The organism is Paenibacillus sp. J22P218, from assembly GCF_056269195.1.
In genome coordinates, this window is the sequence record NZ_JBWDNL010000002.1 from 346,029 (window position 1) to 403,699 (window position 57,671).

The window sequence follows — 57,671 nt, forward strand, 5'->3', positions numbered from 1 at the left end:
TACGGCCGATGCCAAGTGGGATAATGGCAATGCGACTCGCAATTTTTGGCGTTCGGTGGAAAATTTATCGTTTAAGCCGCTTGACCTGACCAAAAATCCGCCAACGCTGACCGATGCGATGTGGGCGGTGTCGCAGGCCGCACCGATGCGGCGCGTGCATGTGCTCGGGAAGATTAATTTATTCGACTTTACATCAAGCTGGGATGCGGGCTGGGCGAGCGGCGGCTATATCGCCGATTCTATTATCGACGGCACCATACTTCCGGCATCGCAGCAACAATTTTTCTCCCGCAATAATGAGTATACGAGCTGGTTGAACGGCGTATGGAATATGATGTTCGTCGGCGATACGAATCCGCCTGAAGGAACATTCCCGGCACAGCCCTATACAGTCATCGATGAAACGCCGGCGATTAAGGAAAAGCCTTATCTCTATATCGACGATAGCGGCGAATATAACGTTTTTGTACCTTCACTGCAAACCGATAAAGTAGGCGTTAGCTGGAAGGACGGCTCGACTCCCGGCGACTCGCTGCCGATCAGCGATTTTTACATTGCTGATCCCGAGAGCTCGACGGCGGACGATATTAATGCGGCCCTTGATAATGGTCTTCATCTATTGTTTACGCCAGGCTTCTATTACTTGGACGATACGATAAGAGTAGAGAATCCGGACACCGTCGTAATGGGTCTTGGATATGCTTCGCTTGTGCCGACAACAGGATTGCCGGCTATGACGGTTGCCGACGTGGATGGAGTAAGCGTGTCTTCGCTCTTCTTTATCGCCGGGGAGGAAATGTCTCCATCGCTTCTAACCGTTGGAGAGGAAAATTCAGACGTCGACCATTCCGCTAATCCGATCCTTATTGCGGACCTATTCTTCGGTATAGGCGGATTTCTTCCAGGCAGCGCAGACGTCGGTCTTATCGTGAACAGCGACGACGTCATTGGCGATCACTTCTGGATTTGGCGAGCTGACCATGGCGCCGGAGCAAGCTGGGATACGAATATAAGCAATAACGGTATAATCGTGAACGGCGAAGATGTGACGATCTATGGGTTGTTCAACGAGCATCATGAGCAATACCAGACGATCTGGAACGGCAATGGCGGCAGGCTGTACTTCTATCAATCCGAGATTCCATATGACCCGCCTTCCCAGGAAGCTTGGATGAGTCATGACGGAACCGTTAACGGCTACGCTTCCTATAAGGTTGGCGACGACGTAACGACTCACGAGGCGTGGGGGCTTGGCATCTATTCCTTTTTCAGGGACGCTGACGTTGACTTGGAAAATGCGATGGAGGTTCCGCAAGTCGAAGGGGTTAAGATCCATCATGTGACAACGATATGGCTGAACGGCGTGGCAGGCAGCGAAATTACGCATATTATTAACGGCACGGGCGGCAAAGTATATGCCAACTCGCCGGCAAGCGCGATGCGCCAGACGGTTACGCATTATACGACAGGCGACAGCGTAGCGCCTACCGAACCGACAGACTTAACGGCGCTCGCGGTGTCCAGTAAGCAGATCGATCTGACCTGGACAGCTGCAACCGACAATATCGGCATTGAAAGCTATGATATCTATCGCGATGGCGTGAAGGTGGGCACTGGGAACGGCACGTCGTACAGCGATTCCGGACTTAAAGCGAAGAAGGAGTACAGCTATACGGTCGTAGCGCGAGACTCCGCAGGAAATCAATCGGAGGCCAGCAATGAAGCAAGCGCTGTGACGCAAAGAGAATTAACGACTTACAATCAAAGCGGATGGACAGCAACGGCCTCGTCCGGTACTGGCAGCGTCGGAAATCTAATAGACGGCAATACAGGCTCGCGCTGGAGCTCAGGAACGCCGATGGTGCCGGGACAATACTTTGCTATCGATATGAAGTCGGCCAAGCAAATTTCACGCTTGTCGATTACGTTGCCGGCAGGCAATAACGACTATGCGCGCGGTTACGAGATCTACATCTCGCAAGACGGCATCGATTGGGGCACGGCGGTCGCCAGCGGAACGGGCAGCGCATCCATAATCGTTGACTTCGAAGAAGCATTAACGGCGCAATTCGTTAAAGTCGTGCAGACGGGCTCAGCCGGTAGCTGGTGGGCCGTCGATGAGTTCGGCGTTTACACCGATACGGCGAAATCGCTTGATCGGAAGACATGGACGGCAACGGCTACGCCGGCAGGCGACTCGACAGCCAATCTGCTGGACGACAAGCCTTCAACCCGTTGGAGCTCAGGCACGACAATGGTTCCCGGCCAATCGATCGTCATCGACATGAAAGCAGAGCAATGGTTTAACAAAATCGTAGTGGACTCTAATGGAAGCAGCAACGATTATTCGCGTTCGTATGAAATCTATATTTCTGACGATGGCGCAGAATGGGGGACAGCGATCGTTGCGGGAACGGCGAACGGTCCGCTCATTGTATCCGATTTTGCCGATCAGACGGCTCGCTATTTGAAGCTTGTTCAGACGGCAACAAATAGCAGCTGGTGGTCCATCCATGAGATTATGGTTTACCGTGACGGTACGGTGCCGGTGCCGGTGAGCGGGCTTGAAGTAGCGGGCGCTGGCGGAGCGGAAGCGATTACGGCGAAAGGCGGAACCCTCCAAATGATTGCGCAGGCGCTGCCGGTCTATGCAGATGATACGGACGTCGTTTGGTCGGTCACAGGAACAGACGAAGTGGAGACTGAGCTCGCGACGATTAGTGCAAGCGGTCTGGTAACCGCACTCGATAACGGTGCAGTGAAGGTAGTTGCAACGGCGGTTGACGGTTCGGGGGTAACAGGGAGTGCGATCATCGAAATTAGCGGTCAACATCCCGTCACTGCAATAATCGTAACGGCTGATGACGATGCAACATCGATTACAACCGCAGGCGGAGAGCTGCAGCTGTTCGCGGCCGTTTCGCCGGACAATGCTGACGATCCAGGCGTAATCTGGTCCGTGACGGATTCGAGCGGAGAACTGACGACAGCGGCGGCAATTAACGATAACGGCGTATTGACCGCCCTCGATAACGGTACAGTCAAAGCCGTAGCTACGGCCATCGACGGATCGGGGGTAACAGGCAGTCTTACGATTGCGATTAGCGGACAACATCCGATTACAGATATTGAAGTAACAGGAGCAGGCGGTGCGTCAACGATTACGACAAAAGGCGGTACTTTGCAGTTGAATGCCGAGGTTCGGCCGTCAGATGCGGACAATAAAGTGTACGTTTGGTTGGTAACCGGAACGGACAGCTTGCCAACGGCACTGGCAACGATAAGCAGTTCAGGTCTGTTGACCGCGGTCGATAACGGTTCTGTGAACGTTGTGGCGTCTGCAACAGACGGCTCTGGCGTAACGGGTATTCTAACCGTCGATATTAGCGGACAACATCCCGTAACAAGTATTGCAGTAACAATAGCAGGCGGTGCAACCACGATTACGGCTAAGGGCGGAACGCTGCAATTGAATGCCGAAGTACTGCCAGCCGATGCGGATAATGATGCTGTAGTATGGTCAGTTTCGTCGCCTGACGACAGCCCGACAGATAAAGCAACGATAAGCGTTGGCGGATTATTAACGGCCGTGAAGAACGGAGAAATCAAAGCAGTGGCGACAGCAGCGGACGGCTCGGGCGTCAAAGGCACTCTATTGATTGTCATTAGCGGTCAGAAGTCGCAGAATACAAGCAATCCTCCAGTGGATCAGCCAACCCTCCCCGAGCAGTCGGGAGAAGATACCAAGCTTGTGCTGCAAGGCGAGGAAGCGGTAGCGGAGCTGTCTCCGGGGGAGACGGAGGCGCAACTATCGGTAGACAGTATCAAAGCAGCTGGCAACCATCCCGTTGTCATTCAATCGGATGAAGTGTCCATCACGATTCCGAATGCTGTTCTAGCGCAATTGATCGGTTTGCTTCCTGGGGAGATAGATGCTAAGGTCACCGTTCGCGTTCATGGCGCTGCACAGGCAGATACACCTGCCGGTCCGAACCTGACGTTCGGCGGCCAAGTGTTCGAACTCGATCTTTTCCTCACAGATAAGGACGGTAAGAAAGTGAAGTTATCGTCTTTCCCTGAACCAGTCGTCATTACGCTTCCTATCACTTCTAATAATGTCGATAAAGAGCTGCTCGGCGTTTATTACTACAACGAAGCGACGAAGGAGTGGGAATATGTAGGCGGGACGGTTGATCCGTCAGGGACAGCAGTCGTCGTCAGCCTGCAGCACTTTAGCAAATATGCGGTTATGGCCTATAACAAGTCATTTACCGATGTGCCAATATCCCATTGGGCATATAAGACGATCAAAGTGCTCGCTTCGAAACATATTGTGAATGGCGTGACAGATGTATCTTTTAATCCTGCCGGACAGACGTCACGAGCGCAATTCGTTACGATGCTTGCTAATGCGCTCGGGCTGGCAAGCGATAACGGGGTTACGCCGTTCACGGATGTGGATGCTCAGGATTGGTACGCAGGAAGTATTGCGGCTGCATACAAGGCCGGGTTAGTAACAGGAGTATCGGAGACGAGTTTCGCTCCGAATACGACAATCACAAGAGAGCAGATGGCGATATTGATTGTGCGGGCTTATGAGCTGGCGAGCGGCAAGAAGGCATCGGAACTAGCAAGCTTGGCAAGCTTGAAAGACGGAGAGAAAGTTTCCGTCTGGGCTGCGGATGGTGTTGCGAAAGCTATCGAGCTGGGCTTAATGAAGGGCCAATCAGCAGCGTTGTTCGCTCCTCAGAATCAAGCGAGCCGCGCAGAAACGGCGCAAGCGATCTATAATTTATTGAGCAAGTTGCAGCGGATATAGAATAACGGACGAGAGCAGAGAGGCTGAACCTGAGCAACGGCGGGTTCAGCCTCTCTGTCATTCTAATTGTGAACATTGTATGCCAGTCCGGATAAACCTTCATTTTGCGCCGATAGGTTGGTATACTTGGGACAAGTAGCAGGACAAGACGCGATGAATGGAGCTATTCCTATGTATAGTAGTTTGGAGCAATGCATAATTGATCTTGAGAAAAACGGCCATCTCGTTCGAATTAAGGAAGAGGTTGACCCGTATTTAGAGATGGCGGCTATTCATATGAAAGTTTTTGAGGCGGGAGGACCTGCCTTATTGTTCGAAAATGTGAAAGGAACGAAGTTCCGATCCGTATCGAATCTGTTCGGTACGACGGAGCGGAGCATGTTCATCTTCCGCCAAACATGGGATGCAGTTCAGAAGGTAATGGCAGTTCGCAGCGATCCGATGAGCGCGCTGAAGCGGCCCTTCAGCAATATCGGAACAGGCTTAGCGGCTTGGAATGCGCTCCCCGTGAAGAAGACGCGCAGTCCGCTTGCGCTTCATGAAGTGAATATCTCCGATTTGCCGCTCATCCAGAGTTGGCCGATGGATGGCGGAGCTTTCGTAACGCTGCCGCAAGTGTACTCGGAGGATCCAGATAAGCCTGGCATTATGAATTCCAATCTCGGGATGTACCGCATTCAGCTAAGCGGCAACGAATACGAGATGAACAAGGAAGTCGGCCTGCATTATCAGATACATCGGGGCATTGGCATCCATCAGGAGAAGGCGACGAGGAAGGGGCAGCCGCTCAAGGTAAGCATCTTCATCGGCGGCCCTCCCGCGCATACGCTGTCGGCGGTTATGCCGCTGCCCGAGGGCTTAAGCGAAATGACGTTCGCAGGTCTGCTTGCAGGTCGACGCTTCAATTATAGCTATGTCGACGGATATTGCATTAGCAATGATGCCGACTTTGTCATTACGGGAGAGATTCATCCCGGCGAGACGAAGCCGGAAGGCCCGTTCGGTGATCACCTGGGCTATTACAGCTTGACCCATGAGTTCCCGCTCATGAAGGTGCATAAGGTATACGCCAAGCCCGGCGCCATCTGGCCATTCACGGTCGTAGGTCGTCCGCCGCAAGAAGATACGGCATTCGGCAATCTCATTCATGATTTAACGGGAGATGCGATTAAGCAGGAGATTCCTGGCGTGAAGCAGGTTCACGCGGTCGATGCAGCGGGCGTTCATCCGTTGTTGTTCGCTATCGGCAGTGAGCGCTACACGCCATACCAGCAGGTGAAGCAACCTGCCGAGCTGCTCACGATTGCCAATCGGATTCTCGGTACGGGGCAGCTAAGTCTTGCCAAATATTTGTTCATTACGGCGGAAGAGAAGCAGCCGCTTGATACGCACCGCGAAGCGGATTTCCTGGCTTATATATTGGAACGTCTCGACTTGAGACGCGATATTCATTTCTACACGAATACGACGATCGATACGCTCGACTATTCGGGGACGGGGATCAATAGCGGCAGTAAAGTCGTGTTCGCTGCCTATGGAGATAAGAAGCGCGAGCTCTGCAGCGAGACGCCGGAGCCGCTTAAGCTGCTGAGCGGCTATGACAATCCGCGTATGATTATGCCGGGGATCGCCGTCTTGCAAGGCGCGGCGTTTACCGACTATGACAGCGCGAAGCTGGAGATGGCCAGCCTAAGCGAAGCTATTGCGGAGAGAGGGCCGCTTGATTCATGCCCAATCATCATTGTCGCCGACGACAGCTCGTTCATGAGCGAGACCTTAGGCAATTTCCTGTGGGCTACGTTCACGCGCAGCAATCCGTCGCACGACATGTACGGAGTGAACAGCTTCTATGAGCATAAGCATTGGAGCTGCGATAACGTCATTATCGATGCCAGAGTAAAGCCACATCAAGCGCCTCCGCTTATTCCCGATCCGAATGTCGAGAAGAGCATCGAGCGGATATTCGTCAAGGGAGCAAGCCTAGGACATTTGAACATTTAATATGCGCAACGGCCCTGAGGAAATTTTCTTCGGGGCTTTCGATTGGATAAGTACTGTCATTTGTTAAATGCTAAGGAAAGTCAGACATCAGGGAGAATGACACATGCCGGCATTATCGAAGCTGCAGACGAGCTTATTGCTCGCTTTTTTAATTATCGTATGGGGGATCAATTGGCCTGTGTCCAAATACGCTTTGGATTACATGCCGCCTGTATTGTTCTCAGGCATTAGAACGTTAATCGGCGGTTTACTGCTGCTCGCAGTCGCCATTCCGAGATGGAATCGGCTTCGGCTCAAGGAAACATGGGTGATCTATGTCGTATCGTCGATCGTCAATGTTATTTTGTACTATGGCCTGCAGACAATCGGATTAAATTACTTGCCTTCGGGGTTGTTCTCGGCAATCGTATTCCTCCAGCCTGTGCTCGTCGGCATCTTTTCGTGGCTGTGGCTCGGCGAATCAATGAATGTAATGAAGATCGGCGGACTATTGCTCGGCTTCGCGGGCGTAGGCGTCATATGCAGCGGAGCGGGCGGACTTTCAGGCCATATATCCGTAGAAGGAATTTTGCTAGCGCTTGGTTCCGCGTTTAGCTGGGCATTAGGAACGATATATGTGAAGAAGACGAGCGCTCGCGTGGATCCCATCTGGCTCGTGACGAACCAACTGCTGATCGGCGGCTTATTCATGACGACTGTCGGTTCGGGGGTAGAGAGCTGGTCTGAAGTCGAATGGAGCTTAGGCTTTATTATCGCTTTATTGTTCATATCGATCTTCGTCATTGCGATTGGCTGGATCATCTTCTATAAACTGATGGATTCGGGCGAAGCGAGCAAGGTGGCCTCGTTTACGTTTCTAATCCCACTCATCGCTATCCTAATCGGGACGCTGTTCCTGGACGAGCCTTTCACGATGTCTTTGCTTGCCGGCCTTGTGCTCATTCTTCTAAGCATTTACTTCGTCAACCGCAGAACCAATGGAACTTAGAAAAAACAAATCCCCTGCTTCACCGCATATGCGGGTAGAGGCAGGGGATTCGTTCTGTATGCAACATCAGACTAATGGTTAATATCGCATTTGTTCATCTGCTTGTCCGCGAAGCGCTTCCAGACCCTGCTTGAGCTGATGCAGTTCGTCTCCCGCATTGGCGCAATCCTAATTGCTCTCGAGGTTATTGAGCATGTTTTGTTTTAATTGATTATTTGAATTTGGGCCGGACGGATTGCCCATTTATGAGCGTGACATAGATGCGTTCGTTGTCGACGGAGTCGCCGGCTAACATCTTGAGCAACTGCTCGGAGGCTAGGGCTCCCCATTTGCGCATGGAATAATCGACGGTAGCCAATCTAGGCTGGATGAATTGGGCTAGCTCGATGTTGTCGAAGCCGATCAGATGAATATGCTCGCCGATGATAAGCTCGCTATGGTCGCGAACGTATCCATACACGCCGATGGCCATCTCATCGTTCAGGCACAAGACGGCTGCCGGACCGTTATATTGCTCGACGATTTGCTGAGCTGCCGCTGCTCCGCTTGTCTTACTGAAATCACCCTCAAGCTCGATCAACTGCGCGCCGGGCGAGCGCTCGGCAACCTGATGGATGGCTCGCAGCCTCTGGTTGGCATCGTAAGAGCCTTTCGGCCCCGTTACCGCATAGATTCGGTCATGACCTTGTTCAAGCAAAAACTCCATAGCGAGCGTGGCCCCTGCTTTATTGTCGAGCAGCACCTGGTTAATAAGAGGATGATGCAATTCGCGGTCAAGCACGACCGCCCTATGCCCTTGCCCCGCGTATTGAAGAAGCTCTTCATTGGAAAAAGTTTCATCGAGAATAATGGCGCCATCGATCATTCCTTCCGGAATGAGGCGACGGGATTGCGATCCGCTGCATACGAGCAAGTCATAACCCTTGGCGCTCAAATAGTCTTTGACGCCTTGAAGCAAATCGCCGTAGAAGCTGCCGCTGAAATCCGTTAAGAAGATGCCGATCAGATTCGATTTTTTCTTCTTCAGCAGTCGAGCGGCGGCGTGAGGAACGTAATTCAGCTCCTCGGCGATTTGCAATATCCGTGCAGCGGTCTCCTTCGTAACCTTGTCGCTTCCGTTAAGAGCGTAGGAAACGGTGGAGATGGATACGCCGGCTTGCTTTGCAATGTCTTTGATGCTTGCCAATGGTTTCGTGCCTCCGATATCGTTGGTGAAACGTTTTTATTTATTCTATATTTGACTATATCGCATTAACAATTGTTTATCAATAGGAGGATTTATACGTATAAAAGCTCCGAATAAACGTTTGACAGCCCGAATAATGCGGAATTATAATCAATTACAGGATCAATCGAAACGTTTCGATTGAAACGCAATTTTATTTTGGAGAGGTTGCGACTGCCATGTCAAATCACAATTCCATTCAAACGCAGCAAGCTCAATCCCGTAAAGACGTTGATCTGAACGGACTCATCAAACAAATGACGCTGGACGAAAAAATCGCCCAGTTAATACAACTGGCCGTACCTTTCTATGAAGGCGCCGTCGGCGCTGGACAAATTACGGGACCGATGGAGTCGCTTGGCATTACGGAAGAGACTGTCCACAACTCGGGCTCCGTACTTGGAATGGCAGGCGCCCAGGACGTTATCAACGTGCAGCGCACGCATTTAAACAACAATCGGCACGGAATTCCGCTGCTTATGATGGCGGACATCGTGCATGGTTTTAAGACGATCTTCCCGGTGCCGCTTGCGATCGGCTGCTCATGGGACATGGAGCTAGCCGAGTCGAGCGCGGCCATCGCTGCCAAGGAGGCTGCCGTATCCGGCGTTCATGTGACGTATGCTCCGATGGTCGATCTGGTTCGCGATCCGAGATGGGGGCGCGTCGTGGAATCGACTGGCGAGGATCCATACTTGAATTCGCTGTATGCCCGCGCATTCGTACGAGGTTTCCAAGGCTCGGATCTGGCTGGAGACATGGATAAGGTCGCGGCATGCGTGAAGCATTTCGCTGCTTACGGCGCGGCTGAGGGCGGTCGTGATTACAATACGGTCGATCTGTCCGACCGCCAAATGCGCGAGTTTTATTTGCCGGCTTACAAAGCTGCTTTGGACGAAGGCTGCGAGATGGTCATGACTTCCTTCAACACCGTGGACGGCGTGCCGGCAACCGGCAATTCCAAGCTGATGCGGAAGCTGCTTCGCGAGGAATGGGGCTTCGACGGCATCCTTATTTCCGACTGGGGAGCGGTGAAGGAGCTGATCGCCCACGGCATTGCTGCAGATGAATCCGAAGCAGCGCTAAAAGCGATCAAAGCAGGCGTCGATATTGAGATGATGACCTCCTGCTATGTGAGTCATCTATCCGAGCTTGTAGAGAGCAAGGAAGTCAATGAAGAGCTTATTGACGAGGCTGTACTGCGAATATTGAAGCTGAAGCAGAAGCTCGGCTTGTTCGACAATCCGTATCGTGCAGCAGATCCGAAGCGGGAGGCAGAAGTCGTATTTTGCGATGAGCATCGCGATTCGGCAAGAGAGCTGGCGGTTAAATCATGCGTATTGTTGAAAAACGATGGGGCACTTCCGCTGTCAGCCGATCGTAAGATCGCGCTTATCGGCCCTTTTGCCAGAAACAGCGACGTGCTCGGCCCGTGGTCGTGGACAGGCTCGAAGGATGCCGCGGTAACGATGGAAGCGGGCATGAGAAGCAGGCTAGGCGATACAGCTGAACTGCTTGTCGCGGAAGGCTGCGGCATCGAGACAGCGACGGAGGAGCAGTGGCAGGAGGCGCTTACAGCGGCAACGGCCGCCGATATCGTCGTATTGGCGCTCGGCGAGCACTCGGATATGAGCGGCGAAGCCGGCTGCAGAGCGGATATTCGCTTGCCAGGCGTCCAGCTAGAATTGATTCGCAAGATCAAGTCGCTAGGCAAGCAAGTCGTAGCTGTCCTGTTCAACGGACGCCCGCTCGATCTGCATGGCGTATACGAGGGAGCGGACGCGATTCTAGAAGCGTGGTATCCGGGCTCCGAAGCGGGCAGCGCGGTAGCGGCATTGTTGTTCGGCGATGCGAATCCTTCCGGACGGTTGACGATGTCCTTCCCGTATAGCGTCGGCCAAGTTCCGGTTTACTACAACGCGTATAATACGGGCCGTCCGCAAGGAGCGCCGGATGCGCAGGTTCGCTACGTGTCTCAGTATCTTGACATTCCGAATGAGCCTCTGCTGCCGTTCGGGTTTGGGCTTAGCTACAGCGAATTCGCATATAGTGAAGCAAGCTTGTCGTCGGAGACGATGACGGAGTCCGATCAACTTAAAGTAACGGTAAAGGTAACGAATGCAGGAAACGTTGCTGGCGTGGAAACGGTACAGCTCTACGTGCGCGATCTGTCGGGCGAGGTTGTCCGTCCAGTGAAGGAGCTGAAGGATTTCCGCAAGGTGGTGCTTCAACCAGGGGAGTCCAGTGTAGTGGAATTCGTACTCACGGAGCAGCAGTTGCGGTACTACCATTCCGATCTTACGCATGAAAGCGATGCAGGCGCATTCGTTGCATTCGTAGGACCGAACAGCAAAACCAATGCGGCGCTGCCATTCAAGCTAATCAAATAATTAACGCCCCGCACAATCAAACGCAAGGGGGCTGCCGACGGAATCCAACGCCTGCAGCCTCTTTGTTTTTGGAACAGAAGAGCATATATGCTCTTACAGGTGGATATTGAGCGAGTGGCCGCATCTACGAGAGCGTCTAGGCTCTTATTTGCACATATAAAAAGCCGTCCGCACCATGAAGGGCGGACAGCCGAGGTTGATCATCCTATTCTTTTACCGCACCGATAACGATGCCTTTAACGAAGAAACGCTGCAGGAACGGATAGACGAGCAGGATCGGCAAGGCGCCGATAAAGATTTGCGAGGCGCGGAGCGTCCGCTGCGACAGATTGGCGATAACGGCTGGATCGAAGCTCGTCGTATTCCCTTGCACGATGATCGTCTGCATGAAGCTCGCAAGCGGGAGATTTTCCGACCCTTTCATATAAATAAGCCCGTCGAAGTATGCGTTCCAGTGGCCAACCATCGTGAACAAGGCGATCGTGGCGATTGCCGGCAGCGAAATGGGCAGATAGATCGAAATAAAACTTCGAAAATGTCCCGCGCCGTCCATGAACGTCGCTTCCTCCAGCTCCTTAGGCACGGTGCGGAAAAAGTTAAGCAGCAATATGATGTTGTATACGGCGACGAGGCCCGGAAGAATGAGCGCAAGCAGGTTGTTAATCAACCCGAGACGCAAGATAAGAATATAACCCGGAATGAGGCCGCCGCTGAACAGCATCGTGACGACGAAATACCAGAGATAGGCGTTGCGGCCGCGGAACACGCGGTTGTCCTTGGACAGCGCATAGGCGGCAAGCGAGTTTACGAGCAGTGCTAGCGCCGTACCGAAGACGGTACGCTTGACCGAGATCCATAACGACGCCAAGAAGTTGGCGTTGTCGAATGTCTTGACGTAGGCTTCGACCGTGAAGCCGATCGGCCAGAAGGTGACAAGTCCGGCATTGGCGGGCGCGGTATCGCTAAGCGATACCATCAGCAAGTGGAATAACGGCAGCAAGCAGCATACAGAGATGACGGCGAGTAAAATATAGTTGAATACGCTGAAAATGCGGTAAGGCAGCGTCTTGTGGTACATAAGCGTTCATCCTTTCAAATCTAGCAGAGTCGGTTTAGAAGATGCGGTAACCGGCGTATTTGTACGCAAGACGGTATGAGATAACGATCAAGACAAGGCTGATCATCGACTTGAACAGGCTGACCGCGGTCGCGAAGCTGAATTGTCCGCTTAACAAGCCTTCCCGGTAGACGAACGTATCGATAATGTCGCCCTGCTGGTAGATCATCGGACTGTACAGGTTAAATACTTGGTCGAAGTTCGCGTTCAGCACGTTGCCGAGCGCAAGCGTAGCAACGACGATCAGGATCGGTACGAGCGAAGGGATCGTAATATGCAGCGTCTGCTTCAAGCGGGTAGCGCCGTCAACTTCGGCCGCTTCATAGAGCGCAGGGTTAATGCCGGCAAGCGCAGCCAGGAAGATGATGGTGTTGAACCCGAATTCCTTCCATACGTCGCTGAAAATAATCGTTAAGCGGAACCAAGTTCCGTCGCCAAGGAAGAAGATCGGCTTTTCCAATCCGAATACATTCGTCAGCAATTGGTTAACGATGCCGGTCTGCGCGAGCAGGTCGATCAGAATGCCGCCGAGCGTAACCCATGACAGGAAGTGGGGCAAATAAACGAGCGTCTGAATCGAACGCTTGAAGCCCATGTTGCGGACTTCGTTCAGCAGCAAAGCGAACCCGAATGGAATGATTAGGTTCATGATGATTTTGGAGCAGGCGAAGATTAAGGTGTTGCCGGTAATTTTCATAAAGTAGTCATTTTCGAACATGTACTGAAAATGCTTCAAGCCGACGAACGGAGAATCGGCAAAGCCAAGCGATGCCTTGTAATCCTGGAAGGCCATAATAATGCCCGACATCGGCAGGTAGGAAAAGACGAAAACGAGCAATACGGCCGGCAGCACCATCAGATGCAGCACCCACGGTACCCGGTAGCCCTTTCTTTTTCCCGTTTTACGGGCGGCCCCGAGGTTAGCGTCTTTCAAAGTCAATTGTTCCATAGCCCTCTCCCGTTCTATAAAAAATTTATTTGTATATGAGGTGTAGCCCTGCTATATATAATATCAACGCGTACGATCAGCGAACTATAAGACATTATTAGGATCGATAGTGTTTTGTTAGGGTTATTTCCTAGGGGGAGAGAAATATGAAGCGGGGTTCAGTCATCGGTTATCTAAGAAAAAGGATGGGAGCCAAGTTCAGCTTGTTCGCCAAAATGAACGGATTGATAGTCATCTTGTTCATTCCGATCACCATTCTTTTTACTTACTCCAACGGAGTTGCGTCAAGCGTCATCGACAAGGAGCTGCAGGCTTCGAACATTAAGCAGCTGTCGTTCCTCGCGAGTCAGATCGATTCGCGGATCAGCCAAACGATGGACTTCGTCCTGACGTTCTCCAGAGATCCGAACGTCCGCAAGTTCAACGGGCTTAACATCTGGGACGATCAATACGACCGGATGCAGACGAAGTATGTCATACAGGAGAAGATGATGCTGCAATCGGGCGTCATGAACATATGGCCGGTCAAGTTCACCGTCTACTCGCAACTGCACAAGGAAGCGATCTCGAACGCGAGCAGCATGGCTGAGTATGACGAGGACTACTTGAAGAGAAACGTAACCGGCAAGTGGAACTACGGCGACGGAAATGACGTCGCTCCTGGAGGAACGAAGGCGTTCCATTGGTTTTATACCGATTCATTCGGTCAGCAGGGCGCGCTCAAAGGGAGCAATTTGGTCGTACAAGCTACCTTCGAGCATGAAAATATTCAAAATATGCTCGATACGTACAAAGCGGGCGGGCAAGGCGATCCTTTGTTTTACCGCAAGGGAGACGCGCCGATCCTCAACCGCAGCGCCGACGAGAAGCTGACGAACGAGCTTGTCCGGTATCTCGACGGCGGCACCCTGAAGGACACCTGGCAGGAAGTCGTCAAGCTGGATGATCAGCGTTATCTGGTCAGCGCCGTGAAATCGTTGAATTTGGATTGGTATTTGGTCGATCTCGTGCCGCTTGAACAAATCACGGGTCCGATCTCGACAAGCCGAAATCTGTTTTATTTGGCGATGGCGATGCTGTTTGTCGTTGGTCTATCGTCTTCCGTTTTGCTTTACCGCAACGTGCAGCGTCCGATCCGCAAGCTCGTCCGCGGTTTGCAGAGCGTACAGCGGGGCGATTTCTCGATACAGCTCGATTCGAACGTTAATAACGAGTTTTCGTTTTTATTTTACCGGTTCAACGATATGTCCCGGCAAATCCAAAGCTTGATCGAGAACGTGCTGAACGAGAAGCTGCGATCGCGCGAGGCAACGCTGAAGCAGCTTCAAGCACAGATTAATCCCCATTTCCTGTATAACTGTATCGGTTATATGATCAATATGGCGCAAATGAAGGATGACGAAGCTGTCGTATCGATGGGGCATAATTTGAGCGCCTATTACAGGTACATGACGCGGCTTGAGAAACCTACGGCATCGTTAGGCGACGAAATCGGCCTGATCAATAATTATTTGGATATACAGAAGCTGCGCAACGGCAGAATTCATTACGATATCGCCATTCCCGAGGAGATGTTGAAACAGCAGGTTCCGCGGCTGCTGCTGCAGCCGATCGTCGAGAACGCCGTCATTCACGGCGTAGGCAAGTCCTATTCCTCTGGCGAAATCCGTATCACCGGAGAAATGGAGAACGGCTGCTGCAAGCTGTATGTCGACGACGACGGTCCAGGCATGGACATGGAGCAGCTCGAGACGCTAAATCGCAAGATGAAAGGGCCGCTCGAAGAGGATATGGGCTACGGTTTCTGGAATACGAATCAGCGCATTATCCATCTATTCGGAGACAAATCTTCGCTCAGCTTCGCGCATTCGGAGCTGGGGGGACTGCGTGCCGTTATCGTCTGGGAGCCCGCCCAAGGAGCATTGCCAAGCAAACAAACGAACAACCTAAAAGGAGAACCGCCGCATGCAAATGATCATCGTTGACGACGAAGCCCACTGGGTAGACAGCCTGTACGCAACAAAGCCGTGGCATACGCTCGGCATCGAACAGGTTCATAAAGCTTATTCCGCGCACGAGGCGCTGCAATTATTGGAAACTCACCCGATCGATCTCGTCCTATCGGATGTTCTGATGCCGGAGATGACGGGAATCGAGCTTATAGCCAAAATCCGCGAAAGGGACCCGAAGATCAAATGCATCATCCTCTCCGGGCACTCTGATTTCGAATACGCGCAGGAAGCGCTTCGTCATCAAGCGGTTAATTATTTGCTGAAGCCGCCGACCGATCAAGAGCTGCTGGGCGCGGTGTCTGCGGCCATCGGCCAATTGAAGGCGGAATGGGAGAGTATCAGCTCGAGCGAGCGGACCGAATTCACGCTGCGCGAAAACTTGCCGATGCTGCGAGGCCAATTGCTGCTTGGCGCATTACGTGGAGAGCGGCTGTCCGAAACCGACTGGAACCGGAAGCTGGACAGCTACGATTTGCCGTTCTCCTTCGGGGAATGCGCGCTCCTTCTCGTTCGGATGGAGGAGGAGTTCGGGCAGTACCGCAACAATGGCCAGCAACTGATGGAGTACGCCATTATTAACATGGCGGAAGAAATACTTGGCGAATTCGCGAAGGTGTGGGGCGTCAAGGACGACCACGGCTATCTCGTCTTCCTGCTTCAGTTCAAAGAGCCGTACGACAGCGCTCTGAAGGAAACGATGCTCGAGAAGTCCGCCATGCAGCTCCAATCGAAGGTAAAGCAATTTTTGAGAGGTTCGTTGTCTATCGTGACGACGGAGCCGTTCCTATTTCCCGATAAGCTGTCGGATCGTTACCGGCACGCTGTTGCGTATTTCCGCCAAATCGTCGGCGACGAGCGGGAGTTCGTCATGCGTGCCGACGATCTGGAGAACCAAGTGTCGCATGGCGCGCTAGATGCGATCCATGCTCCTCCTGCTTTGCGTAACTTACTTGCGGCCGGCCGCTGGGAGGCAGCGGAGCAGAAGCTGGGTGAAGTATTCGCGGAGCTGGACGACAAATGGTCCGATTCGTGGGAGCACTGCCTGGAGGCGGGGTATATCATCGCATCGTCCTATACGCACTATGCCCATCGCAACGGACATACGTTAGCCGGTCTATTGGGCGATCATATCGAACAGCTGCAGAGCGGGGAGGCGTTCTCCTCGATCGGCAAGCTGAGGAGCTGGGCGCTGGGCGCGCTGGACCTGCTGGACAAAGGTACGTCCGAAGAAGTGAAGGACATCCGCTCCGTCTATGTGAAGAAGATTCAATCGTTCGTTGAGGCCAACCTGCATCTCGACGTATCGCTTCGCGCGCTTGCGGACCATGTCAATCTGCATCCCACGCATCTCTCGAAGCTGTATAAGATCGAGACGGGTGAAGGCATCAGCGATTACGTATCCCGGCTGCGCATGGAGACGGCTTGCCATCTGTTGCGAACGACCGACAAGAAGGTATACGAAATAAGCTCGGAGATCGGTTATTTGGATCCCGCCTACTTCATCAAAGTGTTCAAAAGACAATTCGGATCTACGCCGCAGGAATTCCGAGAAGGAAATTAACAACATGACAGAGTCCTATGGAAACTAACAAAATCCTATAGATGACCTCCTAGTTGCGCCTGTAAAGTAACACTTGTAACCAACTTACACCATAGGGGGAAAATCAAATGGGTAATTTCAAAAAGCTATGGCTGCCTCTCATTGCGATCGTGATGGTCGTATCGGCTTGCAGCGGCAATGCCGGGAACAACAATGAGAACAAAGGCGGAACGAGTTCGGAAAGTCCGGCTGCGACGGATTCGGCGACGAAGTCCGAAGCGGATCTCGCATTCGAAAAAGGTAAATATGATCCGCCAATTGAAATCAGCACGATCATTATGCCGAAGGAATATACCAAAGGCGAGACAAAAGAAAACAACGTGCATGACCGCTGGATGCTGGAGACGCTTGGTATCAAGCACAAGGACACGTGGTATCCGGCAGGCAGCGACCAATACAAGCAACAGCTCCAACTGGCGTTAACGTCGGGAGAGAAGCTGCCAGACTTCGTCATGGTGCCTACGGACGCCGTACTGACGAATCAACTGATCGATTCCGGTCAATTCATCGCGATCGACGAGCTGTTCGAGAAATACGCGAATGAAACGTGGAAAAGCCATGCTGCCGAGCATCCTGAACTGTGGTACCCGTTCACGAAAGACGGCAAGAAATGGAACCTTCCGATCATGGAATACACAGACAACGATGATACGCTTCTATGGCTCCGTGAAGACTGGATGGAGAAGCTGAATCTCGAAGCGCCGAAGACGATCGCCGATCTCGAGAATATCATGGATAAATTCAAAAACGAGAATCCGGACGGATTGGCTGCAAAAGACGTATATCCGCTCGCAATCTCGCTCAAAAACAATACAAACACATGGATGGGCGGACTTGACTGGCTGTTCGGCGCTTATGGCAGCGTGCAAGAGCAATGGAACAAGGACGCAAGCGGCAACCTGGAATACGGTTCGGTTAATCCGGGAGCGAAGCAAGCGCTCGCCAAGCTGCAGGAATGGATGGATAAAGGTTATATTCACCCCGATTCCGCGCTTTGGGATGAAGGCAAATCGGCCGAAATTTGGACCAAAGGAAACGCGGGCGTATTGCCGGGCGCGAACTGGGTACCGGATTGGCCGGCTCCAGACCTTCTGAAGAACGTAGCTGGTTCGAAATACAAAGCGTATCCGATCCCTGCCGGACCTGATGGCTTGATCGGTACAAAATGGCAAAATTCCGGCGTCAACAGCAGCTTCATGATCAACAAAGACGCAAAGCATCCGGAAGCGATCATTCTTTATTACAACACACTGCTCGACAATCTAGCTAACCCGGCAGTAGGCAGCAAATACGAATATGGCTTCGCACAAGGCTACGACTGGGATGTAATTGACGGTCAGCCTACGAATGACAAAGAAAAGATCAAAGACTTCTTCGATGCATTCCCTTATATTACAGGTCCTGCACGTATTCCTGATCTGTACATGAAATCGCTCGTTAAGCTGGCAGACGGCGGTACGCCTGAGACGCCTTACGAGAAACAGCTTGCTACGTTCCGCAAACCGGAGAACTGGTATGCCGCGAAGGTCGTTATGTCGCAAATCGATATTCGCAAGCAAAACTACTTCACGGGCGCAGCAACGCCAACGATGATCGAGAAATGGAACTTGCTTCGTCAATCCGAGCTGGAGACGTTCAACAAAATCATCTACGGCAAACTGCCTGTCGATGCATTCGACGAGTTCGTTGCCAACTGGAAAGCGAATGGCGGCGAGCAAGTAACGAAGGAAGTAAATGAGTGGTTCAAGTCGGTATCGCAATAGGAAGTTCGAGTTCGAGAACCCCGTCTCCCAAGTGGAGAAGGGGTTCTTCACATTCTTGAGCTTATTTGAGCGAAATATGCTAAACTCTAATCGATATTCAATAGACGTAGACGAGCTTAGTCGAAGAGGAGCGATACAGATGGCCAAAGAGTTATGGCTTAGCCTTCCAGTGAAGGATCTGGCGAAGTCGAGACAGTTTTTCGCCGAGCTCGGATTTTCTTTTCATCCCAGACACGAGGGCAGCGACGCAATGGCGGGGTTGATCATCGGGGACAAGCAAGTGATGGTCATGCTCGTTCCCGAGACGACGTTCAAGCAATTTACGAGCCACGATATCGCTGATACGGAGCGCGGCAGCGAAGTGCTGATCTCGTTCGATGCGGAGAGCAAGGTAGAGGTCGACGAGCTGCTTGCAAAAGTCGAACGCGCAGGCGGCGCGATCTACGGCAAGCCGAGCGATCAAGGCTGGATGTACGGTGCGGGCTTCTCCGACCTCGATGGACATCGGTGGAACGTCCTGTATATGGACGAAAGTCAAATGCCGAAGGTCTGAGTTTGACATCGTTATCGCAATAGTAATAGACGAACACGTCTTTTCTTTCGAGGCGTGTTCTTTTAACTTTGTATAACCGCTTCAGACAAACGTTGCATCCAATTGTCGCTGTAGATATACGGGAATTTAAAACAACCCCATAAAGTTTTCTTTTGCCCCCGTGCAATCCAAAATACAGTCAGTTAGTATGGAGATAAGCTATTCTATAAATAATCCGACTATGTAAATGCATAATAAGGGAAGGTGAGATAATGCTGCGTGCGCTAATTGTGGATGACGAGTTCGAAATCCGCGAAGGTTTGCGTAACCGCTTTCCGTGGGAAGCCTACGGCATCGAAGAAGTATTAACGGCTGATGACGGGGATACGGCGCTCATGCTAGCGCTGGATAAGCGGCCTGATCTTATCGTGTCTGACATCAAGATGAATCGAATGTCGGGAATCGAGTTTATACGTTCTTTGCTGCCTGTAGAGGACTATCATCCGGAGGCCATCGTAATAAGCGGCTATGATGATTTTGAGCTTGTAAGGCAGGCGCTTCAGATTGGCGTGCTGGACTATATTTTGAAGCCGATTAATATGCAGGAGCTGGAACAGGTCGTTCGCAGGACGATGGAGAAAATTCATCAGAAGAGGATGGATCTGCATAACGAGCAGCTGCTAATTAATCAAGTGAAGTTTGCAATTCCCAAGATGCGCGAGGAGCTTCTGAGGGAAATGGTGGAGAAGGAATACGATCCCTATCGCGAATCGAGAAGAATCCATCGATTGAAGTCATTGAATCTCGATTGGATAGCAAGCCAGCAGCTTACGTTAATCGTTATTGAGGCGGACGATTTGAAGGCGATCGAGAATCGCCGCACCAAAGAGAAAGAACTAATATTGTTCGGAATCGGCAATGTCGTTAATCAGACGCTGGAAGAGGAATATCCTTACTCGTCCGCGCTTTGTATGGATGGAAGCAACAGGTGGGTTATCATCTTAGGCAACTCTCGTCCCGAGCATGCGGAGCTTAGTCCGGGAATCGCGCAGTTGTGCATCAAGCGAATCAACGACTATGTGAAGGTAAAGGCGAGCGCCGGTATTCCAACAGCGATTTGCACGTTCGAGCATTTGCATGAGATATATGTTGAATCATTGTCCGTTCTTGAGCAGAAGGCCGTTTATGGCGGCAACCGAGTATTCACGGTGCAGGAGAATTATCCCGAGGTCGAAGGTGCGGATCTGTCGCTTGCCGAGCCGGAGGAGGTGCTTGATCTCGTGAAGTTCGGTTCAGATGAGGAAATTACGATGGCGATGGATCGATTTGTAGCCATGGTACAAGCTTGGCAATTCACGCAATTGCGCGATATTCAGCAAAAAATATTCGAGTGGTTGTTCGAAGTATTCCGCAGAGCCGCAGCGGCGGGAATGCCGAACAAGCATTGGGGAAACAACCCTATCGCGGTATGGGAGCAGCTGGAACAATACGATACGCTGCAATCGCTTCGCGTGCAGGTGGAAATATTCCTGAAGTCGATAGCGGACGACTTCCGCAAGCTGTCCTCGACGCCTAGCCAGATCGTATATGAAGCGGAGAAAATTTTGCAGCGCGATTATGCGGAAGGGCTGACGCTGCAAAGCGTGGCGACTGCCGTTCATGTTACGCCGGTATGGCTAAGCAAGCTGTTTAAGAAAGAGAAACGCCAGACATTCCTTGAATATTTGACCGATATACGAATCGAGAAAGCGAAGGAAATGCTCGGCGACATAAAGTATAAAGTGTATCAAATCTCGTTTCAGGTCGGATATAAGGATCCGGTTCACTTCTCCAAGCTGTTCAAGAAACAGGTCGGCTGTACGCCTAAGGAATATCGGCGGCAGAGAGGGATTAACGACGAATAAACAAACCTTAGATCACCCGCACAAAGAAGCAGCCCCCAAGGTTCAATTTGCATGTCCTTGGAGGCTGTTTTTTAATCTAATTTATTTTGACGGAATGCCGATCGTCACGATTTTGAACCCTTCGACTTGAACGGTGTTCGCAATCTGCTCGGATGGCTTTTCCTCGAGAATATTGCTCACATAGCTGTTGTCGGCGGAGTCAGGATGAATCGCAAGACTCGTCGTGTTGCCGGACAGATTGTACCAGCGCACCATTTGATCGCCGCGTTCCTCGTTGATCTTGATGCTCGAGAAGGCAAGGCCATCGCCGCTCCACTTCAGGAAGTGCTGTTCAAGCGGGAGCTCGCCTTCATGCAGCTTGCTGCTAAAGGCAGTCATCGGGATAGGGAAGCGGTAGGCTTCGCGATAAGCAGAGAAACGTTGTTCTGCGCCGCCGTAAGGAATGATTATCCATTCGGCTTCTTGCAGGCCGATGCACTGGGCGTCAGGCGTATGGAATACGCCCCAGTCGCCAAGCTCGCCAACCGAGCGCAGCAGCGTGACTGCAAGCGTATTGCGACCATCCTGCAGAACCTCGTATTCGTTCAGTCCTTTGCCTGCTACAGTCAATCCGCGATTGTTGTCATGCGTATCGATAAACGTCTGCATGTGCTGAGCGTTGCTTGGATTTTCCCATTCCTTCGACGGTACGTTATCACGTTCTGCTACCTCGAAGATCGAGTCTGCGAAGTGAGTTGTCGCCTTTGTATCGGAAGGCAGAAGGACGCGAATGCGGTGGTCCTTCGATTGATTGTCCATGGTCGCATGGACACGGACGCCTTTGCCGGCTTGTTCCAGGCTAATGCGAGTCACGATCCGCAGCGGTGCAAGATCGCTCGATCTGCCTGCCTTGCGCTGGCGGAATTCGACCATCGCATTGACTTCTTTAGCGAGTTGCTCATCTGCGCTAGCTGGAATCGAGAGTTCATGGACAACCTCGATCGTCGCGCGATAAGGCGTATCTTCAACAATAGCAATTGAAGAGGCTTTAACGCCTTTGGTCGTAATCGCAATATCGCCGTTCGGCTGCTTGAAAATATATTCGTTGCCGATGTCGCCGACGTTCTCGTAATGGCCAAGGTTCGTATATTGCTGCTTGTTCCGCTTGTCATAAAGCGAGTAGCTGCCGTCTTCTTCGACCGTTACCTTAAGGAGGCTGTTCTCGAGCGTTCTATCGTCCTTGACTAAGGATGTAAGTTCAAGCTCACTGGAATGTTCTGATGAAATCCAAGCAAACGTCGAATATCCCATTGCCGGCATCGTGCCTGTCTCGAAGGTGAGGCGCATAGCGCGTGCCATGTAAGGCTGACGGAACTTATCGTTTGGCAGCTCATAGCCGAACCTGACGCCAAGATCCTCTGCCGTGCAGGCGAGGCGTTCGCCGTCTGCGTTCACGAGGTACCCGCGTCCATGCGTTCTTGCTCTGACGATGCCGGCGATCTCGATTGGATCTTCGCTTTGATTGAAGAAGCGGTGCGACCATTCGACCTCGGTCGTAATGACGCTAGACCCTTCATAACCGCTCGTGTTGAATACGACAAGCGGAGCCGCCGCTTCACCGTAAGACGCGAAGCTAGCCGTATCGATCTTGCCGCTAATGAACCTGGCGCTCTCCGTCGTTAAGGCTTTGCCGACCTCCATGCTTTTCGCGAAGCGGGTCTTCATCTCGTGATACACTTCGTCGACGCTGCAGCCGCAGATGCTGTCATGCGGATGGTTCTGCATGAGCGTCTTCCAAGCGTATTGGAGCATGCCATGCGGATACGGCTTGCCTAATTGGTGGGCGATCGCGGCGATCGGCTCTGTTACTTTCTCTAGCAGCGTTTGGTTTTGCGCATTGAGCTGCTTAATATAGACGCGAGCCGATGCCGTGTTAACGAGCGAATACCAGCCGTCTGTCTTCTGACCGCGGAGCTCGCCGCGCGTCAAGCTTAGGTTCTCAGGCAGCTCTGCTTGCACGGCTGCCACGTAATCGTCGTAGTTCGAGTGGACGAACTCATAATCAGGGAACAGCTCTCTTGCGACGCGGAGCGCCTCAGACAGGTTCGTCTGTACCGGCTGATGGTCGCAGCCGTTCATGAGGAGCAGATGCGGCGTCGATGCGAATTGCTCCGCTCTTGCCAGCCGGTGTTCCCAGTACCCTTTCGCTTCAGCCGGATCGACGGGAATTTCCATCCCGTTGTTGTACCAGTTCGCGAACAACAATCCGAGTACCGTCGAGCCGTCGGGGGACTGCCAGAGCAGCTCGGAATAAGGCGATTCAAGCGAAGGACCTTCTTCGACCCGGTTGTTGAAGCCGGTAGCCTTCACGCCTCTGCCGAATACGGCAGTGCCGATGCCGGCTTGCTGCAGCAACTGCGCGGCCTGGCCCATGTTGCCGAACGAATCAGGGAAGTAACCGAGCTTCGAGATCGGACCGAACTTCGCCGCGTCGCGGTGTCCGATTTGCAAGTTGCGAACGTTGGCTTCGCTGCTCGTAAGAAATTCGTCTTGGAGAATGTACCAAGGCCCAAGAGAAAGCTTGCCTTCGTCACACAATTTCTGAATGATGTCGTGCTTCTCAGGATACACCTGCAAATAATCGTCCAGCACAATCGTTTGTCCATCTAAATAAAAGCTGCGGAATTCGGGATCGTTCTCGAACGTCTCCAGCAGCGTGTCCATCGTTTCGATCAGCTTCACGTGATGGGCTTCATAAGGCATATACCATTCGCGATCCCAATGGGTATGCGATATGACGTGTACAACCCGCTTCGATGCAGTCATTGTTGTTCCTCTTTTCCATGAAGGTTAAGTGTTACGGAACTAGTGTAAATAATCGGCCATCGCCGAACAATGAGAGAATAGCAAACTTTAAGGGGGATTGTTGTCGCTTTCCTGTAAGAGAGGAGTGAGCGAATGCATGAATGTAAAAATACAGCTTGCATGAAAGCGTTTGTATGATTAAAATCGAGGACGAGCATGTTCAATCGATTATTGAATGCTAAAGCTAGAATGAGGAAAGGAGGCAGGCACTCGTGAAAAAAGTATCGTTCCGATTGGCATCATCGTTTCGTAATCGAATGATCCTTATCTTTCTTGTTATTATCATCGTGCCTTTCCTGCTTTTCGCTTATTACGCTCACATTAAGTCCATAGAGGGCATTTCCAATACGAATACGAAGATGACGATGAGTTATCTCCAGCAAGCGAAGAAAAACTTCGAGATTTACTTAAACAGGCTGAACGAGCAAGTTAATGAGGTTATCGGGGACAAATCCGTACAGGAATTGCTGGAGCGGGAGCCGATTACCGATAAGGATGAAGAGGCGTTTGCCGTCAATATGGTCAATGCGGTGCACAACGCAACACAAGTCATTGACGGCTTCCGCGTAAAGGTGTATCCGATGAATCCGGCCAAATTCCCGAATTACATGAGAACGATCGACGAGTCGAGGCGCATCGGCGACGAGTATTGGTTCCAGCGCTCTCGGGCTACGGTAAGCCCGACCTGGTATTTAACGATGCCAAGGCAAGGGAAATACAGCAGGCCGCTGCTGACTTATGTCAAACGATTTTCCGGATTATACGATCAGAAGTTAAGGGGTATTATTGCAACGGATTTATCCGAAGATTATTTAAAGCGGTTTTTCTCGCCGTCAGACCAGCTTCAGGATCAAAAGATGCTGCTGATCAACGAAAAAGGGGTCGTCCACTATGATTCCTCGGTCAATCAATGGACGGGAAAGGTGTTTCCTTCGGCCTCGTTTATTGCAAAAATTCAAGGAAGCGAATCCGGTTCGGAGTCACTCACGATTGACGGGCAGACGTTTCTCGCAACGTATCTGAACATGGCGAACCATCCTTGGACGATTGTAAGCTTAACGCCGCTGCAAGAGCTCACGAGCACGATCGACGAAATTAATCGAATGCTGGTCTACTTCCTCATTATTTATTTAATTTGCGGATTCAGTGTTGTTGTATACATTACTGCAACTTATACACAGCCGATAGCTCATCTTGTACGGCTGATGCGAAGACTCGAAGCGGATAATCTTCATTATTTGCTGCCATGGTCGTCGCGCAAGGATGAGGTTGGGTGGCTGTACAGAGGCGTTGCCAATCTTGTATCGCGTATCGAAGGGTTAATAAAGGAAGGAGCGCGCGCTGAAAGGAACAAGAAGGCGCTCGAATTCCAAGTGCTCAGTCATCAGATCAATCCTCACTTCCTCTATAATACGCTCGAGTCCATTAGATGGAAGGCCGAGAATCATGGTCGCAGCGACATCAGCGAGATGGTGTCGTCGCTTGGCAATCTGCTGCGTCTTAGCTTGAATCAAGGCAAAGAAATTACGACGCTGCGGCGCGAGATCGAGCAAGTAAAGGCTTATGTGTCGATTGAGCAAGCCAGGATGGGCAAGACCGTTCGTATCTTATACGCATGCGACGATACGATAATGGATTCGCCGTTCCTCAGACTGTTGCTTCAGCCTTTGGTCGAGAACGCGATTCAACATAGCGTCCGTGACGATTTCGATAAGGGCAAAATTATGATTACGGCTACCAAGGATGATGAGGATCTCGTACTTGTAATCGCCGATAACGGGAAAGGGATCCCGCAGCATGTGCTTGATCAGCTCGAGCAAGAAGAACAGCCTAGCGACCAATACTCGCATGCGCGCAGAGGCGTCGGGCTTCGCAACGTCAATGACCGGTTAAAGCTTTATTTTGGCGACAACTACAAACTTCGTATCGAGACTGGACCTGAGATCGGCACCAGGATCACGCTTCGCCACCCGATACTGCAAGAAGGCCAAGAACTGGATACAATCGGAAACGGATAGAGCCAATCTCTAAGGAGGCATAGCCTTGAAAAGCAGACAATCAATTGCATATGCGAAGAGCATGCTGCTGCTTGCCATTCTCTCCATCACCCTTACCGCATGTACCTTAGAAGGATGGCCTGGCGCCGATGGCAAGAATGGACGCAAGCCCTCGGACGATCAGCAGACAGTAGAGAGGACACCGGTTGAATTGAAGCTATTAACCTGGTCGGACGAAACGTACCAGGAGCTTTATGACATGTTCAATCGCAAGTATCCATGGATCACAATAAAGCCGATTTATATTACGAATGGAGGAGACCCGGCAATCGTTGCGAAGATTCAGGAGCTGCAGGCCGCGGGAACGCCTGCCGACCTGACGTGGGTCGCTGGCGATTTGCTCCAATACGAGCAACAAGGATTGCTCGAGAATTTGAAGCCTTACATGGATGCGGACGCTTCCTTCCGGGAGAAGGAGCTTCCCGACGGATATTTCAATATGATGGCGTTCTCCGGCCGCAGACTGGCTGTACCGTTCGTCGATGTGCCGATGTGGATCGTCGTGAACAAAGATTTGCTTAAGAAGAACGGCGTTGAGATGCCGCCGAACAACTGGACGTTCGATGACTTCCGGGAAATCGCGAAGAAGGTGACAGACCCGGCAACCGGTGAATACGGTCTAACGACGAGCGGAGAATTTGTTATGCGGCTTCTGCCGATGAAGTCTGCTGCGGACGGGCATGCCCCGAATTTGTCTTACATGAATGAGCGTCTCAATCAGAGTCTGCTGAACACGCCGGAAGTAATGGCTGACGTTCGTTGGCTGACGGAATTCGTTACCGTGGACGGCTCGATGCAATCGTGGGAGGAAGCGACTAAGCAAGGCGATGTGACGAGAGATTTCTTGAACGGCAAAACAGCATTCGAAGTCGGAGGGGACTGGCTGCTGCCGCGATTGCAGAAAAATGCGAAGTTTGAATGGGACATTCTCCCGTTTCCGCGCGGCAAGCTCAATCAGTATTCGTTTCATATCTATGGACCGCTGGCGCTGCTTAGCGGCTCGAAGCACAAGGACGAGGCGTACAAATGGATTAGCTTCCAGTTTGAGATGGAGGCGCAGAAGTGGAAGATGGAGAAGGGAGCCAACGCTTCCGTCTTGGATCCCGAGCTAACCGCTTATCTTGACCAAGTGCCGCTCTGGCAGGGCAAAAATCTCGAGGCGGTCAAGATGACGAAGGATAACGGCCTCGTTCTGCCTGGCGCTACGATACCATGGTTCTCGGAATACGATTGGATCAACGTCATTAACGATATCGTTTTTGCAGGCTCGGATCTGAATCGTGTCATCGCCTCGACGGATGCGTGGAATAAGAAAACGCTGGAGCTGCGGCAGCAGTGGAAGCGAAACTAAATGAAATACTGCTCGAATACAAGGCCGTTCTCATATGAGGACGGCCTTGTTAACGTCTTCGGAGGAGGAAGGGACAGAGGATAAATCAATACTACAAAGTATAAGAATGGCTCATGGTATGCGAATTGCCTCTCAACTACAATGAAACTATCACATAAACGAAAGGAAACACGATATGAAAACAAATGGAGTCATTCGGGAACTGCTTAGAAATCGTACGTTGCTGCTTATGTTCTTGCCCGTAGCGGTACTCCTATTTCTGTTCAACTACCTGCCGCTTGCCGGACTCGTAATCGCGTTCAAAGATTTCGATTTCCAGAAAGGCATCTTCGGCAGTGATTGGATGGATCCGCTGTTCAACAACTTTGATTATTTGTTCTCGTCCTCGACAGCTTTCCGGGCGATGAGGAACACCATATTGCTTAATGCGTTGTTCATCGCGGTAGGGCTTATATTCGAAGTAGGCTTCGCTTTGCTGCTCAACGAGGTTCGCAACAAATATTTCAAACGCGTTTCCCAATCGCTGACCTTCCTGCCTTTCTTCATTTCTTGGATCGTCGTAGGCGTATTCGCCTACAATCTGCTCGACTTCGAGAGCGGGGCGGTCAATCGGGTATTGGAGAGCATAGGTTTCTCGCCGATCGATTTCTACAGTGAAGCGGGCTTATGGCCGCTGATCTTAACAATCGCCATCCGGTGGAAGATTACGGGGTATGGAACGATTATCTATCTGGCTGCATTGACATCCGTTGATAATTCGTATTACGAAGCGGCATCCATAGACGGAGCTACAAGATGGCAGCAAATTCGGTATATTAGCATTCCGATGCTGCGGCCGACGATTATTATTTTGACGCTGCTCGCGGTGGGCAGAATTATGAATGCGGACTTCGGCATGTTCTATGCCATGGTCGGCGACGCTTCCCTCCTATTCCCGACAACGGACGTTATCGATACCTTCGTTTATCGGAGCTTACGCAAATCCGGCGACATCGGCATGGCATCCGCGGCAGGTTTCCTGCAGTCGTTGATTGCTTTCGTGCTTATCATCGGCAGCAACTATGCGGCTCGCAAAATAGACAAGGATTCCGCGATATTCTAACTAGGGGAGGAACAACATAATGGTAGCAAAAAAATTCTCGTTCTCACAATTGATGATCATTATTGTCATCTCCCTGTTCAGCTTGGCTTGTTTGTTCCCATTCATCATGGTTATATCAGGCTCGCTCAGCACGGAGAAAGACATCATGGATTACGGTTACACGCTTTGGCCGAAGACATTTACTTTCGATTCGTACCGAATCCTGCTGCTTGGCTCCACTCGCATCATTGACGCTTACGGAGTCAGCATTCTCGTAACGGTAGCCGGAACGGTGCTTTCACTGCTCGTAACGAGCATGGGTGCTTACGTTATGGCAAGACGATCGTTCAAGTATAGAAATATTTTGTCCATTTACGTCATTATTACTATGCTTTTCAATGGCGGACTTGTTCCTTGGTACATCATCTGCGTCCGTTATTTGGATCTGAAGGATACGCTGTGGGCACTCATTCTACCGATGTTGGCGAATGCGTTCAACATGTTCCTGATCCGCAACTTCATGATGTCGATCCCCGAGGATATGAACGAATCTGCGAAAATGGACGGAGCGGGCGAGTTCAAAATTTTTTACGCCCTCATCATGCCGCTTTCGCTGCCGGTACTTGCGACTGTCGGACTTTTCGTAGCGCTGAGCTATTGGAATGATTGGTTCCTCGGGCTCATGTTCGTCGACAAGCAAGAGCTGCAGCCGCTGCAGCTGCTCCTAAGAACGCTCGTATCGAACGTCGAGTTCCTGAAGAGCTCAAGCAACGCATCCGCCATGCAGCGTATCTCGGCGCAGATTCCTTCGGAATCGATCAAGATGGCGCTCACGGTCATTACGATAGGGCCGATTATATTCCTGTATCCTTTCGTACAGCGTTTCTTCGTGAAAGGCTTAATGGTAGGCGCAGTCAAAGGTTAATGATTTGAGGCTATACCGGCTTCGGCCGTGTAGTATATAATGACAAGCAAAAGGGAGAGGTCACGATGAAGAAAAGCATCAAGGGATTACCGTTACTGCTTGCCGTCATCATGCTGTTCAGCGTTATTCTTGCAGCATGCAGCGGAGGCAATGGCAACAACGAGCCCGCTAATGGCGGCAAAGCTTCCAACAAGCCGTCCAACGGCTCGGAGCAGGAGGAAGAAGTTACGCTTAAATTCTACTTCGGCGGCGATAAAAAAGCGGCTACGGACGAAGTTTGGGCTAAAGTCAGCGAATATGTGAAAGCCAAAGGCCTCAATGTCAAATTCGATATTAACTTCATTCCGTTCGGCGACTTCAAAGAAAAAATGCTCGTTATGGCCGCATCCGGCGATAGCTGGGACATGAACTTCGACGGCGACTGGCTGTCGTACAAGCAAATGGCGGCGAAAGGCTCATACATGGCGCTGAACGATCTGCTGCCTGAGTTTGCGCCTAACTTGTACAAGAAATATGAAGAACAAGGCACGCTTCAAGCGGCTACGGTAAACGGCGAAATCGTCGGCTTGCCTTGGACGATGAAGATGAACGAACGTAAGTTCACGGGCTGGCGTTCTGACTTGACGGAGAAAGCGGGTCTTGATTATCCGAACGGCTCAGTCAAGACGATCGAAGACGTAGATAAATTGCTGCGCGATCTGAAGAAAGCTTATCCAAACGAAAGAATTTCCCGCACACCTCCGGTATCGCTTATTATGATCCGCGATGAGTGGGTTGATCTTAACTTCCACGGTCTTGGCTTCTATCTGAGCGACCCTAAAGTAACGGTTCAAGCTGTAGAGCAACAACCGTTCTACCTAGAAGCTGCTAAGCTGGCTAAAGTATGGTACGACGACAACCTGATTAACCGCGATGCGATGATCGACAAATCGGATGAAGCGGCAGAGTGGAGAAACGGCAAGAAACTGTTCACGGTTACTTCCCATGAATGGGTAAGCGCGGACCCTGGCTTCTCCGATCCAGCTTACAAAATGGAATCGTCTGAGCTCTACCCGGACAAACGCTTTATTAACCGTACAGCGCTTGCTAACGTAGTTGCGATCAACCGCAACTCCAAAAATCCAGAGCGCGTTCTACGCTTGTTGGATATGATCGAAACGGACAAAACGTTGTATGACCTTGTCCAATACGGTATCGAAGGCAAAACATACGTATTGAACGGCGAGACTGCTGAATATCCAGAAGGCATGGAAACGACGACGAGCAACTACATGGAGTGGGGCGGCCAATGGGCATTCTGGAAACCGCAATTCATGCGTCCGACGATGACTTACGGACCAGACTTCTGGGTGAAAGAAGCTGAATTCGCAAGCGAAGAGCGTAACGTTAACTCTCCAATCGACGGCTTGTTCATTGCCGAAGATGCGATGAAGAACGAAATCGCGAAGCGTGATACAGCAAGCGACGAGTTGAACAGACCGATTGAGTTCGGTGTTGTGAAAGACGTTGAAAAAGCTGTAGCTGAATATATCGAGACGCAAAAGAAAAATGGTCTTGATACAATCATCGCTGAAACGCAAAAACAAATCGACGCATTCCTAGCATCCAAAAAATAAGAAGCACTTACCAAGAGAAGCCGACCTAGTAAATATGTAGGGCGGCTTCTCTTTTGTTTGCCCGAAGCAGCTGCCCGGCTCTGCATTCTATAACCTGATGTCACAATATCACTGAACGAATAAACCAGCCCCTCTAAGCCCTAACGGGCTTGGAGAGGCTGGTTTATAGTTGCATGCATAGATATCCGCAACACTTTTGCTCCCACTCTCATCAAGCTCAGGAACTTGCAGTTTAACGCATTCGCTCACTCTCCCATCAACTCAGTACTTGAGTCTTTCAACCCTATCACACGCGCTCCTGTCTGCTCAGAAGAATAGTCTTTAAGGATAGCTGATCTATGTTATTTGAAGTTCATAATCGTTCTAGCTCTCTTGCAGATTGGTTCTTTCTACCTGAGTAAATGGGAGAGTGAGCAAAAGGAGAAAAAGGCGCATTATTCATATAAAGAAGTCCAAGGAGAGAGAAACCGTAGGAACGGAAGTAGCTTAATTGATCCAGACGAAAAAAAGAGGCCAATATTGGGATAGAAAGTTTAAGGATGTCTTATTTGGGTACCGGCTCATTCGGCTTACACTATAGGGGACATACAAAAAAGGATGGTGCCGGCATGGCGAAAATAACGGGAATCCAATGCATTCGCACACGCAAAAACGGGACTTGGACAATCGTAAAGGTAATGACGGATCAGGATGGGCTTTACGGGCTGGGGTCAGCCTCGGATGTATATAATCCGGAAGCTGTTGTGCAAGTTATTGAGCAGTTGATGGCGCCGCTGTTGATCGGCAAGGATGCCGCGAATATAGAAGACTTGTGGCAGACGATGTACATGAGCGGATATTGGCGCAACGGCGCGCTTCTGCATACCGCCATAGGCGGGATCGACATGGCGCTATGGGACATTAAGGGCAAGGAGGCAGGTCTGCCTGTCTACCAACTGCTCGGCGGAGCGAGCCGTGCGGCCGTTCCTTGCTATGGACATGCCGGGGGGCGGGATATTACCGAACTGAAAGAGGACGTGCATCGTTTCAAGGAGGAAGGGTATACGGTCATCCGTGTGCAAATGGGCGGTTACGGCGGTGGCGGCTTTATCGATCGCGACAAGGCGATCTTGCCGGATCATGCTTGGGGCAAGGGACCGGTATTCGACGAGCAAGCTTATTTGCATGCCATACCGTCCATGTTCGAGCAGTTGCGGCTTGAGTTCGGTATGGGCGTACAGTTCACACATGACGTGCATGAGCATTTGTCGCCGATTAACGCGATTCAACTTGCGAAGCGGGTAGAGCCCTATAGCTTATTTTTCCTTGAGGATGCTCTAGCGCCTGAACAAATTGGATGGTATCGCCAGCTGCGTCAACAAAGCGCCACTCCGCAAGCAGTCGGCGAGCTATTCGTCAATCCTCAGGAATGGACGCAGCTTGTGCAGGAGAGGCTCATCGACTTCATCCGTGTACGCGTCTCCAAGGCTGGAGGGATTAGCGCATGCCGCAAGATCGCGGCTTTATGCGAAGCGTTCGGCGTTCGAACCGCATGGCAGGAAGGCGGGGAGAACGATCCTGTCAACCAAGCGGCAGCCGTCCATTTGGACATGGCGATCTGGAATTTCGGCATTCAGGAAGTGAACCATTTCAAGCAAGAAGAGCTGGATGCATTCGAAGGACATATCGTTCGAAAAGGCGGCTATTTATATCCATCTCAGAAGCCGGGACTCGGTATCGAGCTTGATGAGCTTAAGGCACAGCTGCTCGTTGGGGACAATTGGAACAAAACAGCTTATTTCAATCCATATCAGCTTGACCGCAAGGCAGACGGCACGCTTGTCCGTCCATAATGCCATGCGATACAACGGAGGTGCATAACAGATGAAGACGATTGCGGTAACGGGAGGCAGCGGCAAGCTCGGTACGGCTCTTATCAAGGAGCTGCAGCAGCAGGATTACAAAGTTGTTTCGCTTGATCATCAGCTATCCAAGGAGCTTAGATGCAAGCAGATTAAGGTTGATTTGAACGACTTTGGGCAAGTCGTAGCTGCTGTTCATGGTGCGGACGCAATCATCCACTTGGCGGCGATTCCCGCGCCAATTCTGCATCCGAACCCTTATATTTTCGCGAATAACACGGTAGCCGGCTATCATATCCTAGAGGCCGCTTCTATTCTAGGCATACGGAAGGTGGTTATGGGCTCTAGCGAATCATCATACGGCTTCGCGTGGGCGCCGACGCCATTCTCTCCGGATTATTTTCCGATCGATGAAGAGCATCCGCAACAGCCGCAGGAGTGTTATGGACTTTCTAAAGTCGTGAATGAAGTGACTGCCGCCATGTTCGACAGACGAAATGGCATGCAGGTTGTCTCGCTGCGCTTCTCTATGATTACGAAGCCGGAAGATTATAATCACTTATCGATTCGAAAACCTGAAGCATTCAAGCAAATCATGTGGAGCTATATTGATATTCGCGATGCGGTAAGCGCGTGTATCGCTTCCCTTCAAGTCGAAGATCGAGGGGCGATCAGCCTCAATATTACGAGCAATGATACGCTTAGCGACCGGCAGACGTCAGAGCTTCTGAAGTCGTTCTATCCCGAGGTGTCCGTGTTGAAAAATGACCTTCCCGGACGAACTGCCGTCGTCAGCAACAAGATGGCGCAAGAAGTATTGAATTGGCGTCCGCTTCATTCATGGGCCGATCATATCGTTGAGCAGGCTTAGCGTAATTAGAAAAATATGTGAAAGACCATCCGTCAGGGTGGTCTTTTTGTTAACCATATAACAAAGTATGACTTTAAATATAGCTTGTATGTAGCTTGTGAAACGCTTACAAGATAATTTTTGACAAAAAAAGCATATATCCTCTCATATTTACTCGTGTAATGATCGGATAACATTAGAGATAGTTTAGGGAAACATATTTGTTCTGAGAGGTGAGCATGGGTGGGAAGCATTACGTTTAGCCATGTCTATAAGCACTACAAAGGGGAACAGCGTCCGGCGGTCAACGATTTCCACCTTTCCATTGAGGAGGGGGAGTTCCTCGTACTGGTCGGTCCATCCGGCTGCGGCAAATCGACTACGCTTCGAATGCTGGCTGGCTTAGAGGAGATCACGGAGGGCGAGCTGTATATCGACGATAAATTCGTTAATTACTTATCGCCGAAGGATCGAGACATTGCGATGGTATTTCAGAATTATGCGCTCTACCCGAACTTATCGGTGTACGAGAATATCGCGCTTGGCCTTAAGCTTCGCAAGACAGCCAAGCATGACATTGAGCTTAAAGTGAACCGCGTAGCCAAAATTTTGGAAATATCGCATTTGCTCGATCGCAAGCCTAGTCAGTTGTCTGGCGGTCAGAAACAGCGTGTTGCGCTGGGGCGTGCGATCGCGAGGGAGCCGCAGGTATTCCTGATGGATGAACCGCTGTCCAATCTTGACGCCAAGCTTAGAGCGCAGACTCGTGCGGAGCTAATTAAGCTGCAGAGCGATTTGAAACGAACGACGGTTTATGTGACGCATGACCAGGTCGAAGCGATGACGATGGGTACGCGGATCGTAGTCATGAAGGACGGCGTTATCCAGCAAGTAGCACCGCCAAGGCAACTCTATGATGAACCTGCCAATCTGTTCGTTGCCGGATTCATTGGCTCGCCGCAGATGAATTTCCTGGAAGGAAGCATCGTTCGTCAGAATGGCGTTTATTACTTCTTGAACAAGCGGATTAAGTTCCGAATTCCAGAGAGATATTATGGGCAATTCAATGCGAAACCCGGCACGCTTCGAAATTGCGTTCTCGGTGTTCGCCCGGAGCATGTGCAGCTTGGGCCTGATAAAGACGAGTTTCCTGAGGACGAATATGTGCGCGGCGTTGTTGAGATGACTGAGGTCACAGGCGCCGATTCTTATGTGTACGTCAAGATCGGGGAGAAAACGGTAATCGGCCGGACGGAGCCTGAGATTGACTATGAGAAGGAAGAGAAGCTGCTCGTAAGCTTCAACATGAATAAGATCCACTTCTTCGACGAGCAGTCCGGCGTGTCACTCGCAGCCGGGGGAGATGAAGGATGATTCGGCTTAAATCGAAGAAATGGCTGGGCAGAGGATTTCGAATTTTGTTAGCGGTTGCATTGATTGTCGTCGCTGTCCGCTGGGTATCCGGCAGCGAACCGACATTGTACGCGACTACCGTTACCGCCGAGCAAATGCTTTCGTTCGAGAGCAAGCCGGGTGAGATGCCCTACGCGAAACTGATGTTGGAATACCCGGAAGCTTTCGAGTCCGCAGAACAGTTGCAAGCGATTCCAATAACGCCCGCTGAATATGAATCTGCCTCTGAGGAGTCCGTTCTGGGGTCGGATGGAGGCAATGGACTCATTTGGGAGAACGAGCTTGGCTGGGTCGAATGGAGCTTCGAGGCGCCGCAGGATGGCTGGTACGAGCTGCACTTCGATTACAAAGCGCTTGAAGGAGGAAATGCCTCCGTCGTGAGAGGGGTTCAAATCGACGGAAGTTATCCTTTCGCGGAGTCCAGCAGGATTGAGCTTGAACGGTTATGGAAGGATGCGAAGTACCCTTATGATCGCAACGAAATCGGTCAACAAATCCGGCCGGGACAGGTAGAGCTGACAGATTGGAACAAGGCAGCCGCATCCGTATATTCCGCTTCTTCCGAGCCTTTGCTCTATAAGCTGGAGCAAGGCGAGCATAAGTTAAAGCTCATTGGAATTAGGGAGGGAGTCACGCTGCGCGGGATTTCGTTCGAGTCGAGGTCGACAATCCCATCCTATGAGGAATACAAAAGCTCTTTAACCGAATCGAAGCCGCAGTCCGAATGGTTCGAGCTCATTGAGGCTGAACAATTCCAGCGTAAATCCAGCTTGGCTATTCAGACAGACTTTTGGTCTGAGCCTCATATATCGCCAGATCCGAAAGGGCGCATCACCTACAACGTGCTCGGCGGACAGCGATGGAGGCAGCCTGGCGAATGGGTCGAATGGCAGATCGAAGTGCCGGAGAGCGGCTTGTATGAGCTTGATGTAAAAGCGTTCCAAAACTACCGGAACGGCTTCGAGGCCTATCGCACGATAACGATCGACGGCGAAGTGCCGTTCAAAGAAATGCTGCACTACGGCATTCCGACACGCAAGGAATTCGAGATCGTAACGCTTTCCGATCAAGCGGGGGAGCCTTATAAGTTCCACCTGGAGAAGGGTACACACACGCTGCGTATGACGGCGGACTCTTCGCTGGTCCAGCCAGTATACCTGGCATTGACGGATACGCTGAACCAATTGGCCGTATACGATCGCCAAATTAGGCTGTTGACGGGCAATTACAGCAAGTCAGCGTTCGATGCGAATATCGACTCGACGCGAACTTGGGATATGAAGAAGCTAGATCCGGAGGTCGAGCAGAAGCTTAACGGCTTCGTTAACCGTTTCGCCGATATCCGCAACTATATTAACGGATTGAACAAAAAGGATTCCGATCTGTCCGAAGCGATCAAGAGCTCGGTGCATTTGCTCGAGGTGATGCTGGAGGATGTGAACGAGGTTCCGAACAAAATCAATGATTTCTCCACGATTCAGAACAATATCGGAGCTTGGCTAGCTACGCTGACACATCAGCAATTGTTGGTGGATTATATCGTAGTGCGGACACCAGAGGCGGAAACAGGGCTGAAAACGGCGAGCGCGATGTCGCGTATCCCCTATTCCATAGCCGACTTCGGCCGAACGTTCTACCTGGATTACGATACGCGCAAGCATAACCGCGACGGGGCGCTTACGGTATGGGTGCAACGCGGACGCGATTACGTGGAGCTTCTACGCGAGATGGTCGACCAAGACTTTACGCCAAGAACGGGCATTCAGGTCAACATTAACCTGATGCCGAATCCGAACCAGCTTATACTAGGCAACGCCGCTGGCGATGTGCCGGACGTTGCGCTCGGTCTAGGCGAATCGATGCCCGCCGATTATGCAATGCGAGGAGCGGTCGAGGACTTGTCCTCTTATCCGGGCTTCGAGGAAGTACAAGATCGATTCATTCCTGGCGTAAACCGATCGATGTACTACGACGGCGGCGTCTATGGACTGCCGGAGGTGCAGAACTTCCAGGTGCTGTTCTACCGCACCGATGTTTTGGAAGGACTTGGTCTTCAAGTGCCGGATACATGGGATGACGTATTCGATATGCTGCCAACGCTGCAGGAGAACGGGATGACCATGAACTTCCCGAAAGGCGATTTCTCAACGCTCTTCTTCCAGAACAATGCGGAAGTCTATTCGCCGAATGGCTTAAAAGGAAATCTCGATAGCGAAGCGGGTCAAGCGGCCTTCAAGCGCTGGACGGAGCTGTACAAAAAATACAATCTTCCGATCGATGTTCCTGCATTCTTCCAGCATTTCCGCGACGGCGACATTCCGATCGGCGTTGCAGACTTTAACACTTACGTGCAGCTTCTCGTAGCCGCGCCGGAAATTACCGGCCACTGGAAGATCGCTCCGTTGCCTGGCATGAAGCAAGCGAACGGCGAAGTGGCAAGATGGTCGCCGCAAGGTATTTCGGCGGCAATGATGATGGAGAAGAGCGATAAGAAAGACGAGGCGTGGCAGTTCATGCAATGGTGGACGTCCGCGGAGGTTCAGTCGCAATACGCGAAGGACATCGAATCGTTCTATGGTATCGAATTCAGATGGAATACGGCCAACGTCGATGCGATGAAGTCGCTCTCCTGGCCATCCGATGATCTGAAGGCGCTTCGCGAACAGGCGCGCTGGGCGAAAAACATGCCGTACGTGCCCGGATACTACTTCCTCAGCAGGGAAATGGAATTCGCCTGGAACCGCACGGTAATGGAGGGCATACCTGCTCAGGAATCGCTTGAACAGGCGCAGCTCTCGCTGCAAAGGGAGATGAACCGGAGACAAGGTAACTTCGGCATTAAAGCCGGAGATGATCTGGGCATCCCGCAAATCAATCAACCTTACGAATGGGAGGAATAGCACAGATGAATACAGAGCTTACTCCCGGGATAGCAAGGCCTAAGGCTCGACCGGCGATTGGGGCGAAGCTGACTCGCTTCCTGCGCGATATCAAGCGCGACGCGTTCTGCTATTTGTTCCTCGCGCCGTTCCTGATCTGCTTCATGCTCTTCATCGTTGTGCCGGTCGTCATGGCCGCGACGCTTGGGTTCACGTCGTACGACGGATTTCAGAAGCTGCATTTTATCGGGATCGACAACTATATTAGCTTGTTCACGCAAGATATTATCTTTCTGACCAAAGCGATACCGAATACGTTCCTGTTCGCGCTTATTGTGGGCCCAGGCGGATATGTGCTTTCCTTCCTATTCGCCTGGCTGATCCATCAGCTGCCGATCAAGATCAGGGATTATTACACGCTGGCGTTCTATGCGCCTTCGATGGCGGGCGGCGTTGCGCTGTCCGTCGTATGGATCGCGGCGTTCAGCGGCGACCGCGTCGGCTACGTGAACAACTTCCTGCTCGGCATGGGCTGGATCGACAGTCCGGTCATCTGGCTTCAAGATCCGAAGTATTTGCTTAACATTATGATCATCGTATCGCTTTGGGTCAGCTTTAGTGTAGGCTTCCTCGCCATGTTGGCAGGTCTTCAGACCGTCAATCGCGAGCTATACGAGGCAGGCCGCATCGACGGCATATCGAATCGCCTTCAAGAAGTGTTTTATATTACGGTGCCTTCGATGAAACCGCAGATGCTGTTCAGCGCCGTGATGTCGATTGTCGGCACGCTAAAGGCAGGCAGCATATCGACGCAATTGACGGGCTTGCCGATCACGCCTTCTTATTCGGGACATTTGATCATTAACCATATCGACGATTACGCTTTTATCCGTTTCGAGCTCGGCTATGCTTCGGCAGTCTCGGTCATGCTGCTCCTTATCAGCTACTTCGCCATGAGATTTGCCTATCGGCTGTTCGGATCCAAGGAGGAGCTGTAAAACCATGATTCGAAAACTTCGCAGCGTGACGCCGTTTCAAGTAGCGCTCGTCACCTTCTTCACCGCGCTGGCCGCGTTCATGTCGCTGCCGATTATTTTCATACTGAACCATGCATTCAAGCCGCAGAATGAGCTGTTCTTGTTTCCGCCGAGGTTTCTCGTGCAGAATCCAACCATTCGTAACTTCGAATCACTCATTCTGCATGCATCGAACGCGACTGTGCCTTTCACGAGATATTTGTTCAACAGCATTATCGTAGCCGGATTAACGCTTGCATGCGTTATTATCGTCAGCACGATGGCCGGTTACGTCCTTGCGAAATATCAGTTCCATTTCAAAGGACTCATCTTATCGCTCATTACGCTGTCTCTGATGTTCGCGCCGGAGACGGTAGGCATTCCGAGGTATCTCATCATTAGCGGTATCGGCATCAACAACACGTATTTCGGGCATATATTGCCCGCGCTTGCCTCACCGATTGCCGTCTTCATGCTCGTTGGCTTCATCTCTCAAATACCTAGCGAGCTGATTGAAGCGGCAAAGATCGACGGAGCAAGCCATTTCGGGATCTTCACAAGAATGGTGCTCCCGCTGTCTGTGCCGGCGATCGCCACGATCTCGATCTTCACGTTCCAAGGCGTATGGGGAGACGTCGAGACTTCGACGCTGTTCATGCAGGACGAGACGATGCGAACGCTGCCCTTCTATGTGAACAGCCTGCTCAGCGGGCTACAGAACAGTGTCGCCGGGCAGAATATGGCCGCCGCAGCCGGCTTGCTCATGTTCGTGCCCAACCTCATCATCTTCCTGCTCTTCCAGCGGAGGGTGCTCGAGACGATGGTTCATTCCGGCATTAAGTAATTCAAATCAGCAAAGGAAGTCGAAACGATGAAGAAATTGTTATTGTTGTTGCTTCTAGCGGCGACCTCCATGCTCGCCGTTCCGGAAGCGATCCACGCGGAGTTGCCGTACCGAACGTTCTACTACGACAGTAATCAAGCGACATTCCTCCGTATTCAGCCGATCTATACGCCGGCAGATATGGACAGCGCGAGGTTTGCCGAGCCAGTCGACTTGCATGTCGGTGCGGACGACAACGTATACGTCATGGACAAAGGGGCGAATCGGGTTGTCGTCCTTGATCCTGACGGAGCGGTACTGCGAACGATCGGCGCAGATGAGGGAGAGAGCATGCTTAGCGCGCCTGAAGGCCTGTTCGTTACGCCTGAAGGGATAATCTATGTCGCAGACTCTGGCAATCAACGGATTGTCGTGTTCGACAACGAAGGCAACTTTCTCCGTGATTATAAGAAACCCGAGTCCACCTATATGGAGACCGGTCATTTCGTGCCGACGAAGATCGTCGTCGACCGTCGGGGCGTCATGTACATCAACCTGAATTCATCCTACGACGGATTGCTTCGCATGAATCAGGACGGGGAGTTCATGGGTTTCTTCGGTGCTAATAAAGCGCAGCAGACGGTGCTGAACTGGCTGAAGAAGCTCATTCTGAACAAGGAGCAGCTGCTCAAAGAAACGGCTAATCTCCCGCGGCCGATTACGAACGTCGCCCTCGACCAGGACGGCTTCATATTCACGGCTACATCGGGCGGATTCGGCCAAGGCGCTATACGCAAGCTGAACGCCGGCGGCGTCGACGCGCTCAAGAACAAGACGCTGGTGAACGGTCACGGAATCGTGGACGTGGCAAGCGATACGGACGGCTTCCTGTATAACGTCGACATGGAATCCGGACGGGTCAATCTATACGATCAGAACGGCGAGGCGTTGTTCGCGTTCGGCTATATTGACAACGAGACGCAGCAATACGGCGTGTTAGGCTTTCCAACCTCGATTGGCGTTGATTCCAAGAAAGATATATGGATAGCAGACAGCCGGACCGGAACGATCCATAAGTTCGAGCTTACCGAGTTTGGCGGCGACGTTATGAATGCGCTTACGCTGTATCTTGCCGGAAAGTACGAGCAAAGCAAGCCGTACTGGGATAAAGTATACGCTCGCAATGACATGTACAACGGCACGTTCCAAGGACTCGGTAAAGTGTATCTGCACGAGAACAACAACGAAGAGGCGCTCTCTTTCCTGAAGACGGCTTTCGATACGAAGGGTTATTCCAAAGCGTTCTGGCAAGTAAGGCTGAACTGGCTGCAAAATAACTTCTTAATGCTCGCTGCTTGCATCATCATCGCATTTTTGCTCATTCGGTACGTGCCGCGCTTGGTACGCAGACAGTTGAAGCGTCACCCGCTGCCGGCATCATGGGATCGTCCGATCAGTGATTTGCGATTGTTATGGTATGTGATGCTTCATCCGTACCATGGGTTCTACAAACTGAAGGAGGCTCGAGTATCCTCCTGGATTCTCATTCTTATTTTGGCCGCGACGATTGGAATGAAGCTGCTATCGCTTTATTTCACCGGATTTTTATTCAATCCGATCGAGTTGTCCCAAATTAATCTAGTCAGCAGTCTCGGGCTGTTCGTCGTACCATGGATCACTTGGATTATCGCGAATTATCTCGTATGCAGCGTGAAGGACGGGGAAGGAAAGTTCAGGGAAGTTATTCAGGGCAGCACATACGCGCTCGCTCCATACTTGTTCTTCTCGGTTCCGCTTCTGCTGCTGTCGAATCTCGTGACGCTCGACGAGAGAGTTATCGTCGATTCAATTAATTCGCTGATGTTCATCTGGATAGGCGTCATGCTGATCGTCATGACGCAGGTTATTCATAACTTCGACTTCCTGGAGTCGCTGAAGAACATTGCGATTACGGTGTTCACGATCGGAACAATATGGCTTTTCGCCTTCCTTGTCTTCGGTCTATCTTACAACTTATACGATTTCTTCTATCAGCTTTACAAGGAGGTCACTTTCTATGGTTGAGTTCATCAAGCGAACGTCCCTCCGCGTAAAGCTGACAGCCATCGCCTTGCTTGCGCTAGTTATCATCGTGCTCTCGGTCGTTCTTCAAGGAGATGAGCTGTCACCTGCCAAAGCAATGGAACTTGCGGGTATCGAGACTCTTCAAGCGGAGACGGCAGAGCTCTATACGGGTACACCGTGGAAGCCGGAGACGGGAGCCGATGGTTACGCCGAGGCGTTAAGCAACGAGAAGTTCACTCTTTATGTCGATCCGGCTAACACACAGATTGCGTTGGTCGACAATCGCACCGGCTACCGCTGGCGCAGCAATCCGAGCGAGGAGGAGCTTGCCGCCGAGACGGTGAAGGGCGTGCTGCTCGCGAATCTGAAATCGCCATTCGTTCTAACTTACGTGAGAACGCAAGGCAAGGATCAGACGATCAGAGAAATGTTGAACGCCAATGATCCAAAGATGGTGAAGGAGCTCGTACGGACGGATAAAGGATTGCAAGTCTCCTATTCCTTCCCTGACAAGAAGCTCGGAGTGTCGCTTCAATACGAGCTTACCGACAAGGGACTGCAGGTTCGCATCCCGACGAAAGGGATCAAGGAGGAAGGCGATTTCAAAATGTTCTCCCTCGATCTGCTGCCTTACTTCGGTGCGGCAGCGGCTGGAGAGGACGGTTACATCTTCGTACCGGACGGCCCGGGCGGCTTGATCCGCTTCGAAAGCGAGCGGCCAGGCGTATCGAGAGGTTATATCCATCAGGTGTACGGTCTCGAGCTGACGAATACGGGCAATTGGAGCCGTTCCGGCGAATGGCGCGAAAATATCGCCTATCCGGTATTCGGCATGAAGCGAGGCGATAACGCGTTCGTCGCGGTGCTGAGAGAAGGCGGTGACTCTGCCGATATCGCCGCGCTACCGCCGGGGCTGAAGTCCACGTCGTACAACGTGTTCGCAAGCCAAATCTATCGCGAGGAATACTTGTACCGCATGAGCAGACTGGCTGCGCCGATCAAAGCGATCCAGAAGCAGCGGCTAGATACCGACCGTGTGCTGGAATATCGCTTCCTGAACGGAGACGACGCCGATTATGTCGGCATGGCGACCTCCTATCGCGATTACCTGACGGAAACGGAGCAGTTAAAGGAACAACTGAAGCCCGTCGATCATACGCCGCTTTATTTGAAGCTCATGGGCGGCAATTATACGGAAGCTTATAACCAAATCAAATATGTGACTGCAACGACATTCCCTCAAGCGACCGAAATTGTTAATGCTTTGCGGAAGCGTGGAGTCGAAAGCATGAACGTCATTTATTACGGCTGGCAAAATCAAGGCGATTACGATTTGTACGATCGTTTCCCGATCGAGAAGTCGCTCGGCGGCGAGACGGAGGCGAAGAAGTTCGTTTCCAGCATGAAGCAGCAGGGCATCGACGTTCTATTCGAGGATGACATGGTATGGATCGATTCGGACAATTCCAATTTGTCTGGCAAGAAGAACGGCATTCGCAGCATCGACGAAACGGTATTTCTCGATGAGGGCTGGTTCATAAGCAAACCGGCGCGCACGGTTGCGATGGCTTACGAGACGATCGATAAGCTGAAGGATATCGGCATTTCCGGCATTCTGTACAACTGGGTCGGCGAAATGGTGTTCCACGATTACGATCCCGACGGCATAATGACCCGCAAAGACACGATGGACGTGTATAGCGGCATGCTGGATTACACACGGCAGACGCTTGGAAAGTCCAGCGTCTATCGCGGCAATGATTACGTCATCGGCCACACGGACTTTATTGCGAATTTGCCGCATGAATCAAGCTATGACTTCTTGGTCGATCAGACGGTGCCGTTCTATCAGATCGCTCTGCATGGCTACGTCGCTTATTCCTTCGGAGACGGCAACCTGCGCGGTGAAGTGGAGGATGAGTTCCTCAAAGCGATTGAGTACGGAGCAGTGCCTTCCTTCTACCTGACTTACGATGAGTCGAGGAAGCTGAAATACACAAACTCAGGTTTCTTGTTCAGCAGTCAATATACGAAGTGGACCGATCGCATTGAGAAAGAATATAAGGCATTCGACTCGCTCTCCAGTCTGCACTCGCAACGAATCGTCGATCATGAGCAGTTGTCCAAAGACCGGTTCGCCACCGTGTACGAGGATGGTACTCGCGTAATCGTCGATTATAGCAGCAAGACGTTCGAAGTTGAGAAAGGAGCTGGCGCATAGTGCAACCGAAAGCAAAAATACGCGCAGAGCGCCTCTATCACTGGAAACGTTACGGCACTGGCTTCCTGTTCATGCTTCCGTGGATTATCGGCTTTGCCATATTCGTACTGATCCCGATCAGTTGGTCGCTGTTCATGAGCTTTAATAAGGTGCAAGTTGCGGTAGGCGGCTTCCGATACGAATGGCTCGGCATGCAAAACTATCGCGATGCGTTTCTGAAGGATAATATTTTCCCGATTGAGCTGATCACATACTTCCAGGAAATGCTGCTGATGGTGCCGATTATCGTCATCTTCGCTCTTCTGATCTCGCTTATGCTGAATCAGCGGTTTCCCGGACGCTTCCTGTACCGCGCGTTGTTCTTCCTTCCGGTTATCTTCGCAACCGGGCAGGTGCTGAACGAGCTGTTCGTGCAGGGCGCCGGCGACATCCCGTTCCTGGAGCAGTACAACCTGCAGCCACTTGTTGAGGAGTACGTCGGCAAGCAGTTCGGCGAAACCGTCATGGAAGTGCTTGGACGTGCGATTCTCATTCTATGGTATTCAGGCGTGCAAATTCTGATCTTCATCGCCGGATTCCAAACCATCTCTCCTACGATCTATGAAGCGGTCCGCATCGACGGCGCATCACCGTGGGACAGTTTCTGGAAAATAACGCTGCCGGCATGCGTGCCTTTCATCAGCCTTAATGTGCTTTACACGATCATTGACCTGTTCACGTTCCCGCTTAATCCGGTCCTTGAGCATATCCGGGAGAACATGTTCAAGGTCGATACGGGCTACGGCTATGCCAGCGCGCTCGCCTGGATCTATTTCGCCTTCATCTTCCTGCTGATCGCCATCGTGCTGTGGATGTTCAACCGGAGCATGAAGACAAGGAGGATGCATTCATGATTACTGCGATGAAAACCGAGCTGGAGAAGCTGAACGGGCGAGTACGCGGCATCTTCTGGAGCCGCAGGGCGCAGAAAACGAAGATGCTGGTTCTCGGCAGAAGCGTATCGGACGGCTTGCTAGCCAAGCTCATCATCTACATGCTGCTCTCGATCGTCGCTTACCTGTACTTGCAGCCGATTCTGTATATGGTAAGCACGATGTTCAAGACGGTCAGCGACCTGCTTGACCCGACCGTGAAATGGATTCCGCGCGATATGACGTGGGAGAACATTACGAAGGCGTACAAGGGCTTGCAGTATCCGGAGGCGCTGCGGAATACTTCAATAATTGCGCTTAGCTGCTCGCTTGTACAGGTCATTATTTGCGCGATGACCGGTTATGCGCTCGCGCGGCTGGCGTTACCTTTCAAGTGGCTCTTCATGGCGCTGATCATATTGACGTTTTTGATTCCGCCGCAGGTCATCATTATTCCGTTATACGTTATTTTCAGCAAGCTGGGGCTTCTGAACACGCTCTTCGTGTTCCTAATCCCCGCCATATTCGGGCAAGGGCTGAAGGGAGCGCTCTTCATTCTCATCTTCCTGCAGTTCTTTAAGTCGCAGCCCGCAAGTCTAGAGGAGGCGGCTAAGCTCGACGGCGCATCGACGACGAGATTGTTCTTCGGCATTATGCTGCCGCTGGCGAGATCAGCCTGCTTGGTCGTGTTCCTGTTCTCCTTTATCTGGTATTGGAACATGTACTACGAGCCATCCATGTTTTTGGCGAAGGGTTTCACGCCGCTGTCCATCAGACTCAATATGCTTGAGGAAGTGCTGAATCCGGCGCTGCTCGGCAACACGTTCACGATCACCAACCCGATTACGGAAGGAACGAAAATGGCCGCCGCGTTTATGATCATTTTGCCGCCGATCGTTATCTTCATGTTCCTGCAGCGTTGGTTCGTAAGCGGTATTGAAAGAACGGGGATCGTGGAATAATCCATTAACTTGCTGCCAATCTGACTCACCGAGAGGGGTGATGCTCCAGGATCGTTTTCAGCGGTGTTAAGCAACAACGGTAAGCAATCTGAGGGGTAGGCATTTGGGGGCGAACATGGCTCGTAACTGATGACTCATGGCTCCCACACAAAAACGAGGAGGTTTGCGAAGTGAAAAGAAAACGCGCGTTGACCCTTGCATTAAGTCTGGTACTTATGTTCTCAATGGTATTAACGGCTTGCTCCGGCAACAATTCGAAAGGCAGCAATGCGGGCGAAGGTACGAATGCGCCTGCCGAGACACAAGCACCTGCGGATGAAGCGACTGCTGCGCCAGAGGTGAAGAAAGACCCGGTTACGCTCAAGCTGATCTCATGGTCTGACTCCTACACCGAATTGTATGAAATGTTCACTAAAGAGTATCCATGGATTACGATCGAACAAATTCCGGTTAACAGCCAACCGATTATGGAGATCATTGCATCGCTCGAAGCGGCTGGTACGCCTGCCGACTTGACTTGGATCGATTCCGATCTAATCACATTCGACCAAGCAGGACTGCTTGAAGATTTGACGCCTTATATCGAAAAAGATCCTACGTTCCAATCGGTTCAACTGCCTGATGGCTTCTACGACACGATGACGTACAAAGGCATGCGTCTTGCTGTTCCTTTCGTCGACGTACCAATGTGGATCTTGGTTAACAAAGATTTGCTCGCTAAGCATGGCGTTGAGATGCCTGCTAACGATTGGACGTATGACGACTTCCGCGAAATCGCCAAAAAAATCACGGATCCAGTGGCTGGCGAATACGGTCTCACGACGCAGCCTGAATTCCAAATGCGCGTGCTTAGCACGAAAGCGATCGCTGACGGCCATGCAGCCAACATTCATTACCTGAATGAAGATTTGACGCAAAGTTTGCTCGCTACGCCTGAAGTTATGAACGACGTAAGATGGTTGTCGGACTTCGTATGGAAAGACGGCTCGATGCAATCCAATGCAAAAGCCGCAGAAACAGGCGACGTGACGAGAGAATTCATCAACGGCAAAACAGGCTTTGCTATCGGCGGCGACTGGGTACTGCCTAACCTGAAAAACAACGCAAACTTCGAGTGGGACGTACTGCCGTTCCCTAAAGGTAAAGTCAGCCAGCCTGGATACAGCATCTATGGCCCAATGTCCTTGCTTAAAGGCTCGAAGCATAAGGAAGAAGCGTTCCTATGGATCGCGTTCCAATTCTCGAAACAAGCGCAAAAGTGGAAGATCGACCAAGGCGCGAACGCTTCGGTTATCGATCCAGAATTGACAGCTTATTATGACGAAACGCCAATGTGGCAAGGTAAAAACAAAGAAGCCGTGAAGATCGCGAAAGAAAACGCGAAAATTCAACCGGGCGTAACGATTCCGGCTTGGGGCGAATACAACTGGAACAATATTTTGAACGAAATCATCTTCGACGGCGCCGACATCAACCGACTGATTCCGGAAACGGAAAAATGGAACAAGCGCACGCTTGAAGTTGCCGAGACGTTGAAGTAAGAGTGCATGACAAAGACGGTTATTCATCAAGCATCCGTAAGGACGCTTGAGAATAGCCGTCTTTTTTGACCTTTAAAAACGAATTAACGGTAATTCCAGCCGTTGCCGATGACGGGATGATACTGCGGATATGGCGGCTGCTCGTCGCGGTGCAAATAAACCTTTTTGCCTTGACTCGGTACGAACTGGCTTTGCATCGATTGATTCGTATGAGCGACGTTGCCGGCAGCGGCGCCTTGTACTTGATTATTGGCGCAATTGGCAGGAGGGCCGATGACGACGGTGTTCGTAATTGGCGCAAGAGCCTCTTCGACAAGGTCTTCATTTAAGCAATACGTGTGGGCGAGTACGCTGGCTGGAGTAAGGCGCAGCATATCGGAAGCACCGATAAATTCAGGAATCGGAGCATCGAAGATGGCGAGCAGATGGGTATTGTCAACGGTCGCGATCTCATAATGCCACCAGCCCTGAGGGATGTTGGCCACTTGACCCGGTTGAATCGGATAATTAAGCAGTTTGCTCGTGAACGGATTAATGAGCGATACGACGGCTGAACCGGTGATGCAATAGACGAGCTCGGATGCATTTTGGTGAGTATGCGGCTCGACCACATTGCCTGTGCTTAAAAAGATGTCCAGAAGCGATACATTTCCTAGCGTATTGAGTTGATTAATCGACAACGTATTGATGTAGTTGCGATTGTCTTTCGTAAACGTATTATTATTACGTAGATCATAAGTAAATTGTACGTTTGGAGAAGTGAAGTCCATATAAGATACAGCCACTTGATTCCCTGCCTTTCGTATGCGCGCAAGCATGTTCGTATTGTAGGCGTATGACCTACCGTATACCATATGTACGCATGACAAAAACCGTTCCAGCATTATCCCGGGCGTGCCCATATAGACTTTTTACAAATTAGAGCAACTTTGCAAGCAAGCTGTACGTACTAATCCTCGTATGACTAATAAGTACTGTTATGGAAGAAGCATAAGGGAGGAACAACGGTGCGGCTTATTTTGGATCAAATCGTCAAGACATTCGATGCGAAGCAAGTATTGCAAAGCGTGGAATATTCATTCGAGCAAGGTAAGATATACGGTTTGCTAGGACGCAACGGTGCGGGCAAGACGACGCTTTTCAATTGTTTGAGCCGGGAACTTGCGACGGATGGCGGCAAAACTTGGCTGGAGAAGGATGGCGTGAAGCGGGAGCTGACGGAGACGGATGTCGGTTATGTGTATTCGATGCCGATCCTGCCAGAGTTTCTTACGGGCTATGAATTCGTCCAGTTCTTCCTAGCTGCGAATCCAAGCATGAAGCGTCAGGACGCTAAGATCGACGAATGGTTCGATCGGATGCGCATGAGCCGAGAGGATCGCCATCGTCTGATCAAGGGGTACTCGCACGGCATGAAGAACAAGCTGCAAATGCTGCTGTTCCTCATTGCGAAGCCGCCAGTCATTCTTCTAGATGAGCCGCTGACTTCGTTCGACGTCATTGTAGCGCTAGAAATGAAAAATATGCTGCGTGAAATGAAAAGTGAACATATTCTTATTTTCTCGACCCATATTTTGCAGCTGGCAACCGATCTTTGCGACGAATTGGTTGTGCTGAACAAGGGTCAGCTGACTTCGGTGCCTTCCGAGCTGATGCACAGTCCGGAATTCGAACGTGAAGTCATTGAGCTGCTGAAGGACGATCCGACCCATGCTTAAGGCGTATCGACTGCTGCTAGACGTATCGGTCTCTTCCTTCCTCAATCGTACGGTTTATTACTTGTGCCGGTTGCCGCTTGTCGGCCGCGCCATACCGGAGTCGCTATACGGCAGCTTGGAGTGGAAGCGGGCTATCGCTTGGCTCGTTCTTATTGTACAGCTGCTATGGGCGGTCCTTAACAAAGGGATATATCTTGGACTTATGGCGTTCATGCCGGCGATGGCGATAAACGAGCGTAATCCGGAGCTTCCTGCGCTAGAGTTGTTTCTAGCCATATTGTTGCCGCTTAGCTTCCTGACGGCAAGCATATGGAATGCCCGAGTGCTCGAGCCGAAGCGCGACAAGTATGTTGCCGTGAAGCTGCTTCGTATTTCGTCAACGGCATACATGAAGGTCACTTTAACGATGCGGTATACGCAGTTCTTCTTATCCTTTGCAATCATGCTGTCGTTCTTCATGGCGGTGCTAGGAGGAAAGGTGATTGAAGGCGTGCTCGTTGCAGCTGTTATAACGGGCTGGAGGCTGCTTGCCGAGTTGACGCATTTAGTCGTATTTGAACATACGGGCAAAATCATCATTCGAAGCAATCTACTTGTCTGGTCAAGTATTTTTGCTGGCGGTGCGCTAGCCTATGGACTGCCTCTACTCGGCGTTTCGCCTGATTATGGGAGGATTTTGCTGTTCCTACCGCTTGTTTTGCTCGTTATCGCATCGGGTATAGCGGCTGCTTTGCTGCTCGCGCGCTATAAGCGCTACCCGGAGGCGGTAGAGTCGGCGACGAAGCGGGATGATCCACTGCTTAATCTCGGTCAGTACATGGCTGATTCGCGTAAGGCAGAGGTAGCGATGAAGACCGATGATCTGACGGAAGAAGAGACCCTCCGCACCGATGGGGCGGTGCTTCCTCGTGCAGACTCGGATGGCTACGATTACTTGAACCGGCTATTTTTCCGCCGTCATCGTCGTCTCGTTAGGAAGCCGCTATGGAATCGGCTCGCGATCAGCGTTAGCGTGAGCGCGATTGCCGTTTTGGCGCTAGCGTTAATCGGTGACGGAGCAACGTTGACCGAGCTGGCGAGGTTCGTTCCGTACTTCGCATTTAGCGTATTCGTAGGTGAGAAGCTATGCCGCGCTTTATTCTACAACTGCGACATGCCGCTTATGCGCTACGGGTTCTACCGGCAAGCGGTACGGAAGCATTATGTGCTGCGTCTCGCCAGGCTGTCCGGCATGAATTTGCTGCTGTCGGTTGCGGTTGGCGCAGTGCTGACGATTGCGGCAACGTTCACCGGCAGCTTGCCGGATACAAGCGAGCTGATCGCGTTATGGATATTGCTGCTTGCTATGGCTCTGCTAATTTCGGTCCATCATATGACGCTTTACTATTTGCTGCAGCCGTATACGACGGAGATGAATGCAAGGAATCCACTGTTCCTTATTGTGAACATGATGCTTTCTGCCGTATGTGCGGTCGCATTCGTCATTAGTCCTCCGATCGCTACGCTAGCCCTTATCGCACTGACGCTGCTGCTGTTATACTTGGTTATTGCCCTGCTGCTCGTGAGTCGCTTCGGGGCGGTAACCTTTAGAATCAAATAAGCTTTCGCGATTTTCATCATTGACACTCTTGGGCGGCTGTGTTGCAATCATAGTGCAGTCTAATTTGTGGATAGCGGGTGAGCGGGACGATGACGAGAGCGCGGTTGTATAAAGAATTTTTTCTTCATACGGATATTACGGTTATGTTTGTGCTGCTGCTGGCGCTTGTTGGGGCGCATCTGGCGTTGTTCGGATTGGGCATTCGAAGTCTGATCTGCTTCGGGGCGGGTCTCGTTGGGTTTATGTTCAGCGAATATATGACGCATCGGTTCTTCTTTCATCTGAAGGCGCCCCGCAATTCTACGTTTCTGAGATTGCTCAAGCGCTTACATTACGATCATCATACACATCCGAGCGACTTGAAGCTGCTGTTCCTGCCGCTCTGGTACAGCTTGCCGAACTTCGTCGTGTTCGTTGGCGTATTCTATCTTATAACAGGCTTGCCTGACGCTTCCGCCGCGTTCGCTGCGGGACTAATTACGATGCTGCTTATGTACGAATGGAAGCATTACGTCGCCCACCGTCCGATGCAGCCTAGAACGAGGCTGGGCAAGTGGGTGAAGAAGACGCATCTGCTGCATCACTTCAAGAACGAGAACTATTGGTATGGCGTATCGACGCCGTTCGTGGACGCAATCTTCGGAACGCTAAAGGACGAGAAGCAAGTGCCGACCAGCGCGTTCGTGAAAGATTTGGAAGGGCGCCCAGAGGGGCAATAGTACGTTGGTGTGAGAAGAGGGGGGCGAATCGCCCCCCTCTTCCTTTATTCATTCTCGTTTATTTGGCCTGCGGCAAAATTCTGCTTCGTAGATGGAGTTGACGAGCTGCAGTACCTTGCTGCCTTGATCAGTGAACTTGAGCTTGGCCTCTTTGCCCCTCACTAGAAAATCGCCTGGCTGCATGCCGCGCGCATGAATGGCTGCCGAATAGAGCAGCGATGCTCCGGGGCGCAAGCTCCTTCGTCCAAAGGGAGAGCGCAAGCTTCGTTGCTGCATAAGGGCCGAGCAGCTTCTTGAAGGAAGCCGGATGCTCAAGCTGGCCGGAATCGAAGTTGGTAGGGCAATTGAACGAGTTGGGGAATTGACAGATGAGAAGATGTCTGTTACTTTAAACCTAATAAAACACAGTTAAATAGTTGGAATTAACGTCGTGTGAAACGGTAATGGCAAGGAGAGGTTCGGCATGAATATTGAGAATATTGAAGCGTTCGTATATGTCATTCACTGCGGGAGCTTCAACAAAGCGGCCGAGGCGCTTTATTTGTCCCAGCCGTCGGTAACGGCCCGGATCAAATCGCTGGAGCAGGAGCTTGATTGCCGATTATTCGATCGTCAGGGCAAGCAGGCTCAGGTGACTGAGGACGGGAAACGATTTCTGCCTTACGCCCAGCAACTCCTTATGATTTATCAAAAGGGGAAGCTTCATCTGAATCAGAAGAAGTCGGAGCTTAGCGAGCTGCGGATCGGATGCACCGTATCGGTATCCAACTATATCATTCCAGAGCTGCTTCCGCGGCTAAAGGAACGGTTTCCCGAGACGCATTACAAATTTACGACAGGCACGACCGACGAAATCGTAAGCAAGGTGTTAAGCAGGGAGGTCGATATCGGATTCGTTCGCAACATCTCGCATCCGAATCTGCAGTCGACGAAGTTCTATGAGGATCCCATTCGTCTCTATGCATACGAAGGTCATCCGTTCCTTCATAATCATAATCCGACCATTGAAGAAGTCGCCGAGCAGCCGCTTGTTTTCTTCGAGTGCGGCTCGATGGATTGGCTCCGCATTCATCGGATCTTCGAGCATTTGGAGAAGTCGCCGAATATCCGGATTCATACCGATAACTCGGAGATGGCCAAGAAGCTGGTCATCCGCAAGACGGGAATCGGCTTTCTGCCCGGTCTATGCGCGCAGCAGGAAGTGCGCGAAGGGAAGCTGCATTCAATTAGCGTTCCCGAGGCCGACGGCATATCTCTGCAGACGAATTTGATTGCACAGCACGGCGAGTTTGCCGAAATCATAACTGAAATATTAGAAATAGGCAGAAGTTTGTTCGAGGTCAAGCCTAGCCTCTCCGCTATATCTTAATAAGAGTGCGCCCGTTGATCCTACTAGGATTGCGGGCGTTCTGCATATCGGAAACTAAAGATTGAATTGTTGAATCGACATATAGAATATCTCTATTAGCAATAGCATTGACGAGTCGGCGAGCCAGGTGATAAAGTGAATGCAACACTAATCCTTACTTATCCACTAGGAATTATGAGGATAACAAATTAACCATTATTAGGGGGAAAAGAAAATGAAAAAATCATTATTGCTTTTAGCATCTTCCGTGCTCGTATTAACTTTGGCAGGATGCGGCGGAAGCAAGGATAACAACGCTGAACCAGCCAGCGCAGACGGCGCCGGCAAAGTGACAAAGATCGTTGTAGGAACGGGAACACAATTCCCTCAAGTATGCTTTATCGATGAAAACGGCAAGCTGACCGGCTTCGACGTGGAGCTGATCCGCGAAATCGACAAACGTCTGGACGAATACGAATTCGATATTCAAACGCTGGAATTTACGAATTTGCTGTTAAGCCTTGAGACGAATAAGATCGATCTCGTAGCGCATGAAATGGAGAAAAATCCGGAGCGCGAAGAGAAGTACCTATTCAACAAAGAACCGTACGCGCACTGGAGAAACAAAATCGTTGTCGCTAAGGGCAATGATTCCGTTCAATCGCTCGACGATCTGAAAGGTAAAAAAGTGTTGACGACAGCAACTAGCGCGCAAGCAACGATTCTTGAAAACTACAATAAAGAAAACAACAACGCGCTTGAAATCGTCTACCAGAACGGCGGAGCAAATGATACCGTGCAACAAGTGACATCCGGAAGGGTGGAAGCTTTCCTGGCAGCTGACTTCACCCTGTCACTCGTCGATTCGAAGCAAGAATTGAAGACGGTTGGCCCGGCGCTTAGCGAAGCAGATATTTTGTTCATGTTCCGCAAAAACGACCCTGACCAGCAAAAGCTTTCCGATCGCGTCGACGAAGCGATTAAGGAATTGAAGGCTGACGGAACGCTTGGTAAGCTGAGCTCGGAGTGGCTGGGCGATGACTTCACATCGGAAGAATAGTCTAGTAAAAGAGACTGAAGGAGGGGCACACCATGGGAGAGCCGTTTGACTTTCATTATTTGCTTGAATACTTCATAAAGCTGCTGCCTACGTTACAGATGACTCTGCTCATCGTCGTGTGCTCCATCTTGATCGGTCTGGGGATCGGGCTTATCGTAGCCCTTCCCCAGCTTTACAAAATACCGGTATTAAGACGAGTATCTCAAGTCTATCTATCGTTCTTCCGCGGAACACCGATTCTGATCCAGTTGTTCCTATTCTATTACGGCTTGCCGGAAATATTGAAGATGGTTCAAGTAGATGTCTCGAGGGTTCCTGCTCTGTACTTCGTTATTTTGACTTATGCGCTTCATAGCGGTGCATACATGTCGGAGATGATTAGAGCGGCGGTTGGCGCAGTCGATCGCGGGCAAGTGGAGGCGGCCTATGCGGTTGGCATGACCGGCTTTCAAGCGTTCACAAAAATCGTGCTGCCCCAAGCGGCTGCCATCGCGTTGCCTGTCTTTTCCAATCTCGTAATCGCCAATCTGAAGGATACATCACTTGCCTTCTCACTAGGCATTATGGAGCTGACAGGCAAGTCGCAGACGTTGGCCGTCATGTCGAGACATTTTGTGGAGACGTATATTTCGCTCGCTATTATCTATTTCATTATTAGCTTTGGGCTTGAGAAGCTGTTCCATCTCGTGGAACGCAGGCTGCTTCGCCATGAACGCCAGATCGTTACGGATGAGAAACCATCCCGTTTCGTGAAGTGGAAGCAACGTCGATTCGCTATTACACCGGGCTTCGGCAGAGGGGGGCAAGAGAATGAAGCTTGATTTCGGATTCATCTGGACCGCATTCGTTGCCTTGCTCTCGGCGGTGCCGACAGCGCTTGCGATTACGGCAGTCTCGGTCTTATGCGGACTGATCATCGGAACGGCTGTAGCTGTTATTCGGCTCTATAAAGTTCCCGTCCTTTATCCGCTGGCCTCTGCATACGTAACCGTAATTCGCGGTACGCCGATGCTCACTCATCTCTTAATTATTTATTTCGGGCTTCCCATGCTTATCGATGGGATAGCGGAGTCGCTGGGTCTAGCATTCCGTTCAGTGTCCATACCAATGATTGGCTTCGCGTACATTTCGTTCTCGATCACAGCCGGTGCCTACATGTCAGAAGTCGTTCGTTCAGGCTTGCTGGCGGTCAACCGAGGCCAGATCGAGGCCGCGTATTCGATTGGCATGACGACGCCGCAGGCGATGCGGCGGATAATTCTTCCGCAAGCATTCGCGGCAAGCCTGCCGAACCTATCGAATATGGTTATCGGCATGCTTCACGGCTCGACGCTTGCTTTCACCGTGTCGGTCGTCGAGATTAACGCCAAAGCGCAAATAGTCGCAACAACGAACTGGAAGTTTTTCGAGGCATACATCGCGGCAGCGCTCATATTCTGGGGATTAACGTTCCTAATCGAGCGGCTGACTGCATTGGCAGAGAAACGATTTAATCTTTATAACCGAGGCGGTGTCTCATGATTAAGTTAACGCAAATTCGCAAGAGCTTTGGTCGAAATGAAGTGCTGAAGGGCATCGACCTAACAGTCGAGAAAGGCGAGGTTGTCGCCATTCTTGGGCCGAGCGGTTCGGGCAAGACGACGCTGCTGCGCTGCATCAATTATTTGGAGAAGCCGAATGACGGTCATATCGTCATCGATGACTTCTCGGTGCAATGCAAGCGGCCGGATAAGAAGGATATTCATACGCTGCGCCAGAAGACGGCGATGGTGTTTCAACAATACAACCTATTCAAGCATAAGACGGCTCTCGAGAACGTAATGGAAGGGCTGGTCGTGGTCAAAAAAGTGCCGAAGGAGCAAGCCCGTAAGCGCAGCGTTGAACTGCTGGAGAAGGTTGGGCTTGGCAATAAGCTGGATTCTTATCCGAGCGAGCTGTCCGGCGGACAGCAGCAGCGTGTCGGGATTGCGAGAGCGCTGGCGCTTAATCCCGAAGTTATTTTGTTCGACGAGCCAACATCGGCGCTCGATCCTGAGCTAGTCGGCGAGGTGCTGGCTGTAATTCGCAAAATCGCGAAGGAAGGCATCACGATGATAATCGTGACGCATGAAATGGGCTTTGCTCAGGACGTAGCGAGCCACGTCGTCTTCATGGACGAAGGCGTCATTGTCGAACAGGGCAAGCCGAACGAACTGTTCACGTCTCCGAAGGAGGAGCGTACGAAGCAGTTTCTGAAGCGCATTACGCCTGAGGCGGCCTATTCCATCTAACGAACAGAGGAGAGAGTCAAGATGACACTTACATTTGGCATATTGGATCAAAGCATTGTTTTTCCGGGCCAGACGGCTGCGGAGGCACTTGGCAATACGGTAAAGTTGGCGCAGCAGGCGGAGGCGCTAGGTTATGAGAGGTTTTGGGTTGCGGAGCACCACGATTCGCCGGTGACGGCGGGTTCGTCGCCGGAGGTTCTCATTGCTTTCTTGCTTGCGAACACGAGCTCGATTCGGATCGGATCAGGCGGCGTCATGCTGCAGCATTACAGCCCTTACAAGGTAGCGGAAAACTTTAATGTGCTCGCATCGCTCGCGCCAGGCCGGGTAGAACTCGGCATCGGCCGCGCTCCCGGAGGTCTTCCCCGGTCGACGAAGGCGCTGCAGAAAGGGATCGCCGAACCTGCGACGCTGGATGAGAAGCTGACGGAGCTGGAGGGTTTCCTTCATGGCAAGACGGGTGAAGATCACCCGCTCGCGGGTCTTGAAGCGAGCCCGCTCCCTGTACAGCCTGCCGACGTCTTCTTGCTTGGAACGAGTTTATCAAGCGCGAAGCTCGCTGCCGAACGCGGATATCCATATGCCTTCGCGCTCTTCATTAACAACGATCCGGCATTGGCAAGTCAAGCGCTCGACCTTTATCGCAGCAGCTTCAATACGGAGCATGGCAGGAAGCCGAAAGCGATACTGGCGCTTTCTGTCATTGCATCGGATTCGGAGGAAGAAGCGAATGCAATAGCAGGACAGATGAAGAGCGTAAGAGTGACGCTCGCCAGCGGCAAAACGGTAAACGTCGGCTCATTGGCGCAAGCGGAGGAGTTCGCGAGACAAGCGGGCGAGACTTATACGGTCGAGGAGCGGGAGGCCGACATTACGAGAGGGACGAAGGAAACGGTCCGCAAGCGGCTGCTCGAAATTAAGGAGCAATATGGCGTAGATGAGTTTATTTTCACAACGATAATTCCTGACTTCGCGAAGAGAGTTCGTTCCTTCGAGCTGCTTAAGGAAGCATTCCAAGGAGAGCTTGTATGAGCCGCAAGCAGTTGGTTGCGGAAACATTGCAGGTTCGATTAACCGCAATCCGCAGACAGCTGCATGAGCAGCCGGAGTTGTCGCATGAAGAATTCGAGACGACAGCATCGATTAAGCGCTGGTTGGAGGAAGCAGGCATACGCGTCATCGATTACGGGTTGAAGACGGGCGTAATTGCCGAGGTTGGCGGTACGCTCGGTGATGGCGGACCGATTGTCGCCGTAAGAGC

General features: G+C 51.3%; 41 protein-coding genes (2 of these 41 cut by a window edge). 35 read left to right on the top strand and 6 right to left on the bottom strand.

What is annotated here, in order from left to right; all coding sequences use genetic code 11:
- The 3 genes from AC0YN0_RS10375 to AC0YN0_RS10385 form a co-directional block, all read left to right on the top strand.
- Window positions 1-4,819, top strand: the 3' portion of a protein-coding gene (locus AC0YN0_RS10375; protein WP_475821886.1) for a discoidin domain-containing protein. It extends 569 nt beyond the left edge of the window; 4,819 of the gene's 5,388 nt are visible here — the last part of the coding sequence; its start codon lies beyond the left edge, outside the window; the stop codon is at window positions 4,817-4,819.
- Between the two features lie 171 nt (window positions 4,820-4,990).
- The gene (locus AC0YN0_RS10380) at window positions 4,991-6,820 is read left to right on the top strand and encodes a UbiD family decarboxylase (protein ID WP_475821217.1); all 1,830 of its coding nucleotides are present in this window, start codon (window positions 4,991-4,993) and stop codon (window positions 6,818-6,820) included.
- A 103-nt stretch (window positions 6,821-6,923) separates the two neighbouring features.
- Window positions 6,924-7,808, top strand: coding sequence for a DMT family transporter (locus AC0YN0_RS10385; RefSeq protein WP_475821218.1), 885 nt, complete (start codon window positions 6,924-6,926; stop codon window positions 7,806-7,808).
- A gap of 211 nt (window positions 7,809-8,019) precedes the next feature.
- Here AC0YN0_RS10385 and AC0YN0_RS10390 read toward each other — a convergent pair whose 3' ends face one another.
- Complete coding sequence (locus AC0YN0_RS10390; RefSeq protein ID WP_475821219.1) at window positions 8,020-8,994, bottom strand: LacI family DNA-binding transcriptional regulator; 975 nt, start codon at window positions 8,992-8,994, stop codon at window positions 8,020-8,022.
- A gap of 218 nt (window positions 8,995-9,212) precedes the next feature.
- On the opposite strand from AC0YN0_RS10390, the gene bglX reads away from it, so the two are divergent.
- Window positions 9,213-11,423: a beta-glucosidase BglX gene (bglX, locus tag AC0YN0_RS10395; protein ID WP_475821220.1), complete on the top strand. Its 2,211-nt coding sequence runs from the start codon at window positions 9,213-9,215 to the stop codon at window positions 11,421-11,423.
- 205 nt (window positions 11,424-11,628) lie between these two features.
- Here bglX and AC0YN0_RS10400 read toward each other — a convergent pair whose 3' ends face one another.
- Window positions 11,629-12,501, bottom strand: a complete 873-nt coding sequence (locus AC0YN0_RS10400) for a carbohydrate ABC transporter permease (RefSeq protein WP_337099240.1) — start codon at window positions 12,499-12,501, stop codon at window positions 11,629-11,631.
- Window positions 12,502-12,535: 34 nt separating this feature from the next.
- Complete coding sequence (locus AC0YN0_RS10405) at window positions 12,536-13,489, bottom strand: ABC transporter permease (RefSeq protein ID WP_475821221.1); 954 nt, start codon at window positions 13,487-13,489, stop codon at window positions 12,536-12,538.
- A gap of 146 nt (window positions 13,490-13,635) precedes the next feature.
- Here AC0YN0_RS10405 and AC0YN0_RS10410 point away from each other — a divergent pair, with 146 nt between their 5' ends.
- The 5 genes from AC0YN0_RS10410 (at window position 13,636) to AC0YN0_RS10430 (ending at window position 21,300) form a co-directional block, all read left to right on the top strand.
- Entirely contained in the window at window positions 13,636-15,474 is a 1,839-nt protein-coding gene (locus tag AC0YN0_RS10410) for a sensor histidine kinase (protein ID WP_475821222.1), read from the top strand.
- Window positions 15,455-17,062, top strand: a complete 1,608-nt coding sequence (locus AC0YN0_RS10415) for a response regulator transcription factor (protein ID WP_475821223.1) — start codon at window positions 15,455-15,457, stop codon at window positions 17,060-17,062. Before AC0YN0_RS10410 ends, AC0YN0_RS10415 begins: the two co-directional genes overlap by 20 nt.
- A gap of 107 nt (window positions 17,063-17,169) precedes the next feature.
- Entirely contained in the window at window positions 17,170-18,864 is a 1,695-nt protein-coding gene (locus AC0YN0_RS10420) for a type 2 periplasmic-binding domain-containing protein (RefSeq protein WP_475821224.1), read from the top strand.
- Window positions 18,865-19,003: 139 nt separating this feature from the next.
- Entirely contained in the window at window positions 19,004-19,417 is a 414-nt protein-coding gene (locus tag AC0YN0_RS10425) for a VOC family protein (RefSeq protein WP_442051249.1), read from the top strand.
- A 251-nt stretch (window positions 19,418-19,668) separates the two neighbouring features.
- Window positions 19,669-21,300, top strand: a complete 1,632-nt coding sequence (locus AC0YN0_RS10430; protein ID WP_475821225.1) for a response regulator transcription factor — start codon at window positions 19,669-19,671, stop codon at window positions 21,298-21,300.
- A gap of 81 nt (window positions 21,301-21,381) precedes the next feature.
- Here AC0YN0_RS10430 and AC0YN0_RS10435 read toward each other — a convergent pair whose 3' ends face one another.
- The gene (locus tag AC0YN0_RS10435) at window positions 21,382-24,105 is read right to left on the bottom strand and encodes an alpha-mannosidase (protein ID WP_475821226.1); all 2,724 of its coding nucleotides are present in this window, start codon (window positions 24,103-24,105) and stop codon (window positions 21,382-21,384) included.
- Between the two features lie 251 nt (window positions 24,106-24,356).
- Here AC0YN0_RS10435 and AC0YN0_RS10440 point away from each other — a divergent pair, with 251 nt between their 5' ends.
- The 16 genes from AC0YN0_RS10440 (at window position 24,357) to AC0YN0_RS10515 (ending at window position 47,695) form a co-directional block, all read left to right on the top strand.
- Complete coding sequence (locus AC0YN0_RS10440) at window positions 24,357-26,162, top strand: sensor histidine kinase (RefSeq protein WP_475821227.1); 1,806 nt, start codon at window positions 24,357-24,359, stop codon at window positions 26,160-26,162.
- Between the two features lie 25 nt (window positions 26,163-26,187).
- Window positions 26,188-27,552, top strand: a complete 1,365-nt coding sequence (locus AC0YN0_RS10445; RefSeq protein WP_475821228.1) for an ABC transporter substrate-binding protein — start codon at window positions 26,188-26,190, stop codon at window positions 27,550-27,552.
- A gap of 175 nt (window positions 27,553-27,727) precedes the next feature.
- Window positions 27,728-28,654, top strand: a complete 927-nt coding sequence (locus tag AC0YN0_RS10450; RefSeq protein WP_475821229.1) for an ABC transporter permease — start codon at window positions 27,728-27,730, stop codon at window positions 28,652-28,654.
- A gap of 19 nt (window positions 28,655-28,673) precedes the next feature.
- Window positions 28,674-29,558, top strand: a complete 885-nt coding sequence (locus AC0YN0_RS10455; protein ID WP_475821230.1) for a carbohydrate ABC transporter permease — start codon at window positions 28,674-28,676, stop codon at window positions 29,556-29,558.
- 65 nt (window positions 29,559-29,623) lie between these two features.
- Window positions 29,624-31,174, top strand: a complete 1,551-nt coding sequence (locus tag AC0YN0_RS10460; protein WP_475821231.1) for an extracellular solute-binding protein — start codon at window positions 29,624-29,626, stop codon at window positions 31,172-31,174.
- Between the two features lie 608 nt (window positions 31,175-31,782).
- Complete coding sequence (locus AC0YN0_RS10465) at window positions 31,783-33,006, top strand: enolase C-terminal domain-like protein (RefSeq protein WP_475821232.1); 1,224 nt, start codon at window positions 31,783-31,785, stop codon at window positions 33,004-33,006.
- A 31-nt stretch (window positions 33,007-33,037) separates the two neighbouring features.
- Window positions 33,038-33,886, top strand: coding sequence for an NAD-dependent epimerase/dehydratase family protein (locus AC0YN0_RS10470; protein WP_475821233.1), 849 nt, complete (start codon window positions 33,038-33,040; stop codon window positions 33,884-33,886).
- Between the two features lie 222 nt (window positions 33,887-34,108).
- Window positions 34,109-35,239, top strand: a complete 1,131-nt coding sequence (locus tag AC0YN0_RS10475) for an ABC transporter ATP-binding protein (RefSeq protein ID WP_475821234.1) — start codon at window positions 34,109-34,111, stop codon at window positions 35,237-35,239.
- Entirely contained in the window at window positions 35,236-38,178 is a 2,943-nt protein-coding gene (locus AC0YN0_RS10480; RefSeq protein ID WP_475821235.1) for an extracellular solute-binding protein, read from the top strand. The genes AC0YN0_RS10475 and AC0YN0_RS10480 overlap by 4 nt, the downstream gene beginning before the upstream one ends.
- A 5-nt stretch (window positions 38,179-38,183) precedes the next feature.
- Window positions 38,184-39,155, top strand: coding sequence for a carbohydrate ABC transporter permease (locus AC0YN0_RS10485; protein WP_475821236.1), 972 nt, complete (start codon window positions 38,184-38,186; stop codon window positions 39,153-39,155).
- A gap of 4 nt (window positions 39,156-39,159) precedes the next feature.
- Complete coding sequence (locus tag AC0YN0_RS10490; protein ID WP_337099260.1) at window positions 39,160-40,017, top strand: carbohydrate ABC transporter permease; 858 nt, start codon at window positions 39,160-39,162, stop codon at window positions 40,015-40,017.
- Between the two features lie 27 nt (window positions 40,018-40,044).
- Window positions 40,045-42,060 (top strand): YIP1 family protein, encoded by a 2,016-nt coding sequence (locus AC0YN0_RS10495; RefSeq protein ID WP_475821237.1) that lies wholly within the window; start codon window positions 40,045-40,047, stop codon window positions 42,058-42,060.
- Window positions 42,053-44,281 (top strand): DUF5696 domain-containing protein, encoded by a 2,229-nt coding sequence (locus AC0YN0_RS10500; RefSeq protein WP_475821238.1) that lies wholly within the window; start codon window positions 42,053-42,055, stop codon window positions 44,279-44,281. The genes AC0YN0_RS10495 and AC0YN0_RS10500 overlap by 8 nt, the downstream gene beginning before the upstream one ends.
- Complete coding sequence (locus tag AC0YN0_RS10505) at window positions 44,281-45,174, top strand: carbohydrate ABC transporter permease (protein WP_337099263.1); 894 nt, start codon at window positions 44,281-44,283, stop codon at window positions 45,172-45,174. The genes AC0YN0_RS10500 and AC0YN0_RS10505 overlap by 1 nt, the downstream gene beginning before the upstream one ends.
- Window positions 45,171-46,154, top strand: a complete 984-nt coding sequence (locus AC0YN0_RS10510; RefSeq protein ID WP_337099264.1) for a carbohydrate ABC transporter permease — start codon at window positions 45,171-45,173, stop codon at window positions 46,152-46,154. The genes AC0YN0_RS10505 and AC0YN0_RS10510 overlap by 4 nt, the downstream gene beginning before the upstream one ends.
- Window positions 46,155-46,324: 170 nt before the next feature.
- Complete coding sequence (locus tag AC0YN0_RS10515) at window positions 46,325-47,695, top strand: ABC transporter substrate-binding protein (RefSeq protein ID WP_442049323.1); 1,371 nt, start codon at window positions 46,325-46,327, stop codon at window positions 47,693-47,695.
- Window positions 47,696-47,778: 83 nt separating this feature from the next.
- On the opposite strand, the gene AC0YN0_RS10520 is transcribed toward AC0YN0_RS10515, so the two are convergent.
- A complete protein-coding gene (locus tag AC0YN0_RS10520; RefSeq protein WP_475821239.1) occupies window positions 47,779-48,480 on the bottom strand; it encodes a cupin domain-containing protein in 702 nt (233 codons plus the stop codon).
- Between the two features lie 222 nt (window positions 48,481-48,702).
- On the opposite strand from AC0YN0_RS10520, the gene AC0YN0_RS10525 reads away from it, so the two are divergent.
- From AC0YN0_RS10525 to AC0YN0_RS10535, 3 genes are all read left to right on the top strand, one after another.
- The gene (locus AC0YN0_RS10525) at window positions 48,703-49,413 is read left to right on the top strand and encodes an ABC transporter ATP-binding protein (protein WP_475821240.1); all 711 of its coding nucleotides are present in this window, start codon (window positions 48,703-48,705) and stop codon (window positions 49,411-49,413) included.
- Window positions 49,406-51,013, top strand: a complete 1,608-nt coding sequence (locus AC0YN0_RS10530) for a hypothetical protein (RefSeq protein ID WP_475821241.1) — start codon at window positions 49,406-49,408, stop codon at window positions 51,011-51,013. Before AC0YN0_RS10525 ends, AC0YN0_RS10530 begins: the two co-directional genes overlap by 8 nt.
- 89 nt (window positions 51,014-51,102) lie before the next feature.
- The gene (locus AC0YN0_RS10535; protein WP_475821242.1) at window positions 51,103-51,732 is read left to right on the top strand and encodes a sterol desaturase family protein; all 630 of its coding nucleotides are present in this window, start codon (window positions 51,103-51,105) and stop codon (window positions 51,730-51,732) included.
- Between the two features lie 48 nt (window positions 51,733-51,780).
- Here the strand turns inward: AC0YN0_RS10535 and AC0YN0_RS10540 are convergent, their stop codons facing one another.
- Window positions 51,781-52,008, bottom strand: coding sequence for a hypothetical protein (locus tag AC0YN0_RS10540; RefSeq protein WP_475821243.1), 228 nt, complete (start codon window positions 52,006-52,008; stop codon window positions 51,781-51,783).
- A gap of 187 nt (window positions 52,009-52,195) precedes the next feature.
- Here AC0YN0_RS10540 and AC0YN0_RS10545 point away from each other — a divergent pair, with 187 nt between their 5' ends.
- The 7 genes from AC0YN0_RS10545 to AC0YN0_RS10575 form a co-directional block, all read left to right on the top strand.
- Window positions 52,196-53,101, top strand: coding sequence for a LysR family transcriptional regulator (locus AC0YN0_RS10545; RefSeq protein ID WP_475821244.1), 906 nt, complete (start codon window positions 52,196-52,198; stop codon window positions 53,099-53,101).
- Between the two features lie 214 nt (window positions 53,102-53,315).
- A complete protein-coding gene (locus AC0YN0_RS10550) occupies window positions 53,316-54,140 on the top strand; it encodes a transporter substrate-binding domain-containing protein (RefSeq protein ID WP_475821245.1) in 825 nt (274 codons plus the stop codon).
- Window positions 54,141-54,172: 32 nt separating this feature from the next.
- Entirely contained in the window at window positions 54,173-54,961 is a 789-nt protein-coding gene (locus tag AC0YN0_RS10555) for an amino acid ABC transporter permease (RefSeq protein ID WP_442049316.1), read from the top strand.
- Window positions 54,951-55,661: an amino acid ABC transporter permease gene (locus AC0YN0_RS10560; RefSeq protein WP_337099276.1), complete on the top strand. Its 711-nt coding sequence runs from the start codon at window positions 54,951-54,953 to the stop codon at window positions 55,659-55,661. Before AC0YN0_RS10555 ends, AC0YN0_RS10560 begins: the two co-directional genes overlap by 11 nt.
- Window positions 55,658-56,410 (top strand): amino acid ABC transporter ATP-binding protein, encoded by a 753-nt coding sequence (locus AC0YN0_RS10565; protein WP_337099277.1) that lies wholly within the window; start codon window positions 55,658-55,660, stop codon window positions 56,408-56,410. Before AC0YN0_RS10560 ends, AC0YN0_RS10565 begins: the two co-directional genes overlap by 4 nt.
- A 21-nt stretch (window positions 56,411-56,431) precedes the next feature.
- Window positions 56,432-57,442 (top strand): LLM class flavin-dependent oxidoreductase, encoded by a 1,011-nt coding sequence (locus tag AC0YN0_RS10570; RefSeq protein WP_442049315.1) that lies wholly within the window; start codon window positions 56,432-56,434, stop codon window positions 57,440-57,442.
- Window positions 57,439-57,671, top strand: the start of a protein-coding gene (locus AC0YN0_RS10575; RefSeq protein WP_475821246.1) for an amidohydrolase. Its footprint extends 949 nt past the window's final position; only the first 233 of its 1,182 coding nucleotides appear in the window; its start codon is at window positions 57,439-57,441; its stop codon lies off the right edge, out of view. The genes AC0YN0_RS10570 and AC0YN0_RS10575 overlap by 4 nt, the downstream gene beginning before the upstream one ends.

Coding starts and splice junctions, on each gene's coding strand:
- AC0YN0_RS10380 (WP_475821217.1), top strand. CDS start 4,991: ATGTATAGTAGTTTGGAGCAATGCATAATTGATCTTGAGAAAAACGGC.
- AC0YN0_RS10385 (WP_475821218.1), top strand. CDS start 6,924: ATGCCGGCATTATCGAAGCTGCAGACGAGCTTATTGCTCGCTTTTTTA.
- bglX (WP_475821220.1), top strand. CDS start 9,213: ATGTCAAATCACAATTCCATTCAAACGCAGCAAGCTCAATCCCGTAAA.
- AC0YN0_RS10400 (WP_337099240.1), bottom strand. CDS start 12,501: ATGTACCACAAGACGCTGCCTTACCGCATTTTCAGCGTATTCAACTAT.
- AC0YN0_RS10405 (WP_475821221.1), bottom strand. CDS start 13,489: ATGGAACAATTGACTTTGAAAGACGCTAACCTCGGGGCCGCCCGTAAA.
- AC0YN0_RS10410 (WP_475821222.1), top strand. CDS start 13,636: ATGAAGCGGGGTTCAGTCATCGGTTATCTAAGAAAAAGGATGGGAGCC.
- AC0YN0_RS10415 (WP_475821223.1), top strand. CDS start 15,455: ATGCAAATGATCATCGTTGACGACGAAGCCCACTGGGTAGACAGCCTG.
- AC0YN0_RS10420 (WP_475821224.1), top strand. CDS start 17,170: ATGGGTAATTTCAAAAAGCTATGGCTGCCTCTCATTGCGATCGTGATG.
- AC0YN0_RS10425 (WP_442051249.1), top strand. CDS start 19,004: ATGGCCAAAGAGTTATGGCTTAGCCTTCCAGTGAAGGATCTGGCGAAG.
- AC0YN0_RS10430 (WP_475821225.1), top strand. CDS start 19,669: ATGCTGCGTGCGCTAATTGTGGATGACGAGTTCGAAATCCGCGAAGGT.
- AC0YN0_RS10435 (WP_475821226.1), bottom strand. CDS start 24,105: ATGACTGCATCGAAGCGGGTTGTACACGTCATATCGCATACCCATTGG.
- AC0YN0_RS10450 (WP_475821229.1), top strand. CDS start 27,728: ATGAAAACAAATGGAGTCATTCGGGAACTGCTTAGAAATCGTACGTTG.
- AC0YN0_RS10455 (WP_475821230.1), top strand. CDS start 28,674: ATGGTAGCAAAAAAATTCTCGTTCTCACAATTGATGATCATTATTGTC.
- AC0YN0_RS10460 (WP_475821231.1), top strand. CDS start 29,624: ATGAAGAAAAGCATCAAGGGATTACCGTTACTGCTTGCCGTCATCATG.
- AC0YN0_RS10465 (WP_475821232.1), top strand. CDS start 31,783: ATGGCGAAAATAACGGGAATCCAATGCATTCGCACACGCAAAAACGGG.
- AC0YN0_RS10470 (WP_475821233.1), top strand. CDS start 33,038: ATGAAGACGATTGCGGTAACGGGAGGCAGCGGCAAGCTCGGTACGGCT.
- AC0YN0_RS10480 (WP_475821235.1), top strand. CDS start 35,236: ATGATTCGGCTTAAATCGAAGAAATGGCTGGGCAGAGGATTTCGAATT.
- AC0YN0_RS10485 (WP_475821236.1), top strand. CDS start 38,184: ATGAATACAGAGCTTACTCCCGGGATAGCAAGGCCTAAGGCTCGACCG.
- AC0YN0_RS10490 (WP_337099260.1), top strand. CDS start 39,160: ATGATTCGAAAACTTCGCAGCGTGACGCCGTTTCAAGTAGCGCTCGTC.
- AC0YN0_RS10495 (WP_475821237.1), top strand. CDS start 40,045: ATGAAGAAATTGTTATTGTTGTTGCTTCTAGCGGCGACCTCCATGCTC.
- AC0YN0_RS10500 (WP_475821238.1), top strand. CDS start 42,053: ATGGTTGAGTTCATCAAGCGAACGTCCCTCCGCGTAAAGCTGACAGCC.
- AC0YN0_RS10510 (WP_337099264.1), top strand. CDS start 45,171: ATGATTACTGCGATGAAAACCGAGCTGGAGAAGCTGAACGGGCGAGTA.
- AC0YN0_RS10530 (WP_475821241.1), top strand. CDS start 49,406: ATGCTTAAGGCGTATCGACTGCTGCTAGACGTATCGGTCTCTTCCTTC.
- AC0YN0_RS10535 (WP_475821242.1), top strand. CDS start 51,103: ATGACGAGAGCGCGGTTGTATAAAGAATTTTTTCTTCATACGGATATT.
- AC0YN0_RS10540 (WP_475821243.1), bottom strand. CDS start 52,008: ATGCAGCAACGAAGCTTGCGCTCTCCCTTTGGACGAAGGAGCTTGCGC.
- AC0YN0_RS10545 (WP_475821244.1), top strand. CDS start 52,196: ATGAATATTGAGAATATTGAAGCGTTCGTATATGTCATTCACTGCGGG.
- AC0YN0_RS10550 (WP_475821245.1), top strand. CDS start 53,316: ATGAAAAAATCATTATTGCTTTTAGCATCTTCCGTGCTCGTATTAACT.
- AC0YN0_RS10555 (WP_442049316.1), top strand. CDS start 54,173: ATGGGAGAGCCGTTTGACTTTCATTATTTGCTTGAATACTTCATAAAG.
- AC0YN0_RS10560 (WP_337099276.1), top strand. CDS start 54,951: ATGAAGCTTGATTTCGGATTCATCTGGACCGCATTCGTTGCCTTGCTC.
- AC0YN0_RS10565 (WP_337099277.1), top strand. CDS start 55,658: ATGATTAAGTTAACGCAAATTCGCAAGAGCTTTGGTCGAAATGAAGTG.
- AC0YN0_RS10570 (WP_442049315.1), top strand. CDS start 56,432: ATGACACTTACATTTGGCATATTGGATCAAAGCATTGTTTTTCCGGGC.